A 57,671-nucleotide genomic window follows, 5' to 3' on the forward strand; every position below is an offset into this window, starting at 1 on the left:
TATTGTATGGATTTAGGATTAGAAAAAGCTAGTCCAGAAGAAGTTCCGGCAGAACAACCTGGTACAACTCCAACTGGCACCCAACCAACAGGCACAACACAAGCAACAACAGGTTGCGTTTGCAAAAACAAAGATAACGATAGCAGTATTACTGATTCTACGGCTTGCACAGATTTTTGTAACAGTAATAATAGAGGCGGAGTTGCATCTTTTACGCCTCCACAAAACAATCAACAAGCAACAAGCGAAACAAGTATAAAAAATCCTTTAACAGGCATTGAAACGCCAGCTGATCTTATCAAAAAAATAATTAATTATGTTTTAGGTTTTGTCGGTGCAATTGCTGTTTTAATTATTATTTATTCTGGTTTTGTCTACATGACATCTCGTGGTAATGAAAAGCAAATAGAATCAGCCAAAAATTCTTTGACTTACGCCATTATTGGTTTAGTCGTAATTTTTGCATCTGTTATTATTGTGAATGCAGTAATATCGGCAATCGGAGGTTAAAATAATAATTTTCAATAACCAATTTACAATTTTCAATAAATTTTCAATGAACAAATTATCAAACATCGCCGACGCCATTGAAAATTGTTGTATTGTAAATTTACTGAAAATTGGAAATTGTAAATTTTAATAAAAATAAAATGAAAAAAATCTCACTTATTATTTCGGCCTTGGCCAGTCTAATAACAATTCATTCAGTCTCCGCAGCAACCTGGGGTCTTGAAATATTAGAAGGCACAGGCTTGCCGAATGAAGCACCTGGCGCATTTATTGCCAGAATAGTTAGCTATGTTTTAGGATTTATCGGTATTTTATTGATCGTTATGATTATTTATGGTGGATTATTATACATGACTTCTCGAGGTAATGAAAAACAAACTGAAACCGCCAAGAATGTCTTAACTTATGCAATAATTGGTGTTGTTATAATTTTTGCCGCATATATTATTGCTCGAGTTGTGATTTCAGCTTTGACTACTGGCGCAACTCAAACTCCATCAACACCATCAGGTCAACAAATTCAGGTCACGCCATCTCAAGTAAGTCCGGAACGATAACATCTAATAACCAATAATCAAATTCCAATAATCAGTAAATAATCAATTATCAATAATTAAATAACCACTAAATTCTATGGAGGGAAGTGGAAAACATAATTTTGATTTAGAAGAAAGAACATTGCTGTTTTCTAAAAGAGTAATAAAGTTGTGCAATGCGTTGCCGAAAAATTGTATAAATCTTCCGTTAATTAATCAATTAATTCGTGCCGCTGCATCAGTAGGTGCAAATTATCGCGAAGCCAACGATGCACTGAGTAAAAAGGATAAGTTATTGAGAATGAGGATTACAAGAAAAGAAGCAAAGGAAAGTCATTATTTTATTGATTTAATTATTGAGAATAATCCAGATTTTAAAAATAGAACTTTGGATCTCTTGGATGAAGCAGATCAATTAAGAAAAATATTCTCTGCTATTATTGATGGTTTAGATAAAAATTCAAAGAAATATTGATTATTTAATTATTGAGTATTGGTTATTTATTGATTATTGGAACTTGTTTATTGGTTATTTTATAGCATGTTTAAAAAATTATTTATCATTTTAATATTAATTTTTCTTATTGGAACTTTGATTCCTCAATTTTCTTTTGCTCAATATGGTTTAGAAGAGGGCCAAAAAATTCAAGGATTATCTCAAACTGCTCCAGAAATTTTCGTTGGTCAAATTATAAAAACTGTTTTATTGTTAATCGGCGTAATTTTAATAGTCTTAATTATTTATGGTGGCTTGACTTATGCAACAGCAATGGGAAATGAGCAAAAAATTGAAACCGGCAAAAAAATTCTTGTTTACGCAGTTATTGGCACAGTTATCATTGCTCTCGCTTATGTAATCACAACTTTTGTAATGAGCGCTCTGTTTCCAATGCAAACAACGACTTCTACACAGGCAACTAAAAATCAAACTGAAACTGAAACTCAAGGACAAACCCAAAGCCAAACTCCAGGACAAACTGATGATAATCTTCATGGCCAAAATATTACTGTTAATCCATTAAATCAAGAAACATGCAAAAAAAATGGTGAGAAATGCCTTTTTTCTCCAAGTGCAAAAGTAGAAGGTCAAACATTAGAAATTCAAGGTACAGCTCCAGTTAATATTTGTTGTGCAGGTTCAATATGCGATATCAATACTCAAAGCTGCATCCCAAAATGCGCTGGCAATGGTGAAAGTTTTGTTAAAGAGACATTAGTTAAACGAGAATATATTGGCTGTTGTCAAGGTTTAAATAGAAACGAACAAACACAGACTTGCGAAAGGCCGAAGCTCTAACGCGGTAGAAAGTAGAATGAAGCAAGTAGCAAGTCTTTCTACTTTCTGCATTCTACTTTCTACTTTCTACAAAAATATGACCATAAAAAAAATCATAAAAATCAGTCTAATTTGTTTAACGTTATTTTTCTGTACAAATATAATCTTGCCCGTTCATGCCGCAGACACTGGAGTTCCAGAAATCAATCAGCAAATGGAACAGTTTGGCGAAAAAACTCCAGTTTCAACTGTCGAGCTACCTGTTTTTGTCGGCAGAATTATCAGATGGGTATTAGCAATTATTGGTGTAATCTTAATTGCAATAATAATTTATGGTGGTTTGACTTATGCAACAGCAGCTGGAAGTGAAGAAAAAACAGGCACCGCCAAAAAGATTTTAGTTTATGCTATAATAGGAGTAATCATTATTGCATTAGCATATGTTCTATCTAGTTTTATTATTGATGCTTTATTTGAATCCAAGACAAGTATTAGATAGAGTAATTTTTCATTTATAATTTTTAATTTGTAATTACTTTGAAAGGGGGTGAGAGAATTGACAAAATTTTTTGCAGTATTAGGACTTTGCGCTATTTTATGTTTATGTGTTACACCAGTAGTAATGGCTCAACGAGGAATTGATGATTCAACAGGACCACAGAACGCTTTGGAAAACCTGCGCAATGAAACAGGTTATACAACAACAGATTTAATTTCTTTTGTTGGCAGAATCATTAAATGGGTGTTAGGAATCGTTGGCGTTATCATGATCGCTTTGTTTGTATATGGCGGTGTTACGTATGCAACATCAGCTGGTTCTGAAGAAAAAATTGAGAACGGCAAGAAAATTATGGTATACACTATTATTGGTGTTGTCATAATTGCCTTGGCTTACGTTCTAACAGACTTTGTTATTGCCGCTTTATTCCCAACAGTCTAACACAATAAAAATATATTTTTATTTGAACAGTTTGCCAAGCTATTGCCTAGGCAGACAAAACAGGGCGTTTTAATTAAGCGCCTTGTTTTATTTATGGTAAAATATAATACGAATCTACAAATGTATGCAAATCAACAAATATACGAATTCGCGAATATTTGCATATTCGTAGATTAGCATAAATTCGTAGATTCGTATTACATTATACATGTTTAAAAAGCAATCCATCATCTTAAGTTTAGCAATAATAATCTATATAACTTTTTTCACAAGTCTATGCTTTTTAAAATACAATAATTTTTTGTATCAAGGATTAGATTTGGCAATATTCAATCAAGTTTTTCATAATTTAGTCAACAACAATTCTTTTTATTCGGGCATTCAAAATCAAAGTTATTTGGGAGATCATTTTTCGCCAATTATATTTCTTCTTTTGCCATTCTATTATTTTTTTCAAAATCCCAAAACATTATTATTCTTGCAAACAGTAATTCTAGGCTTATCAGCAATTCCAGTTTTTTTAATCGCCAAAGAAAAATTAAGAAATAAAAATTTAGCCTTAATTATTAGTCTTATCTTTCTTGCTAATCCAGCCTTGCATAGCGTTAATCTTTACGAATTTAGCCTTTTATCATTTGCAGTTCCATTATTACTAACAACATTTTATTTTTTTCAAAAAAAACAATTTTTGTGTTTTTGTGTTTTAGTGTTTCTGTGTTTTCTAATTAGAGAGGACATCGCTTTAATTATCTTCATGTTTGGAATCTACGCAATGCTAAAAAGATATCAACGAAAATGGATTTTATTGCCAATTCTTTCATCCATTGTTTACTTCATTTTAAGCCTAAAAATCGTCAGCCATTTTAGCACCAATAATAATTACAAATTTTTATTTCATTACTCATGGCTTGGCAATAATTTAACAGATTTAATTATTAATTTTTTCCTAAAATTTCCAGAAGTTATTTTACATTTTTTAAATATTTACAATTTAATCTTTATTTTTTATTTATTAATTCCAGTTTTTTTCTTGCCAATTTTTGGCCGAAAAACATTAATATTTTTTATCCCAATTGTATTGCAATTTGGTCTCGGAAATTCCGGCTTTCGCGGCATATTTTTTACGCATTATTTAGCTCTATTTATTCCATTCATTTTCGTTTCCGCAATCTATGGTTTTTCGCTAATGCTATCTCGAATGCGTCTAATGCCATCTCAAATAAATTCAACCAAGTTATTGCTTGGCAAAAAAGAATATATTTTAATTATTTTTTTACTATTTTTTATAACCATTGCTTCAAATATTGGCTTTAGTCCATCATATAATTTAACAAAAAATTTATTAAAAATTAACAAGCAAGAAAGTCAAAATAAGCAAGATTTAGTCAAAGAAATTCCAGTCTGTCTTTGTTCTAAAAATTATATTTTAGCTACAAATGATTTCTTGCCAGCCTTATCAAACAATGAAAATTTATTTGCATCATTTTATTTAGTCAAAGGCAAAAAACAATATTCAAATCAAAAATATGATATTCCTAAACTAAATTACGCAATTATAAATTATCAGCAATTTTTTAGTAATTGCAAAAATCAAGAAAATTTAATGCAAAATAAGAATATCTGCAATCAGGCAAAAAAAAGATTAAAAAAAGTAATTTCAAAAAACCATTTAAATCCAGAAAGAATAGTTGATAATAATGTTTTATATAGTACAAATTATCAGCCTGATATTTTCAAACAATCTTTGCAAAAATTAGAACAAGATACTATCATTAAATCAAACAAGTTTAATTATAATGTTTTTCTAGATGAATCTTCACTGGAGAAAATTTCACTATGAATAATGAATCAAGAATTAAGAATCATGAACTAAATTCCGATTCATAATTCTTGGTTCATAATTCATAATTCTTCTTTAAATTATGTTTAGAAAAATTAGTAAAAAGGAATGGCTATTTGTTAGTATAATTGCTGTTATTACAATTATTTTAGTCATCTCTCCATATCTCTATGGCTATTTAACTACGCCAAAAAATATGATTTTTACTGGCGTGACTTTCGATCAAGATTATTCCTATTTTTCGATGATGGAGCAAGCAAAAGAAGGCAAAATATTATTTAAAAATCTTTACACATCAGAAGATCATCAAGCAATTTTTTTTCGGCCATTATTTTTAGGTATGGGTCTATTTGCAAAATATGCGCATCTTTCAAATTTCTTTGTTTTTCATTTATTCAAAATTTTGTTTATTTTATTTTTTATTTTTCTGGCTTACAAATTTATTTCCATCTTTTTTAATGAAAAAAGATATCGGATAATTAGTTTAATAATTCTTCTTTTTTCTTCAGGCTTCGGTTTCTTGGGCGACCGTTTATTCGGCTATTTATCAACTGATCTTTGGATTCCAGAATCGCAAACTTTTGCCTCATTTTTCACTCAGCCTCATTTTATTTTATCGCAAATTTTGATCTTACTCTGTTTTATTTTAATATTAAAAAAAGAGCTTTATTTTGCTCTTTTAGCAGGTTTATCAAATTTTATTTTAGGCCTTGAACATCCATTTGATTTGCCAGTCACACTTTTAGTTCCCTTAATTTATTTTATAATTTTATATTTTTGGAAAAAAGAAAACAGAATTTTAAATTATTTAATTTATGGCTCAATTTCAATTCTGCCAATTATTTATCAATTTTGGACAATGAAATTTGAGCCAATCGCCAAAGCTTGGAATGACCAAAATATTTTAAAATCACCAGAAATTTTAGCTTGGATCATTGGCTATGGAACAATTATAATTTTTGCAATTATTGGTTTTACAAAATTTTTCAAAAACAAAAATACTAATTTATTATTTTTAAATATTTGGGCAATAGTTAATTTGTTATTATTATATTTACCTGTAAATTTTCAAAGGAGAATGTCCGAAGGCTTGCATATTCCATTAACAATTTTGGCAACTTTTGGCATCATTATGGTCTATAATTTTTTTGACAAAAGAAGCATCAAGCATAAAATTCACACTCATATTCCAAAGGTTGCTTTTTTATGGATTATAGCTTTATCTTTGCCATTTACAAATATCAACCGCATTGCCAATTATTTTAATAATTATGCCAAAGCAAAATCTCTTCCATATTATTTCAGCCAAGATTTTTATCAAGCTGTAAAATATTTTAATGATAATAAAATTTCGGATCAAACAATTTTAGCCTCGCAAAAAAATGGTCCATTTATTTCAGGTTTGACTACAAATAGAGTTTATCTTGGCTTTGTCTTCCAGACTAAAGATTATTTTATTAAAAAAGATACAGTAAATTGGTTTTTCAAAAATAATGAAAAAATTAGCCAAAAACAAGAATTTTTACGAAAAAGAAATGTTCAATATATTTTGTATGGTCCAGAAGAAAAAAAACTTGGAACAATTAATTTAAACAAAAAAGACTTTCTTGAGAAAGTCTATGAAAATAATAGTTATCAAATTTATAAAACAAAATCCTAAATCCTAAGCACAAAATCCTAAACAAATTCAAATGATCAAAATACTAATTTTCAAATTTGACGAAGAGTTTTGAAATTTAGTAATTTGAATTTTGAATTTATTTAGGATTTAGAATTTAGTGCTTAGAATTTTTCTATCTAAGTTCGTATATTCTACAATATTTACTCTCAAATACTTTTTCAAATTTAGAATCATCATCAAACATATAATAAACTTTTTTGTTTTTATTATTAACTAAAACATAGTTAGATTTAAAATCATTTTTAATTATCGAATAAGCTTTATCTTCATTTTTAGAAATATCTTGCCATTTATTATAAATATCTAAATCATAATTATAAGTAAAAGTTGGATCTAATCCAAAGCCATAATAATTATCGCTATTATTCAAAAATAATGGTGGAAAATCGCTCCAATCCAAATTCAAAATTATAGAATTTTTTGGAGTATTTTTTTTAAGCCAATTAGCTGCTTTTTCCAAATCTGGCACATTTTTTGCCGAAGAATTTCCGACACTGGCTTGAGTTGTAATAATATTGCTAACACCAATAGATATAATTGTCACCACAATAACAACAAATGCCAAAGTCTTAACAAACAAAATATAATATTGCTTCAGCCAAGTTCTGAAAGAATAGAAATGTTGCTTATTTTCTAAAACAATCAAAATTTGTTTAAGCCATTTTTGAAAATCAATTTTCTTTAATAAGTCACTCAAGCAAAAAGCGCCAAAAAGTAAACAAAATGGCACCATTAATTCAACAAATCTTTGAGATCTCAATGTCAAAGCAAAGAATAAAGTCGCAATTATAAAAAGAGTTATTTTAAATGCAAACAGCTCTTTTTTTATTGACGATATTCGCATATTTGCAACATTTGCATACATTCGTAAATTCGTATTATATTTATTTAGAATAATTTCGATTAACAAGATAATTACACCAGCAATATATACTGCAATAGCCAGGAAATTATTGACCAAAAAATCCCAATCTTTGAATGGATACCATTCTGCTCCAACTGGAATTTTGGTAAATGGTCCAGTACCTAAAACTTGAATTTTCAAAAAAGAATAAAAATTCTTGGCATATGGATTTGCAAAAATACTTAAAGCAATTGATCCAAAGCAAACTAAAAATTCTTTCCATTCAAATTTCCTAGCAAAAATCAATTTACTTAAATAAAATACAACTGCAAAAATAATTAAAAAGACAAAGCCACCATACAACCAGACATAGAAAAATGAAAATAGAGCAATCATTAAATATTTCAGCCACTTATTTTTAAAATCATAATAAAAGCTAAACAAAATCATTATCAAGAAAAATAAAGACAAAGCAGGCACGCGAATTAAAATCATTCTAAACATAAAAGAAGTCGAGCTTCCCAATAATAAAATTGCCCACCAAAAAGAAAATGTAATTTTGTTTTTTTGTAAAATAAAATAAAAGGCAAGTGTTGCTAATGAGGCAAACAAAATTTCAGCAACTTTTGCGCCAATTATTGGATCAAATGCCACAAATGGAATCAACAATATGTGAAACAGAAAATGATGATCAACATAATGATCTTTCAAGGTAGAGAATTGCATCCATGGAAATTCTTGATGAACAATATTTCCATTAATCATCATTTCTGTTATTTTGACATGATAATAAGAATCAGGACACAAAAATAATTCCAGTGAAAATTGCAAAATAGAGAAGACGATTACAGCAATCAAAAAAACCAAAACATATTTTAAAATTTTCAAATTTTTTTCTTTCATGAATATAATTTTAGCATAAACTTAAAAATATAAAAAACTAGAAATATAAAAAAATATTCGAGTTCGTATTAGTGGTATTCGAAAAGTTATTCGATTTATTCGAAAAAGCATTAGAGTGAGGCAGTATCTAGTATTCGTATGTGCCTATTCGCTAAGGCTTTTCGCATACAAAAAAAACAGGCTAGGGAGTTCGCTTTCGCAAACTATAGTCTGTTAAAAAAAAGTACAATTTATTGTACCCTGATGTAAGTGACTTCGAAGCTTCCCGCATTGTCCGCCCACCATTCAGGATGGTAGCGGCCATTGAGGTCAGCTGTCGCGTCATTCACACTCAGGATCACTGATACGTCATTTTCAAAAGATACAACTGTGCATTCAGATCCGCAGTACTGCCAAGGCTGACTGCCGACCTTCACGCATAGTGCCATGAAATTTCCACCGCACCGATAATTCCGATCCAGACGCAGGAAGGGTGTACCTTCCTTGCCTTCAGGACCAGTTTCTCGGCCAGTCATTCCATCTCGCACTTCACCAGATGCACTGATCTTCAGCCTCTGTCCATTTGATAGCCTGATTGGCAGATTTTGGCCGCCAAAGCTATTTGCCGAAACTGTGAGAGTTTCCTCTCCAGGCTGATGCATCATCCGATGAAATGGTGAGTAGTCCAAATCAATTCCTGCCTCTTCAACTGTCTCGCGATTCCCATGGACTAGCTCTTTCCCATGGTAGGGACAGAACTTAGTATCCTTTGGGAATGTCGCTCCGCAGACCGGACAAACGCCTTGCGTTGTCTGCCCGTTTGCGTCAAACAGCTGAGCAGAAGCAGGATGTACAAAGTTGGTAGGAAGAAAGAAGCAATTGATTCCATACAGTACATAGAATACTGTAATGAGAATCGCACTTGTCTTAAAGATTGGTCTCGGCAACAAGTGTTGAATTGCATAATAAACGATCGCTGCTACAAAGATGAATCCGATTCCAGCCGCAATCGACCGGTACCAGATTTCCTTGTCTGTCCAAAATCTGATTACTTCTGCAAGAAGTCTGACAGATCCAAACAGTGCAAGTGCAACAGTTGCAAAAAGAAAAATCTTCTTTATTCTTTTCATCACTTGCCTCCTTGAGACTTGTCGTCATCAAGCGCATCATCGAGCCAATCGCAGAAGCGATGAAAGAATGCAAATTTGACCTGAGACTTGACCGTGTCAGTTTTGATCTTCACAGGCTTTGCCTCAACCCCAGAGGGCGAATGCTTAGCTGTGAATTCAAAAACCTTTCCAGCCTTGCCTGGCAGGTAAACAGTAGTATGAAGATGATTTCCAGTTGCGTCTGGGCAAGATGAAAGTCGACCGTTGCAGAAAATCTGCAGTCCGCCATTTTCAGCATTTGCAGAATCTGCTACAGCATCAACTTTCCAGTACTCTTGCTCGTCACCAGTCCCACTTTCCTTCGGCTTGGAAACCGCGAGGGTTACCGTGATTGCCGATTTTGGCGGAGCTGGAGGCGGAGCAGCAGGTGCCGTTGTAGTAGCCGCAGCATCCTTGCCCTTCTTACCGCCATTGCCACCACCTGTCGGTGGGGCAGCAGCAGCCGGCGGATCAGCCGGAGCCACATCAGGCGGATCAGCAGGTGCAACCGGAGCGGGTGCAGGCCGTGCCGGAGCACTCGCGGGTGCGGGTGCCGGAGCAGGCGCTGCAGCCGGATCAGGCGCAGGCGGACGGCTAACTACAGCCGACCGAGCACCCAAGCGACGTGCTACTACTGGCTGGTTGTCATCCTCATCCTCGTCATCATCAGTGCCGCTACGCGGTGCAACCGGACGAACCGGAGCAGCCACAGGCGGAACAGCAACAGGTGCCGGAGCAACTGGTGCATCGGCCGGAGCCGGAGCAACCAGAGCATCCAAATCACCCAAATCAAAACCGCCAGCATCAGGCTGGGCTTCATCATCAACCGCATTCCGCTTGTCGCCACGACAAACTGGACATTTAAAGCCACCTCTAAAATCAACATCAATTCCACAAATAGGACACTGTTCTAGTGCCATTCTCTTCCTCCTCTCCTCAAGTTTGAGTGTTCGAGCCGTTTTCTGGACTTTCTAGTATATCATAAGACAATAAAAAAGTCAATATAATACAATGGTTTTGGCTTGAATATGGTAAAAAAAGACTAAAATAGCAAAAAGGCTGGATTAAATTAAAAAATAAGCGTAAAATTACAAATACAAACTATTAACCCAGTGTCATTCTGAGCCGCAGCGAAGAATCCCATTATTTGTTGAAAATTATGGGATCCTTCGCTTCGCTCAGGATGACGTAGCAATTTTGTTATTTATCATTTATAATTTTTAATTCATAAAGTGCGGACGTGGTGGAATTGGCAGACACGTTAGCCTTAGGAGCTAATGCTCGCAAGAGCGTGAGAGTTCAACTCTCTCCGTCCGCATTATTAAATTAACATAGAGTTTTCCGCAGAACCCTGCCCTTGCTTGCCCCGTCGAATGACTGGGGTGCAGGGCAACTCTCTCCGACCCGAACCAAGTTTCTGTAACGAAAGTATTTAGTTTTGAAATTAGAAATACATAAATCAATGCTTGGTATTATATTTTCAGAAACTTGGTTCGGGCCTCCGTCCGCATTTATAATATAAATTATTTATCAATAAAAAAACGCGAAGAAAATTTCGCGTTTTTTTTATTTCTCAAATTATTAAAATAATTTTTCTATATCTTTAACTTTTAATTTTTCAAAACTTTTAATAATTAAATCCGCTTTTTTTACATCTTTAATATTGGATGATGCAAAGCCAACAACTTTCATTTTTGCTTTTTTTCCTGCCTCAACTCCTAATACTGCATCTTCAAAAACAACACAATCTTTAGGATCAACTTTTATTCTTTTGGCAGCAGTCAAAAATATTTCTGGATTTGGTTTTGATTTTTTAAAATCATAACCAGTTATAACTTTATCAAAACAATCATAAATTTTTATTTTCTTTAAAATAAATTCAGTATTTTTTGATGATGATGCTGCTGCAATTTTAATTTTTTTTCTTTTTAATTTCGAAACAAATTCTCTAAATCCAGAAAAAGTTTTTGGTGGGTGAGCATTAACTGCTTCAATAAAAAAAGCTTGTTTTCTTTCCATCATTTCATCTAATCTTTTTTTCGAAACTTTTCCAAGTATATTTGTGATTCCATCAATTCTCGGCACACCATTTACTTTTTTATCATAATCTCTTCTTGTCAAATTAACTCCTTCTTGTTTAAAAAATTTTTTCCAAGCAGAAAAATGATGCGGAACTGTATCAGTAATTACGCCATCCATGTCAAAAATAATCGCTTTTAGCATAAATATTAATTTAATAATTGATGAGTGAATTTTGTGTATAACGTCTGCATTTTCTGCGTTCGATTCTGCGTATTTCTGCGTTAAACATCATGTAAAAAGTTTGGCTAAATTATTTATTTATTTATTAATTAATATAAACTAACAAAAATATTTGTTCTTGTCAAAGAAAAAACAGCCCATAGAGCTGTTAAAATTAAGAGTGCTTCGCAACCAGTTTTACAATCTCACCCCACAAAGGAACAAGCAACGATGGCGGCAAATTTCTTCTTTGCAAAAGAACAATTTCTCTCAAGAAAGAAGCAGCCAGATAATAATCAAATCTTTTTTCCCAATCTGGATCTTTTCCTTGAAGTACAGTCGCATTGAATTCAGTTCCAAAGCGTCTTGCTCCAAGCTGCATTTTTCTGCACATTTCCTTATGTCTGACTTGATAATACAGAGTAACAACACCATGATCTCTTTCAAATCGCGGTGTGCTATCAACCATGCTTGTCTTTGACGAGCAATACTTTCCAACGCGCATCAAAGCTTCACACCAATCAATTCGACCAGCCCATTCCAAATCAATGATTTTGACACCCCAGCGATTCCCTCGGCGAACCTTGTAAACCAAGATATTCTCGCCTTTGAGATCGCCATGTGCTAAAACAGTCCAAGGTAGATCTTGTTTCAAGAATTCTACTATTATATCAATGCAAGACTGCAAAGAAGGATATTCCTTATTCCTGATAATAATCGGACATTGGATTTCGTTTCCAAATACATTGCTCAAGGCAACAATTGTTTCTGACATCTCCAACCTAATAATCGAATTCTCACTTTGTCCGCCTTCTTGAACAGTTTGCAACCAGTTTTCACGTTTCACTGCCAAAACATTCTGGTACATACCCCAAAACTGTTCAGCAGGAATTCCATGATGGTCAGGATCAAAAGCAAGTTCTTTGAATGTTGCCTTAACTTCTCTTACAAATTGAATAATGATGTAGTCATTTCCAACATGCAAGAGATCAGGAATCGAAGTTCCGAAATATGGTTTCAGCAATTCGTAACCGCGTACTTCTTTTGCAATTCTATCAGGAGTTCCAACTTTGACAACTATTGCTCTTCGATCTCCATTGGTCTTGTTCAGGATCACATGAACAACATTTGCTCCAGTCACACTATCGCGTGCTAATGAAGTTACACTTCTAACTTTTCTACCAGGAAAATGAAGTTTGATTGCATCATAGACCCTTTGCATCTTCCTTACCTCCAGAGTGCGCGCACTGTTTCTGCTGGAACCATTTTGATTCCGCGAGCGCAAGAAAGGGGAACATCAGTAACCACATCATTTTTGATTGCTACCATTCTGCCAAAATTTCCAGATTCTGCAAGTTGCAAAGCATGCTTTGCAAATCTTCTCGCCAAAATCTTATCAAATGCATTTGGAAATCCGCCACGAACAGAATCGCCAAGCTGAGTCCAACGAGTTTCAATTCCAGTTTTTTCTTGAATAACTTTTGCCAAAATCCTTGCTACACCTCTTTCACGTAGCAATTCATGATCAAAACCATCCAGAACTTTTGCTTCGTTACAACCATCAGGTTTGACATTTTCAGCGCAGACAACCAAGCCACTTACAGCATTTCTTGATGTAAAATGTTTGCACATTGCATCAACATCAAGAGGAAATTCTGGGAGTACAATCCAATCAGCAAATGAGGAAACTCCAGCATAAAGCGCCAACCATCCAGCATGTCTGCCCAAAGTTTCAACAACTTCAATTCTCTGATGAGCAAAAGCAGAATCGCGAGCATTTAGAATTGCACGAATTGAATTGTCGACAACAGTCATGAATCCAATTGCGTAATCAGTTTCTGGCAAATCATTGTCCAAAGTTTTTGGAATTCCAATGACAGGGAAGCCAAGATCAGAAAGTTTTGAAGCAACGCCAAGTGTATCTTCGCCGCCTACTGCAATTAAGCAATCGAATTTCTTCAAGGCTTTCTGGATCCAACGCAGATGTTCTTCATTGCCAGCCTTAAATGGATCAAGCCTTGATGTTCCAAGATATGACGAAGTAGAAGCAGAAAACCTGGAAATAAGATCTCTGTCCGACAAATCACAAAGATAATCTTCTGAAAGCCCTTTCCAGCCATTTTCGTAACCAAACAGTTGATGTCCTTGGCATAGATCAATCAAATTCGCAAAAACATCATTGATGCCAGGACAATGTCCGCCGCCAGTTACGCTTGCGATTCGAAGTGACATCCTGTCTCTCCTCCTTTTTCCTCCGTTTTCCTTTGTCAACCGAAATGCCTCAAACTTTAGTTAGGAGATATAGATTTTCCAGAAAAGCTAGTGAAGTCGAAATAAATTCTTGCCATAGTATAAGGCATGAAGGTTGATTTGCGAGTTTTAAGGTTCAATAAAGAATTTCATATACTATCATATAGGTATATATAATTATAAACGAGTATATAACAATGCGTCAATATGAATGTGTGGATAATTATGAGTTGACAAAATTTATCAATTTATTATGTAATATTTTATTTGAACAAATCATTGTTTTCATATTTCGCGACCAATTTTTATTAGAAAAATCAGTTACTTTTCCGCCGGCTTCTTCAATAATTAATGTTGATGCCGCATTCCCAAATGGATCTGTTTTGATTGAAATTTTTCCATCAAGTTTTCCGCAAGCAACATAGCAAGAAGTCAGAGCTCCGCTTTCAAAAGCTCTTAAGCCTCTAATTTTGGGAGCAATTTTTTTTATAATGTTGCAGTTATTATTAAATTGATTTTTAGAATAATGCGCGCTAAATCCAATATTAATTAGCGATGAAGAAAGATTATTGTTTTTAGACACTTTTATTTTTTTGTTATTTAAATATGCTCCTTTATTTTTTTGTGCAAAAAATAGTTCATTCAAACTCGGACAAAAAACTCCGCCAATTTCAATTTTATTTTTATAAATCAATGCAATTGAAACAGAATAGAGTGGAATTTTTGCTGCAAAGTTTATCGTTGCATCAAGTGGATCAATTATCCATAAATAATCATTTTTTAGTCCAACTGTCCCAATTTCTTCAGACAATATTTGATGTTTTGGAAAATTATCTTTAATAATTTTTATAATAATTTTTTCCGACAAAAAATCATTTTCAGTCACAATGTCATTCCTAGTTTTTAATTTGAAAGTTTGATTTTTTAAAAAATTTTCATTTAATTTTTTGCCAGCTGATTTTAAAGCCTTAAGTAATGTTTTTTTCATAACAATATTTTATTAGTAAAAAAAGCGATAAAAATTATCGCTTTACCATTTTCGATGCCTCTTTTAATGCCATACCTAAAAGGTAAGGCCGAAAAGAAGAACGATCAGTACCGCTGACATCTCTACGTCGATGAGCCCATTGCATTGCTCTTAAGAAAAACATCATTGAGAAAGCAGAAATAATTCGATGATCAATAGCAATTCCATTACTCCTTAAATAATCAAGCATATATTTTCTGCATTCTTTTACATAATCTCTCAATTCAAATCTCGTTTCAAAATCAATGATCAACTGTCCATTTTTAATCGTTGCATTAAATGATCCATCCCATTTTGTTGGACTTGCCATAATTTCTGGAAACCAGTTCGTAAATTTTACGATTCCTTCTGGAAGCAACCGATAATCAACTTTTTCGTTGTCAATTGCATAAATATTTTGTTCAGAAGTTACCAGAAAATTTCCAGCGCCTTCATCGCCATGCTGAAGACAAATCCAAGGATAGCTCAAAATATTTTCTTTCATAATCTCAAACATTTCCTTTAAAGAAGGCAATTCCAAACCATTTAAAACTAAAGGCAGATCCAAAACTATTCCTAGTTTCATTTTTATAGCATTAATCATTATTGTTGCTTCTTGCAAAAGATTAAATGTGTCGTCTAGCTTTTCACCATAACCAGCAAATTTTCTAGAATCTTTCAATGCTTTTGTTGCGCACCACATTTTCAGATTCCGTTTCAAAACTTTCTTTGCAATTGTCCAAACTTTTGCTCTGCTGATAATCAATTCATGCAATGTCTTTGCATTTTCTACGAAAGCTGCTATATGCAGATCAGGGTTTACAATTGGAAAAACAGTTGGTGTCAAAAGATGGGGCTTTAATAATTCTGATCCGATTCTCTCACGCCTGCCGACACCTGGTGCGAATTTTGCGATTGCTCTTCTAATTGCCCAACTATTGGTATCTAGTTCGATAGTACAAAGCAAAGCGCCACTGACACTGCCAGAAGAAAAATTTGAAATTCTTAACGGATTCAAATGTTCTGCTCTTAAAACAGTTTCAATATTTCTTGTAACAGATGTAAACAAATCAGAAGAGACAAAGCAAGCACGTTCTTGTAACAATATTTCAATTCTTTGCAAAACATCAAAAGTTTCTGCTGTTGGTTCACTTCCAGAAGCTTTGTCAATTGCTGACAGTAAATTCCTTAATGTTTCGTAAAGCGTTTGTAGAAGTACCAAGTCAACATTTTGCTGTTCCATTTTTCCTCCCTCTTTTATTTGAGGCATACATTTTAAGGTACGATAATTTCATATAGTATCATACTTTTTAGCAACCTAATTATATTTTTTAAAAATTATTAAAGCAATGGTCAGGTTGTGGATAACTTTCTTTGTCCGCCATAGTCCAGCATTTTTCGCAAAAAGTGCTGGACGAAGGCGGATCAAAACAAAAAAGCCCAAATATTTAGGCTTAAGTAATTTTGTTATTTAGTTATTTTTAATTTAGTTATTTTTTTACGCCTGCCATTCTTTCAACACTCTTTCATAAATTTCAGGTGTAGAAATATCATACCATTCGCCATCAAAATGATAGCCGTACAGATTTCCTTCGCTTGCTAATTTTGGCAAAACATCTTCTTCTAATTTTGAATATTCTTTTTTTGGAATTAATTTAATAATCTTTGGATCAATTACAAATATGCCAGCTGAAATTAATCTGGAAAGATTCGGTTTTTTTTCTGGCTTTTCCAAAAATCCTAATATTTTTGAACCTCTTAATTTCACAACTCCATAACCTTCTGGATTTGGGACAGATGTTAAAGCGATTGTTGCCAAGCCTCCTTCTTCTTTATGGAATGCCAGCATATCTTTCAAATCAACATTCGCTAAAGTATCGCCATATAACATCAAAAAAGATTCATCAGTCAAATATTTTTTAGCTTTTAATAATGCTTTGGCAGTTCCAACTTTTTTCTTGCACATCACATAAGTAATGCTAACACCAAATTTTTTTCCATCGCCAAAATATTTTTTTATTTTTTCTGACATGTGCCCAACCAAAATAATAATATCTTTTATTTCATTATCTCTTAACTGTTCAATAATATGCTGTAAAATCGGTTTGCCTTTGACTGGCAACATTGATTTTGGCATTTCATAAGTGAATGGTCGCATCTTGACGCCTTGTCCAGCTGCCAGCAAATAAGCTTTTTTGACTCTTGATCGCAAACTTTTCAAAACTAAATACTCGATCGCATGTGATCGATTTCTAATTTTTTCGCCATCAATAACTTTGTCAATTTGTGGCAAAATATCTTTTCGTAATGTTATTGTTAATCTTGATCTTTCCATGAATTTTTCATGAAGTTCATAATGTTATAAAGTTATAAAGTTCGTAAAGTCGGCAATGACTTTATAACTTTAAAAACTTTAAGAACTTTATAAACTTGTTTTATACTTTAAATTATACTATCATAAAGCTAGTTTTATTTCAACAGTAAAAATATAATTATGCAAAACACAGTTGATAAATCAAATTTCAAAGACGTTGTAAAAAATTATCCAAAACAATTTGCCAAAGCTCTAGATTTTGCCAAGGATGTTAAAATCGAAGGTCAGTTTGAAAATGTCATTGTTTGTGGTTTGGGAGGATCTGCCTTGCCAGTTGATATGGTGATTTCATATTTAAAATCAAAAAATATTAATTTTCCGATTTCAGTTTGCCGAAATTATACCTTGCCAGTAGAGGCCAATGAAAAAAGTTTGATCATTGCTTCATCTTTTTCAGGTTCAACTGAAGAAACAATTTCTTGTCTCAACGAAGCATTAGCAAAAAATTACAAAGTTGTTGGCATTGCTCGTGGTAAAGATATTTTAGAAATTTGTCAGTCAAAAAATATTCCATATATTCAATATCCAGATGATGGCCCAACATTCCAGCCTCGTTGTGCATCAGGCTATATTTTTACATCAATTGTAACGATTTTATCTAAAATAAAAGTTTTAGAAAATATTGAAAATGATTTAACAAATTTAGGTAAATTTTTAGAATCAATAAATATAGAACAAGAAAAAGCTGGTCAAGAATTAGCGCCTAAATTAAAAAATAATATTCCATTAATTTATACAACAGAATTTTATCGCGATTCTATAGCTCGCATTTTTAAAATCAAATTAAATGAAAATGCAAAGACGCAAAGTTTTTTCAATTATTTTCCAGAATTGAATCATAATGAAATGGTTGGTTTTACAAATTTAGTTGGCAAATATTTTATCATAATTCTGCAAGATCCAAATGATCATGACCGAAACAAAAAAAGAATGAATATTTTTAAAAATCTTTTAGAACAAAAAGGAATTAGTGTTGAAATTATCTTGATGAAAGGAAATTCTGTTTTAGAAAAAATATTTGCATCTTCACTTTTGGCAGATTGGACTTCATATTATTTAGCTTTAGCTTATAATCAAGATCCAACGCCAGTAAATATGGTTGAAGAATTTAAAGAATTGATGAAAAAATAGTTGACTGTTTAATCAAATTTTGTTTTAATTTACGTAGCACCCTAACAGGAGGAGAGAATGGATAGAGACAAAACTGCGATTGATCAAGAAGCTTTGCAATGGCTTCGGCAAAAAGAAAATAGTCGAAAAGTCATTATTGTAATTGACGATTTCAGCCTAAGAGTTTTACAGAAAGCTGTCAGTCCATTGTCAGTTCTGATCTCCGCAAATTAGTTGTGATAGCAAAGAAGGAGGACAACGATGGCCGATCAAAACAAAGAAAAGCAATTATCCGGATTTGAACAATTTGTTTTTGATCCCAAATCAACTTTAAGCGCAACAGATCAAATGCTTGCCTGGCTAAAAAGACATGAAGAAGAAATTGCAGCAGCAGATAGAGAATCTGAAGCAGAATTTAGAAAAGCGCAACCAATTTTTGATAAGTTCTGATTCAGTCGAACTTTTTAGAGCTTAATTGCTCTTTTTTATATTCAAAAATTAATATTGACACATCGTTTAGATTTTGTTTTAATCTATACAGTACCTTGAGAGGAGGAAGCAGTGGATCAGACAATCAAGCAAATGCTCGAAAAGAAACTTCAACAAGCGCAAGAATCATCTGATTCAGTTCAAATTGCAATTGTTGAAAAAACTTTAGCAGCCTTAAGTCAAGAAATTTTATCAATTGTCATTCCAGAAGATTTACCATCTGGTCGTCATGGACTTATGAGCGAAAATAAACTGAGAACTGTTGTCAAGCTGGTTAGATTAATGCTAAGAAGTCATAATGATTCGGAATGGCAATTTTTCCTTGATTTCGTAAATAAAGTCAATCAATTGCAAACTGCATTTGATGTTGATTTAGACGAGCAAGAAAAGATTTTGGATCAAATCACTGGTAGAAATTGTACAGTTTAGAGCAATTTATGCTCTTTTTTTATCCTCAAAAATTATTGTTGACAGTCAATTCAAAATTTGTTTTAATTTAACAGTACCTTGGGAGGAGAGGAGGGAAAGGTGACTGTTAGGGAAATGATCGAAGCTAGAATCAGAGAAGCAGAAAGATTGGAAATTGTACAAGAACAAATTGATTTCTTAAGAACAGTTGAAAACAAGCTTTCAGAAATTGATCCAAACATTCTAAGCATTAGTATGCCAGATAGATCGATACCTCCAAGTTGGTTTAGCGAAGTTGAAAGGAATGTCTTGATCGATCTTGTCGAACTATTCATAAAAGCAAAAACAGTAACTGAGCGAGCAACTTTTCTTGATATGATTAGAAGAGTTCATACCGAAAAAGGAAATAGGAAATTTGATTTTAGCGTTTCTGATTATCATGCAGTTAGTCGCGCAATTTGCCCTCTACAATCTAGCACTTGAATGCACTTTTATCCTAATAGAGCAGTTTATGCTCTTTTTTTATTTTTAAAAATTTATTATAATAAAATTAATTTAAAAAATAAGGAGGGAAAAATGTTAAAACAAAGAAACAGTTTTAGAATATTTTGTATTTGCCTTGCCATTTTTTTGGGAGGCTTTTTTATTTGGCCAAATATTAGTTTTGCGAGTTTTCAAGATGTTATTATTAACGAACTAATGTGGATGGGATCAAGCGAATTTGGCTCAACTGATGAATGGCTGGAATTAAAAAATTTAACAAATCAAGATATTGATTTTAGTCAGACAAATTTCGCAATCTTCAAAAATGACGCAATAATGTTATCCATTAATAATGGCTTTCTTAAGGCAAATGATTATTTTTTAATTTCCAGAAAAGATAAAGATAATTCTATTTTAAATATTAATCCTGATTTAGTTGCATCTTTTACATTAAATAATACTGAAACAAATTATAAATTGTATGATTCTGGAAATAATTTAATTGATGAAATTAAAGCGCCATTAGCTGGTCTTAATAATGAAACAAAAGTTTCAATGGAAAGAAATCAAGAGCCAGACAATGGTTTGCTTGCAACGGACTGGCATAATGCGCAAACAAAAATTAATTTAGATGAAAATTCAACTGCACTAGCAACTCCAAAATCAGAAAATAGCCAGACTCAACAACAGCCAGAAATTTTTCCAGATCAAATATTTATTAATGAAATTCTGCCAAATCCCAAAGATTCAGATGATGCTGAATTTATTGAGCTTTATAATAATAATTCATTTGAAGTTGATTTATTAAATTGGCAAATTGGCGATAGCACAACTTCTCGTTACATAATCAAAGCTTCTGATTTCGCAGACACAAAAATTAAATCTAAAAATTATTTTCTTTTGCCAAAATCAATTACTAATTTAACATTAAATAATGATTTAGATTCTGTAAAAATTTATCAGCCAAATCAAAATTTATTAAATCAAATTGATTATCAAAATTGTTTAGAAGGTCAAAGCTATAACAAACTTAGCGATAATAATTGGCAATGGTCAACGACTTTAACGCCAAATTCAGCAAATATAATTACAACGCCAACTGAAATTATTGATGATCAAAATAATAATCCAGTTGAAATAAAAGAGGAAGAATTAACAATTCCAGCTGGTCCATATTCTAAAAAAATAATTATTACCGAATTTTTGCCAAATCCAAAAGGATCAGATTCAGAATTAAAAGGCGAATTTATAGAAATAAAAAATGTTGATTCAAAAAATATAGATCTCTATGGCTGGTACATTGATGATCAAAAAGATGGTTCAACGCCTTATCAAATAAAAAATCATTTGCAATTAAAACCAAATCAATATTATGTTTTTTATAAAGGCGAAACAAAATTATCTTTAAATAATTCTAATGAATCTGCCAGAATTTTATTGCCAGACAAAAAAGTTCTGCAAGAAATAAAATTTACAGGCACTGCAAAAGAAGCCGAGTCTTACGCGCTCAAAGATAATAAATGGCAATGGACAACGACTTTAACGCCTGGCAAAGATAACATTATAAAACAACAAAACAACGAAACAACAAAACAAGACGAAAACACCGAAACACCAGAACAAAAAAACACCGAAACAAACGTCATGACAATCAAAGAAGTTCGCGGTTTAAAACGTTATGACACTTTAAAAACAACTGGCATTGTTATTGTTCCTCCAAAAACAATTTCTCAAACTTCATTCTATATTCAAGACGAAACAGCTGGCATCCAAATTTATTTTTCCAAAAAAGATTTTCCAAATTTAAAATTAGGCGACAAAATTGAAGTTAGCGGAAAATTATCAGAAGCCTCAAATGAAAAAAGAATTTTAATTGCTAGCAAAGACGATTTTAAAATTTTAGCCAATAATCAAAATTTGAAGCCTGCGCAAATTGAAACTGGCAAAGTTTCTGAAGATTTGGAAGGAGAATTTGTCATAACTTCTGGCCAATTAGAAAAATCAGTTGGTGGAACATTCTATATCAATGATGGTTCAAAGACTCTCAAAGTTTATATTCCAACAGATTCGAAAATAGAAAAACCGAAATTAAAAAAAGGCGATTGGGTAACAGTTCAAGGCATTATCAGCGAGACATCAAGCGGTTATCGTTTAATTCCTCGTTTTACAAGCGACATCAAAGCTGGAAAATTTTCTTTAAATCCAAGTCTTGGTCTAACCCAAATTCCAAAAGCCGGAGCAGATTCCAAAATATTTCTAATTTTATCTTTTGCAATCATTTTAATTTATTTATCAAAAGTATATGCCAAAAGCATTAGAACGAAAATTAAAGAAACAAGCCAAGAAAAAAGGTCTAGGTAAAAAAAGAACAGCTGCTTACGTTTACGGAACTTTGCGCAAAACTGGTTGGTCACCAAAAAGAAAGAAGAAATAATTGACAAAATTTGATTCAAAGATTATATTTATTAATCAGCACTTTTTACAACCCAAGGAGGGAAAAGAAAAATGAAAAACACAATCAACATTGTGCTTGGATATTTTGCAATGTTTCTTGTTGTTGTCATTTATATTCTTTGCTTCATTATTTTTTATCGGCTGATTAACGTAAATCTTTTTTCAGAAATATTGTTGTTTATCCCAATGCTTATTGTCTTCTCAATCCTTTTCATCATTTTTGTAATTATCATCGGAGTTCCTGTTATTCTATTCTATTACTACTTTGTCAAGAAATGTGATCTATGCAACAAAAGAGGTTTCGTTTTTGCCTTTGAAACATCAGATTCAGAAGTTCCATTCTCTGATCCTTATCTTTGTTATAGATGTCGAAGTTTGCGAAAACAATTGAGAGCCTAGAGAGGAGGAGAAAATGGGCAAGAGAGCAGAAATACTGTTTATTACATCTGTTTTCTCATTTTCAGCAGCTTACGCGGTTTGTCTGATCTGCAATCTCAAAGATTTGTTACTCATTCTCCATGACAAACCTAATCTATCAATCACAGTATTTTTTCTTTTTATGCTCTTCCTTGGAATTGGTTTACTTTATCTCTCGATCTTAGTATTTACAAATACTTTTCTAAAAAGATGCAATTGTTGCAAAGGTCGCGGATTAGTAAAAAGAGTCATTCTTGCTAGTCAATGTTTAGAACATCATGAAAGAGAATACAACCTTTGTTCTAAATGTCGTAATGAAGAATCCTGGCGTCATAATGAAGAGTTTATCTTTGTAAAAGATCATTCGGTCATTCATGTTTCTTTGATCTAACCCAATTTTGTTGGGTTTTTTTATTGTTTAAATTATTTTTTTGTTTTATTGTTAAATTATAGAAATAAATTTAGCATTTAGTTATTTATAATTTAAAATTTAGCAACTATGCCAGACGTATTTAAAGAAGTGAGCCATCAAGGCTATGGATCAAGAGTCATGGGATCATTTGGTGGAATTTTAATCGGAATTATTTTATTCTTTGCCTCATTTATTGTCCTTTATTGGAATGAAGGAAGGGTAGATATTTCTCAAATTGCCAAAAAATCAGTTGAAGTCCAATCTAGCAAAGTTGATGCAAGTTTAGATCAAAAATTAATTTCAGTTACTGGTCCAATTACTTCTTCAGAAAAATTAAGCGACAAATTATTTTTAAATGAATCAGATTACATTGCAATTTATCGAAAATCTGAAATGTATGCGTGGACCGAAAAAACAGATACAGACACAACAACCCAAACAGGCGGATCACAGACAACTGAAACAACTTATACCTATGACACTGCTTGGACTTCAAGTCCAGAAAAATCTTCTAGCTTTAAACATCCAGAAGGCCATCAAAATCCAAACCAATCAATAACAAGTGAAACTTTCAAAGTTAATAATTCTAATTTAGAAGAATATAAATTAGACATGGCAAATTTAAAACTTGATACAAGTTTATTAGTTAGCGCCAAAAAATTGCAATTAGATTCAGAAAATACAACTTTAACTGAAGCAAACAAAATAGTTGAAAATTATTATGTTTATCAGGGAGCTGGAAATATTTCTAATCCTCAAGTTGGCGATCAAAAAATCAGCTATTATGTTTTACCGCAAAAAGAAATAATTACAGTATTTGGAAAATTAGACAGCGGAAAAATTACAACTTTCACTGATGAAAAAGATAACACTTTATTCCGCATCTTTTTAGGCGATAGAGCAACTGCAATTTCCACAATGAAAACAGAATATACAGTCATGACTTGGATTTTAAGACTAGTTGGCTTCTTGATGATGTGGATCGGTCTATCAGCAATGTTTGGTCCAATCAGTGTTGTCTTAGATTTCTTGCCATTCTTAGGATCTGCTAGTCGAGGAATTATTGGCTTTATTACATTTATCGTTGCCTTAGCTTTATCAGTTTTGACAATTTTAATTTCCATGATCATTCATAATATTGTCGCCTTAATTATAATTTTAGCAATTATCGTAATTTCTGCTATTATCATTACTGCAATATTTATGAAAAAGAAAAAAGGTGCAAAACCAGCAAGCGCATAATAATCAATAAATTTTAACGAATTTTAAAACGGCCAGAAATGGTCGTTTTAATTTAATTAAAATTTTAAGCTACAAAAAAAATCCGTCAAAACGGATTACAAAGTACAAATAATCAATGTGTTTTAGCGCGAATGAGTTTCGGATCAAAAGTGATTTCATCTTGACGCACATCATGATTGACATCGCCACTTGGCAAACGAACAGCATAATGCTTTTCGCGATTAGCATCCATCCAATCACTGACAATAGTCACAATCTTGCCAGCATACAAACCAACAATAGCATTACCAGACAATTCTCGATCAAGAAAGCGATCAAATGATTCAGGAATCAGGTGTCCACACATTTCCTTTTCCTCCTTCTTCTTGGTCCTCTCGCTCGATACCTTATCAAGACTATAACACTAAAAACTAATAAGTCAAGATTATTTTTTTTGTCTCAAATCAATCACATCAGCTCTATCATTAACATCTTTTGCAGGATTTGGTTTAACAACATTTTGTTCTTTTTTGACAGTTTCTTTAACCTTTTTATGAATCTCTTTTTTCAATCCAGAAAATATAAAAATATTAATAATCACAATACTAAACATTACAAGATATGGCACAGCTTCAGTTGAAATCAACCTCTTGCCAAAAATCATGCTTGCTGCTTTTATTTTTTCATGTGATTTATTAAAATTATCATTTAATCTTTGCCAAAGACTATTTGCTTTTGGCATCACTTCAATTTCTTTTGTTCTAGCGCTTTCATTACCACTTAAATCAACAGCCGAAATTGATACAAAATATTTATAATTATTTTCCAAATTTTCTAATATATAAACATTTTTTTCAGGCTTTATTTCAATTGCATTATAAAAACTTTTTTCTTGTTTGTAATATAATTTATAAAAAGCTAAATCTTTTTCGCTATTTTTTGTCCAGCTTATTTCAATTTTTGCATCGCTAGATAAAATAATAGGTTCGCTTGGAATTTTTGGCGGAATTGTATCAATTGTATTTGTTGAAACTGCATTAGAAATTAATGACGGATTTTTTTCTTCATCAACTGCTTTTATTGCAAAATAATATTTAGTTCCAGGAGTTAAGGATTTTAATTGTATTTCTTGCAATGATGGAGGAATTAAGGGTTCAGGATATAATTTGTATTGTGTTGCAGAATAAAAACTATCTTCATCAATTAAATTTTCAGAATATCTAATATCATAATAATTTGCCAAACCTTGATCATAATCATCGCCAGAAGCAGTCCATTCTAGATTGATTGTTGTATCAGTTGGATTCAAAGCTTTCAAATCTTTTATTGTATTAGGAAATGAATAATCATTTGGTGTTGCCACAACTTGCGGTTCTAAATTTTCTTCATCAACATCATCATTGATCAGAGCATCCCAAGTCAATGGCAAAATAGTTATATAATATTCTTCATTATTTTCTAAATTTGGAATCAGCATTTCTGTTTTTCCAAAAACGCTCAAAAATCTTTGCTCTCCGCCTTGTTTTTTGAATAAAACTTTATAGCCTTTAAAATCTTTATTAATCGGCGCTTCCCAAGATAAATTTATTTCTGAATCTTTTGGCTCAACATTAATATTATAAACTGAATCAACTTCTAATCGTTTAATATTTTTTAGCGGCGTAAAATTTCCTTGATCTTCATTTCCTAATCTCCAAATTGCAACTCCGGCAATTCCCAATTTTTTAATCACATTTATTTTTTCAGTAATGCTTCTTTCATTTTCAAAATAAACAGTATGCGGATTGTCTTTGTCATCTGTGTAATAAAACCAAGGGCATTTTGCATCATCATCCCATTCTATTTCAATATTATTTTCATCTAAAATATTTTTTACTCCATCATAAACCAAGCCTCTATTTTCGCACATTCCTTCAGTGCACCAGTCATAAGCATAAAAAGGCAAACCAGCAATTATCTTTGTAGAATCAACTTTGCTTTGCGCATAAGTCAAAGCCCTAACCATCCATTTGATCGGCGCAATAGGTCCAGGTTGAGTATTCGCTCTGGCATGATCATAAGTCATAATCCTAATTTGATCAGCATTTTTGCCTAATTCTTCAAAGTCATAGGCTTGCGTCCAAGATTCATCATCAGATTGTTTTGCTTGCAAAGTTACTGATAAAATTTTGTTAATTTGATGCAATTCTTTTGCCAAGACTTTAATATATTGGCTAAAATCTTCTCTTGCTTTGTTATCTAAATTTTCATAATCAATATCAATGCCATCGTAATTATTTTCTTTAACTTCCGAAATTATCATCTCAATATTCTTTTTTCTTTTTCGCCAATCCATTACAACATTTGTACCTTTGGAATTATCATCAAAATTATTCGTAATTGTTGGAATATTTTTTTTGCCTGAATCATTTAATTTATTTATCAAATCATCATCCAAAACATCGCCATGTTTTTTTATCGTTCCATCTGGTTCAAGAGAATAAATAAAAGGCGATAGAGAAGTGAAGACTTCAAAATTATTATTAACTGTATTTTTTTGATCTGGCACATCAATTAATGGCATCCAGCCAATGACTTCAAATCCACTGTTTTCAGAACTATTTGGCGCAATTCCAATTTCTTTTGTTGCCTTGCTTTTATTTCCTGACCGATCAATTGCTTCTATGCTTACAAAATAAAATGCATTTGTTAAATCCTTAATTTGATAAGATGTTACATCAGGATTTACAGCAACAGGATCGCTGTCTTGTTTTTCTACTGAAGTTCTTAGATTAATTAAATATTTATCAACCTCATCTTCTTTGACATTTTGTTTCCAATTTAATTCCAAAGTATTGTCCAAAGCTTTGACACTAAATCCTTGTGGAATATGGGGCGGGTTCGTGTCATTCTTATTTGCAGAACCTAAATCAGCAGTATTAGAGTTTTTATTCGTCGTATTAGAGCTAGTATTAGAGAAAGCATTAGTCTGCAACACGAAAAAGACCTGAAATATCATTAGGACTAATACAAAACTGCAGATTATTTTTTGGTTTTTGAATTTTTTCATCTGCAATCTTAGTATAGCAGAAAACAGAAAATAGAAAAAGTTATCATTTAAAGTTAATAGTCAATTGTTAATTGTTAAATGTTAGAAAACAAGTTATCAACTGTTCAAGTAATTGTTCAAATTAACATTTTTTGCTATACTATACTTAATTAGAAATATTTATAAAAACAAAAAACAATTTATCATGAAAAACTTTAAACCATTAGGGGAAATTTTTAGTTCAGCTTGGAAACAATTTGAAAAAAATTGGGGTAATTATGTTGGTCTATCAGCAATTTTCACTGTTGCTCAATTTGTGATTATTTTTGTCGTTGTTTTTTCAATGGTCTTCTTGCAACTAGCCGGTATTTTCGGAAGTATTCCATTAATGATCAATCAAGATTCAACAACAGCTGGTTTTGGCGGAATGATAATGATCATAACAGTTATCACAACATCTCTGCTCTTATTCATTGCTGTCTTCGGCCTAAGTTTTCTTATCAATGCTTGGTTGATGAGAACAATGATTACCCTTATTGCTAAAAAACAATCTGGCAGTTTAGATTTTGTTCAATTCATTAAATCTTGCTGGCCAAAAGTTTGGCGAGTATTTTTTGCTATGATTTTAATGATGCTAATTATTTTTGTAGGTTTCATTTGTTTTATTATTCCAGGTATTATTTTTGGTCTCTGGCTTTCTCAAGTCTTATTCCTAATAATTTTAGAAGATTTATCAATTAGCGATGCCTTCAAAAAATCTAAAGAATTAGTTTCAGGCCACATAGGTACAGTCTTTCTCTATAATTTCGTTTTTATGTTAGTAATGGAAGTTGGGCTAATGGCAATTAATATAATCCCATTTTTAGGAACTTTAGCCATGCCTGTATTGAGCATTGTCATGATTCCTTTAATGACAATTTTTCAATATCATATATTTTTAGAACTTAAAAAACTTAATGGTTAAATTGCTGAACTGTTAAATTGTTAACTGCCAAATTGTTTAACCATTAAGCAATTTAGCAATCGAACAATTTAGCAATTAAGCAATTTAGCAATAATTAATTTAATTTAAAATATGCCTCAAACGCAAAAAACTGAAGTAAAAACAAGAAGTCGAACCAGTCAAATTACTGGTGTCGTTGCAGCTGTTGTTGCAGCAATTGGTATCGGCGCCCTTATCTATTTTGCCGTTGTCAACTACAACACAAAAATAACAACACAAACAGAATTTTCTGTTTTTGAACAAGAGTATCAGCCAAATGTTGAGCCAGTTTCTGCAATTGTAACTGATCAAAATCAACTCGCTGATGCACAAACAAAATTGGATGCAATTAAAGGTGTTGTTACTCCTGTAATTGAACAACAAGCTCAAGATACCGGCACAACTCCTGGACAGATAATTGATGTTACCCAAAAAGATGCAATGATTGAATCTCTTTCTGACCAAGTTGTTTCCGAAACCGCAACAGAAATTAAAGATGAAGTTAACATTTTAATCGGCAAAGACGAGCTCGATTTTTCTCAAGCACAGGCTGCTGAAGATTATACGATGATAAAAGTATTTGGTGATCTGACTAACGCAACAGGCGGTACAGATACAACTAGTTCAGGTGTAACCTTAACAGATGCTCAAAAGAATACACTTGATACAATTGCTGAAAATACTTCAACTGATACAACTCAAAAAATTACGGAAGGTTCTACAAAAATTGCTCGAGAAACTAGTGGCAATGAAAGTGAAATCAATAGCGAACTTACTGCTGAAGTTATCAGTATTTTTGGACAGGCAACTGATTTCACGCTTACTGGAACAAAAGATGAATTTGCTGCAGCAGAAGCTCCAGCACCAAACGAAGTAACTCCAGATATCTGGTTTTGTAATTCTGAAAATAATTGTCAGCAATCAGAATATGCTACTTTAGATAAATGTAAACTAGAAAAAGGCATAGACAAATGTTTTGAAGGCAACACTTGCGGTGATTGCAAACAAGCAGCTCCAGTAGATGAAAGAGTCCATACTTGCTCTCCTGATAATATTTGTATGCCATCAACTTTGTATCCTACTTTAGCGGATTGTGTGACAGCTATAGGTGCTGACAAATGTTTTGAAGGCAATACTTGTGTTTGTCAAGCTACACCAGCAAATGAACCAGCTGCCAGTCAATTTCAATTATATTTTTGTTTAAATGGAAATTGGACATCTGATAGTTTTGGAGGTAACTCTATAGATGAAGCAAAACAAGTTTGTAGTACTGCCATAGGCAACCAATGCTTTATTGATTCAAGTGATCCAGGTCATGATGCCGCAAAAGAAGCTTGCAAGCCAGCAGTTGATGAGCCAGTAATCGATGAATCAGCATTTTGTGTTGATAATGCCTGTGTACCTGGCCCAATTAATGTAAAGTGTACTCCTCCAAATTGCCCTGAACGTTTTGATAATATGGAAGCATGCAATCTTTCAGATTGCGAGCCAAAGCAAGAATATGTATACTGTGCAGAAACTGGTTGTTTAGCTGAAAGTTTTAGCAGTCAAGGCGAATGTGAAGCACAGCATATCGGCGCTAATTGCAAATTATCAACACCTGAATCTATACAAGAGTGTAGTGATGCTTGCATCAAGATGGAGCAAGATCAACAATATTACACTTGCGATAGAGACGTAAATCAATGCAAGGCAGTTCAAAATCTTGATGAATGTGAAGTTAATGGCGGTACCAAATATTGCACAACGAATAATGATTGTTGCAAAGCAAATGTAATTCCAGTTCAAAAACAATATTACTATTGCGATAAAAATGATAAAACTAATGGTTGTAAACAAACAGAACTACTTGACTCCTTAGAAGCCTGTCAAAATGCGCATCCAGATGGTGGCTGTATAGCTGATGTTAAAAAAGCTATTTGCGATGAAACATGCAAGCCCGATCCAGTTTTAGATGTAATTGAAGACGAATGTCATAATAATTTGCCAAATGATCCTAAATGCTCATTGCAAGTAATTGACAAAATAGAAAATAAACCAACAGGTGAAATTACAGAATACAAATTATCAGTCACATCTTCAATTATTTATCGAGGTTTAGGCAGAGTTATTATGAAATTCTGGGCCAATCCAAACGATCCAGTTAACTTTGAATATACAAAGCAAAAATTAGCTAATGATTTTAAAGACAATAAATTAAGAGTCAGATTTGGCGATAAAAAAGAAGATTTGTCTGATGTCCTAAAAGTTTACAAAGATCCAAGAAATCCAAACAAATATTATGCTATTGCTTATAAATTAAATATTGATAATCTTTGGCAAAATGATGATGGAAAATATAATAGCAAAAAATATTTTTATCAAGTCAATGCCGACAATAAAAAATCAGATTTCTTTGATTTCCAATCTTTGCAAAGAGGCGGAGAAGTTCTTTATGTCAAAAACAGATTATATAATGGACATTATGATTTAAAAAAATATGGAACTATTGAATTAAATCTAAAAAATAGTGGACAACTTGCCGGCAATATAAAAACCTTGAACAACAAATTGAAAAATTTCGAAAATGGCGGTGTTAATTTCTGGACGCAAACTTCAAAAGTTTCTCCTTATGGCTTGAGAACTGCAATGGCTGGAGATCAAAGATTCAAACAATATTTTAGCATTTTGAAAAATCTGCAAAAGAAAAATGATATTACAAAAGCTGTTCAAGTTCTTTACAATTATCATGATCGTCTAAAACCTGAAGATATTTATCGTCGTTATGATCAAGGCGGTGTTAATTATTGGGTTAAGCAAGTTAACAATGATAAATTGTCGTTCAGCAGTATGGTTACTTATGTCATGCTAGGTACAGATGAGCCAAAAACAAATCTTACACAATTCTGGGGCACAGGAAAATTAGCTACTAGAAAAGCAGAAATCGAATTAGGCTTTGTTAAATCTTTAAGCCGAGGCATTACTCAAATGTCAGATATTGATCGATTCATGAATTCTTCCAAATATATTTCTTCTGCAAGCATTAGAGCAGATTTAAGAAATTCAGATGAATTCAGAAGATTGTTGAATGATGTTTATAAACGTGGTGAAGCATCTGACGCCATATCATTGTTATATATTGCTGATTTAGGAAGACCAGTTGATCCAGATGGCCAGCCATTCTATGTCAACAAATTTAATCAACTTAGAAAAGATGGTCTAAACGCTACAGATGCTTTGAATGAAATTGATAAAGAATTAACGAGTAGTAAAGAATACAAAGATGCAATTGCAAGACCAATAAAGTAAATTATAAAAAAGGCGAGATCGAAAAAGATCTCGCCTTAATATTCCAATTATATGGAGGCAAAAAACAAATTTTATAGATTAATTGGGATTATAATTATTTTTTTAAGCATTGGAGCAATCGCTTATCTTTCATTTTCTAATTATTTTGGAAAAACTAAAATTAATAATTTTGGTGAAGATTATCCAGTTGATGAAATAAAAGATGCCAATGAAGAAAAACTCGAAGAACTAGTAGTATCTGCCCAAAAAACATTAGACCAGCAGATTAAAAATCAAGCGCCAGATACTTCAAAATCAGATCAAGAGATGATCCGAGAGCAAATTATCAATAAAATTTATAGTGAGAATGTTAATGCTGAAGTTTTAGCACAAGAAAAAAATATTGCTCAATCCATATCTAATCAGTCAATTGCTCAGCTTAATAGCGAGATTGCTAGTGGAGGAAACGATAATAATCAAAATTTAAATAGTAAAATTTTAGATTTAGCTGACAAGCTTTTTATTAAACAAAAAGCTAAAAAAACAGCTCAAGAAACTGTTAACGAGATCAATGATGAAGTTACATCAGCAATTAATAATAGCAATTTAGATAGTCGTAAGCAAAGCAGCAGTGCAGTTAATATTATGCATGCAATAATTTTTGATGATCCAAACCTTGCTTTTTCAAATGCCAGCAATAGCAAAGAAAAAAGAGCTTTGCAAGATATCTACAAAAATGCTTTGAATGATTCAAATAATAAAATTGATAATAATCTATTAACTTTGAATAACCAGAATAACAAAGATGAATTTAATTATCAATTTAAAGAAAGCTTGAAACAAGTAGTTACAGTCGTCAAGCAAGATACAAAAGTTAGGATGTCCAGTGCGCTTAGTGATAATGCTAAAAAAACAATTGCTGATCAAGTAGTTGCTGATTCCAATCCGAATAATTCTGCTGATCAAATAATTGATTGCGCAAACAATGCAAATATTGAACAATGTTTAACAAAAGGCAATCAAAAACCAATTGCCGAACAAGTTAAACAAGTAGAACAAGTGACCCAAACCATCAATAATACTTATGATAATCTTGATAATGAAAACGGTAAGATAATGAATCAAGAAGATAAACAAGAAATTATTGATACAACAATCAAAAAAACAAAAGAAGAAATAAAAAATCAACCGCTTGTTGAATATATTTGTACTTGCAAAGCGCCAGAAAATGTTTGCCAGTCAACTGGAAAAAATTATACTGACAAAGATCAATGCGCAAATGAACAAGGAGGAGAATGTTTCGAGAGCTTAGATGCCTGTTATGGTTATTGCAAGCAACCAGCAACAGTAGAAGAAGAAACTGTTGCTACTTGCACAAAACTAATCATATGTCACATTCCATCAGACAATCCAGAAAATCAGCAAGAGATTTGTGTTGCAGAATCAGCAGCCAAAGCGCATTATGCTCATGGTGATTATGAAGGCTATTGTAAGACAGCCCCAACTAACGAGCCAGTCAATGAAAATACGAATACATCAAATGAAACTAATGAAAATATTAATACCAACACAAATGAAATAGCTAATGAAAATGCAAATCAGCCTTTGAATGAGAATACGAATATTAATGAATCAACAAATCAAGTAGCTAATGAAAATACGAATATCAACATTAACACAAATCAAAACGTTAATGTCAACGAAAATACAAACGTTGTTACTAATGCAAACCAGAATACTAATCAATCGACAGGAGGAGGAATAGATGTTCCTAATGTCCCTCCGACAGACAATCCAGACCCAAATCAAAAACCACCTCTTGATATCCAGCCAGTAGAAAATGGAAATTTTTTTGCTTATTGTGATCGTGAAGTTGGACAATGCAGGACAGCAGAAAATATGTTTAAGGATGAAAATTCTTGTCTTTCTTCATTACAAAGTCAATTTCCTAACAAAAATATTACTGCCTGCATTCCTTTCGATTCAACCACACAATCTTATCCATGTTTAGAAAGTTGTACTAAAACAACTCCAGAAAATCAACAAATAAATGATTTAGAGAAAAGCTTGCATGATTATGTTGTCGAAAATCCAGTTTTTCTAAAAGAAGAAATTAATAAAATAAAAGAAGACATCACTGAAAAGACAATCAGAGTCTTTAATGAAAAGGTAAAACCTACCCCAATAGATCAGCAAAAACAAGATCAGATAGTCAACGATCTTAAAAATGAAATAAACCAACAAATTCAAGCCTTGCCAGAAAATGCAAGACCAAGCTACGAAGAAGTAATTGACAAATTAGCTCATAATGAATCTGATGAAATTTCACTTAAGGCTTGGATAGTTTACAAGGGGTTAGGTAGAGTAATCTTGAAATTTGAAGAAAATGAATTTGATGTTTATAAAAAACTATATAGTGAGAATGTAATCAAATCAGCTTTTGACGCCGGAAATCTAAAATTTAAATTTGGTGAAAAAGCAGATGATCTAAAGTATGACTTCAAAATTTATAAGGACCAGAAAAGCGATCGTTTTTATGCTGTTGTCTATAATTTAGGTGAGGATAATTTGGTGAATAAAGATAATGATCAATATGGTTCAAAAGAATATTATTTTCAAGTTGCTACAGATGAAAAGTTTTCTGAAATTTTCACTTTTAAATCTTTAAATAGGGTTGGCGAGGCTTTGTATGATCAAAATAAATTATTTGGACAGAACCATGATTTAAAACGCTACGGCACTATTGCTTATGATTTCAACAAAGGCAGTCAAGAAAATAATTATATTAAAAAATCTGGCTTATCGTCCTACATTGATTCAAATGCAAGTCCTTATGGTCTAAAAACTGCCATGGCCAAAAGCCCAAATTTCATAAACGCGTTAAAAAAAATCAATAACATTGATTCAATCAAAAAAGTCTATACAGGGTATGTTGATCTATTAATTCCTCAAGATATTTATTACCAATATAGCGAACCAACTGTAAAATATTGGGCAAACACTATTGCAAAAAAAGATCTCAATTTTAATTCTGTGGTACAAAATTTATTTTTCACTACCAAAGAGCAAGATTTAAATTTAATTGATTTTTGGAATAAACCGCAATATGCAACGATTGAGGACAGCTATCTAAAAACATTGAGGCGTGGTATCATATCAAATGATGAAATTAATCAATTCCTAAATCAAGCAGAATATTCTTCTAAAGCATTAATCAGAGAAAAATTAAGATCTCAAGAAGAATATAGTCTTATTAAAAAACAGATTATTAAACAAAAAGACAGTTCAATCTTAGCTTTTATTTTCTCCGCAGTTCTCGGCCGAGAAATTACTCCAAGAGAAAATAGCCATTATCTTGCCCAATATCAAAAGCTCGAAAAAGAAAAAGGCATGAATAAAGAAAAAGCTGCTGATAGAATAGAATCTGAATTAATTAATAGTTCTGAATATAAAAAAGAATTACAACAAACAATAAAATAATCTTTTTATGCCAACAAAAGTTTCAACAAAAATTAATGTTTCTGTTTTAACAGGCGTCATTCTAGCAGGAGCGATGATGTTCGCTCTTGCCGGATTTGGCTTTTTGAAAACAGAAATAGAGCCAACCATCAAAAATAATTTGCCTGGCTGGGCATGGAGTTTTCAGACTCCAGACAATTATAGTTTTGATAACAGCAAGATTAAGATCGAAAATTCAGTTGTCGAATTACAACAAGGAATAGAGCAAGGAGAAATAAAAAATAATTATCCTTACTCTTACGGCTGTTTGCCAAATCCTGCTGTTGCATTTATTACTGATTCTGATGGCGAAATTTCATATCAAATCAGCAAAGACAATTTGAATTGGTATTACTGGAATTCTGGATCTTGGAAAAATGCGACTAATATTGACCAAGCAAATACTGCCACAGAAGTTAATCAGCATATTGTCGATTTTTATCCATTATCTTTGAATCAATTTTACTTTAATGCTATCTTGAACAAAAAAGATAGTAGATTAAGAGGAATTCAAATTACTTGCGATGAATCAACACTGAAAAAAGTTGAACTTTATCCAAAAAGTCTCTAGAATATTTTAAAAGCCAGCAAAATAAAATGCTGGTTTTTTTAATTTAGTAATGATAAAATAATTTGACAAGTTAAATAAGTTAGACTAGTTAGACTTGTTAGATTAGTTCGTTAACTTATTTAACCAGTCTAACAAATCTAACCAGTCTAACAAATATTCATGTATCTTTCTTCTCTTCAACTTAAAAATTTTCGCAATTACAAAGATTTTGAATCAAGTTTCACCAATGGCTTGATTATTTTGACTGGCCAGAATGCTTCCGGAAAAACTAATTTATTAGAAGCAGTTGAATTATTGTCATTATCAAAATCTTTTCGTGCCAGGTCAGAATACGATTTAATTTTATTTGGTATGGATTTCGCCAAAATTTTAGGAACATCACAGAAAAATAATCACCAAACAAAATTAGATATTACTATTGATTCATTAACTTCCAAAAATCAAAAAGTAATTAAAATTGATGGTTTAAAAAGTCGCGCTTTTGATTTGATCGGCGAATTAGTTACTGTACTTTTTTCTCCAGAAGATTTGAATTTAGTTAATTCAGCGCCACAACTTCGCCGACGTTATTTAGATGTTGTCATTTGCCAGATTAATAAAGACTATTGCCGAAATTTGTCCGAATACAAAAAAGTTTTAATTAATCGAAATCAGCTTTTAGCTAATATCAAAGATGGTTATGCAAAAAAAGAGGAATTAAGTTTTTGGAATGAAAAATTAATTGATTTAGGAACAAGGATTATTATCGAACGCCAAAAAACTTTACAATTTTTTAATACTAAATTGTCAGAAATTTACAATGATATCTGCGATACTAAAGATCAAAAACTTCGTATAATTTATCTACCAAATTTGCCTTTGTTAAAAGATTCAGACATCAAAAAATTATTTGAACAAGAATTAAATAATAAATACGAAAGAGAAATTTATAAAACTTACACTTTAGTTGGTCCGCATCGAGATAATTTTGTTTTTGAACTTAATAAAAAGAGATTAGCCATCTTTGGTTCGCGAGGTGAATATCGCAGCGCAATATTAGCTTTAAAATCTGCAGAATTAGATTTTATTGAACAAAGCTTGGGAGAACGACCGATTCTTTTGCTTGATGATGTTTTTTCTGAATTAGATGAAAAAAGACGCAATCACATGTTTGATTTAGTCAGACGCCAGCAAACTTTTATCACTTCTGCTGATTTTGTCGGACTTGAAGTTGGTTTTGTTAGAGATGCGCAAGTACTTCAAATCAAAAATGGAGAAATAACGAATAAATAACAAAATCCAAATTCCAAACAAATCACAAATAACAAACGACAAATCGTCGATTTTGTAATTTGGATTTTGTAATTTGTTTGGAATTTGGTATTTGTAATTTATTTCGAGATGTCTATTTTTTCTCTCAAAGATTTACTGCCAGTTGCAATTAACAATGCTGGCATTAAAACACAGCTTGAAGCTTCTCAAGTTTGTTTGACTTGTGAAAAATTAATTAAAGAATTAAATCACAAAGCTTTTAAGCTCGCAAAACCAATTAGTCTAAAAAATAAAACGCTAACCATTCAAGTTCCATCTTCATCTCATGCTCAAGAATTATTAATGCACCAACATATCATCAAGCAAAAAATCAACCAGCATTTTAGAAAACAGCTGGTTGATCGGATAAGTTATAAAATAGAATTTTAGTTAGATTATAGTATTATACAAGAACAGAAATTTTTCTTTCTATACCGGAAATCAATTCATCACTATTTGAATATTCAAGAAAATAATTTGTTATTGCGTGCAAAGATCCTGACAATTTTACATTTTTCCTATATATACAAATTATAGGAATATTATAGAAATTAGCCCAACCTAATTCGATACCTAAACCTGTAGATGGATAGGAAACCTCAGCAAGAATAACATCACATTCTTTTTTAAAAAAATCTTTAGAATAAAATGGCTTTTCGTTATTTTCATGAGGTAAAACAAAATTATATTTACTATTTAGATTACTTTTACGAATAGGTCCATACAAATCTCTTTTGTAATCAAAATCTCTTGAATGAGCAACATATATATTCATAAAATACAAAAAGTTATATTTTCATCATTTTCTCAACATTCACAATAAAAACAGTTGCTCCTCCAATTCTAATCTTCGTTGCTTCTTCAACATTCATCCCACTTTCCATACCATGAGTCATATATGCTGGAGCAGAAATAACCTTTTCTTTAACTTCGCAATTCTTTTTTATAATTTCTAAAACCTTTTCAATTTTTTCATCCTCAACACCAACTAAAAAAGTGGTGTTTTTTTTCTCTAAAAATCCGCCTTCAGATGTTAATTTCGTTAAACTAAATCTACCAGCAACAAGTTCTGCCTTCAATTTTTTCGTATTTTCTTTAGGTGTAATAATAACTAGTAATTTCATATATTAAAATTATAGCATAAATTTAGAAAATAGAAAACAGGAAACAGAAAAATAATCAAATTATTTGCTTTTGTTTTGACTTTATTTAAAAAATATAGTAAAATCAGTAATTAGTAACTAGTAATTAGCAAACTTTCATCGTCTCTAGTTACTAGTTCCTAGTTACTAATTACTTTTAATGAACATATCAACTTTAGCAAAAAAATTAGGTTACCATAGCCAAGAAATGCGCAAGATGATTGAGGCAATGGGATATCGACTTCGACCAACAGCGTCGAAGATTTCTGATAAAAAAGCAAAAGAAATTACCAAAAAAGTAGAAAAGCTAGAAAAGGAAAAAACTCTAGAAATGAAAGAAGAACAGAAAAAAGTTGAAAAAGCCAAAGAACCAAAAAAACTTTATGTCGCCCAAACTATTACAGTTAAGGATTTCGCACAAGTTTTAGAAATGGAAGTTACTGATGTCATTAGACAATTGATCCAGGAAGGCATCATGGCAACAATCAATGAAGAAATTGATTTTGAAACAGCGAGTATTATTGCTGAAGAATTAGGCCATAAAATTGAATTAAAAAAAGAAGAAAAAGATTTGATTAAGGAAAAAGGAGTTCGCAAACAGATTCTCGAAGATTTATCTCATGAAGAAGAAAAGAATTTAAAGCCTCGTCCTCCAGTTGTTGTTGTCATGGGTCACGTTGATCATGGCAAGACAAAATTATTGGATGTCATTCGCGAAACAAATATTATTGCTACTGAAGCAGGAGGTATTACTCAAAAAATCGGTGCTTATCAAGCAAAATGCAATGGCAAAGTCATTACGTTTTTAGATACTCCTGGTCACGAAGCTTTCAAAGCAATGCGCGAAAGAGGTGCAAAAGTTACTGATATGGCAATTCTTGTTGTTGCAGCTGATGACGGTGTTATGCCTCAAACAGAAGAAGCAATTGCGCATGCCAAAAATGCTGGCGTGCCAATTATTGTTGCTATCAACAAAATAGATAAAGAAGGTGCTGATCCAGAAAAAGTAAAAAGACAGCTCGCTGATTTAGGTTTGCAACCAGAAGATTGGGGAGGCGATACAATTATGGTTGAAATATCTGCCAAAATGAATAAAAATATCGATAAGCTTTTAGAAATGGTTTTATTGCAAGCGGAAATTTTAGAATTAAAAGCCAACCAAGAATCAAAAGCCATAGGCACAATCATTGAAGCAAACAAAGATCCCAAAAAAGGTCCAGTTGCTACAGTTTTGATTCAAAATGGAACTTTGAATTTGGGCGATTATGTTACTTGTGGCAGTATCTATGGAAAAATCAAGGCAATGGAAAATTTCTTAGGCAAAAGAATAAATCATGCTAAGCCATCAACTCCAGTTCAAATTTTAGGTCTTACAGCAGTTCCAGATTCTGGCGATATTTTGCAAGAAGAAAAATCCAAAGAAGCAGCTCGAGAAAAAATTGCCAAAATCGCAAAAGCAGAAATCAAGATTAAACGCAATTTGACTCCAGAAGAAGAAAGAAAAATTAAAAAATTAAATATAATTTTAATTGCTGATTTTTATGGATCTCTTGAAGCAATTATTGATGAGCTAAACAAAATCAATTCCAAGCAAGTTATGCCTCAAATCATTGATTATTCTGCTGGCAAGATTACTGAATCAAATGTCATGAATGCTCAATCTTCAAATGCAATTATTTTTGGTTTTAATTCTAAGCCAACAACTGTTGCATCTCGTCTTGCCGAAGATAAGCATGTCAAAATATTTTCCTACGATATTATTTACGAATTAATTGACGAAATCAAAAAACAATTGAGTTCTTTGATCGAGCCAGAAGTCATTAAGACAAAATTAGGCAAACTTAATGTTTTAGCAATTTTCAGATCTGAAAAGAAAAGAAAAATTATTGGCGGCAGAGTCTTGTCTGGCTTCCTAGCAAAAGATTCAATTGTAAAAATAATCAGAGAAGATGTAGAAATTGGCCAAGGAAAAATTACTACTGTTCAAAAAAATATGGCTGATGTACAAAAGGTAGAAGCAGGTTCAGAATGTGGAATGTCAATTGATACGACTGTCAAAGTTAAAGAAGGTGACGTGATTGAAGCTTGGAAAGAAGAAATCAAAAAAATCACTTTATAAATCCCAAATCCCAAAAAACAAACAAATAACAAATTACAAATCACAATCCGTCGACTTTGTAATTTGTTATTTGGGATTTGTTTGGAGTTTAGAATTTGTAATTTTACGATTATGTCACATCGTTTAGAAAAACTTAACAGCCTAATTCAGCAAGAATTAGGTTTCATTATCAAAGAGGAAGTAGAGATTCCGATTGATTCTTTGATTACTGTTTCAAAAGTAGATACTTCTGTTGACATTAAACACACAAACGTGTATATTTCTGTGATCCCAAAAAACAAAGCTGTTAGCGTTATCAAAAAGCTTAATCACAATGTTTATCATTTGCAAAAAGCTTTAAATAAAAAATTGGTAATGCACTTTGTTCCAAAGATCCGATTTGTCTTAGACCATTCTGAAGAGCATGCTGAGAAAATCGAAAAGATTTTAGCAAAAATATAAGAGAATCTAGAATCTTGAATTTAGAATCTAGAATAGAATAATGAATTCAGAATTTAAGAATTCTATATTCCTTATTCTATATTCATTCCAGATTCCAGATTCTAAATTCCAGATTCTCATGTTTAAATTTATCGACATTCAAATAAATCGCGCATTATATTTAATCAAAAAAGCAGAAAATATCCTGATTATTTGCCATCGCAAGCCGGATGCTGATACTATTGGATCTGCATTAGCTTTGGGTGATATTTTAGAAAAACAAAATAAAAAAATTGAATACGCTTGCCAGGATCAAATCCCTAGCAAGTTTTTTTTCCTAAAAAATGCCGACAAAATAAAAAAGATTGATGAAATTTTAAAGAATTTTATTAATTACAAGTTACTAATTACTTTGGATTGTGGAAGTTTCGAACAGACAGGTCTACACAACTTTTTTAGCATCAATGAATTTAAAACGCCTATCATAAATATTGATCATCATCATGATAATCCGCATTACGGAAAACTCAATATTATTGAAGCTAATGCCTCTTCAACTTCAGAAATTGTCCACAATTTTTTGCTAAAAATGAATGTTGATTTAGATAAAAATATTTCAACAAGTTTATTAAATGGAATTTTTGGCGATACTGATAGTTTCAAAAATCCAAATACATCTCATGACACTTTAAAAACAACATCAGACCTTTTGGCATCAGGTGCAAATTTAAAAGAAATTACCAAAAATACTTTGCAAGACAAATCTTTGTCAACTTTAAGACTTTGGGGTAAGATATTGTCAGATATAAAAAAGAACAAAAAACTTGGCATAGTTTATGCTGTCATTACTAAAAAAGATTTGCAAGAATGCAACGCCAAATCAGAAGATTTAGAAGGCATTGCCAACTTTTTAAATTCAATTCCAGATGTTAAGGCCTCATTAGTTTTATCAGAAAATGAAAAAGGCGAGATCAAAGGTTCATTTCGAACTTTGCATGATCATATTGATGTCTCAAAGTTAGCTCGCAGTTTAGGTGGCGGAGGACATAAAAAAGCTGCTGGATTTACATTGCCTGGCAGATTAATAAAAGAAGATAATGAAATCAAAATAAATCTCGAGTAAAATTAATAAAATAAGTAAAATTAATAAAACGACGAAATAAAAACAAAAAAATGGCAAAAATAAATCGAATAGAAGATTTAGATGCATGGCAAGAGGCAAGAAAACTTTGTCAAGGAATATATCTTATTACAAATCATTTTCCAAAATATGAACTTTATAATATTATGAAGCATTTGAGAGAAAATGGTCGAGGAGTACCTGCTAATATTGCAGAAGGATTTGGCAGATATTTTTTCAAGGAAAAATTAAGATTTTATGGAATAGCTAAGGGTTGTTTAGAAGAGATGAGAAATGATATTTATTTATCTTATGACAGTAAATATATTAACAAAGAAATATTCAACAAATTTATCAATCAGATTAATAAAGTTTGCAAACAAATTAATGGACTGATTTCTATTACCCTTCAATTTATGAAAAAGCATTAAAAATTTCTATTAATTTTATTTCTTATTAATTTTACTAATCTTACTTATTTTACAGTTTATGTTCAGCAGCATTTCTGCATATTTTTCCACATTTACATTAATAGATTATATTACAACAATTTTAGACATTGGAATTGTTGCTGTTTTGATTTACTTTGCTTTCGCATTTGTCAAAGGTACTAAAGCTACAAGAATAATTTATGGCATAATAATTTTAAGTGTTGTTGTAGTTATTGGCAGATTACTAAATTTGCAAACTTTGAATTGGGTCTTGTCGCATTTAACATTATTAATTTTAGTCGCTATACCAGTTGTCTTTCAGCCAGAATTAAGAAGAGCTCTAGAGAGATTAGGCCGTGCCAATATTTTTGGCAAAACAAAAAAAGAGTCAACAAAAATCAACGATATTATTGAAGCAATTGAAATTTTAAAGAAAAACAGAATTGGCGCATTAATAGTAATTCAAAGAAAAACTGGCTTATTAGAATATGTTGAATCAGGAACAGAGCTAAATGCTAATTTATCAATTGCATTATTGCTAAATATTTTCTTTCCAAATTCTCCATTGCATGACGGTGCAGTCATAATTTTAGGCAACAAGATTCTAGCTGCTGGCTGTATGTTGCCACTTACAGAAGGCGAATATTCAATGACCTACGGCACTCGCCACAAAGCAGCAATTGGCGTTACCGAAAATACAGATGCCATTGCCTTAGTTGTTTCTGAAGAAAGAGGCGAGGTCTCGATTGCCATTGACGGACATTTGGAGGAAAAAGTTGGAACGGAAAAATTAGCGAATAAGCTTGAACAGCTTGTTTAGAATTTTCAATTACCAATTTCCAATTTTCAAATAATATTCAATGGACAATTTTCATTGGAAATTGATCATTGGTAATTGATTGTAAATTGATAATTGGAAATTGAAAATTATTTTATGTCTAACAACTTTTATCTCAAAATTTTGGCCATAATCTCTGCAATTTGTTTGTGGTTTTTTGTCATTAACGAAGGCTTTAGAGTTGATAATTTAGATACTGAATTGACAATTAAAGCACAGAATCTTTCTGAAGATTTGATAATTACTAATAATTTGCCAAACGTTAAAGTAAAATTGCGCGCTCCAAATGACGTCTGGCAAAAAAAAGATATTGCCACCAAAATAGATGCCTCAATTAATTTGCAATATTATAGCCAAGGTGAATATGATATTGAAGTAAAAGTAGAAGCTTTAGACAAGAATATTCAAATCATAGAACAAGAGCCAAAATCAGTTCACGTAATTTTATCGCCAATTATTTCAATTGAAAAACAAGTTGAATTAGAAACATCTGGAAATTTGGGCAAAGATTATCAAGCATCCAAACCAAAATTTTCACAAAGCGAAGTTAATGTTGAAAGCGCTCAAGTCATTTTAGATAAAATTGTTAAAGTTGTTGCGCCAATAAAATATAATGGCGAAATGTCAGAAATTAAAAAGACTGTAGAATTAGAAGCCAGAGATAAAGATAATAAAAAAATTGATAAAGTAAATATTCTGCCAAAAACAGTTGAAGTTATTATTCCTGTTAATAAAGAAAATGGCGAAAAAACAGTTGGTGTTAAAGCAAATATTATTGGCAATTTGCCTGCTGGCGCTACGATTGAAAAAATAGAAACCAATCCGTCAACTGTTACGATCAAAGGCAAGAATGAAAAGATTAAGGATATTGACACAGTCGAAACGGAAATCATAGATTTAAGTGAAATGACAGAAGATGTTAATGAAAAAAAAGTTAATTTAAATTTGCCAGATGGAATTGAAATCTTAGGCAATCCGCAAATTACAGTCAAAATTTATTTAAACCAGCAAACAATTTCCAAACAATTTTCAGGCATTATAAAATACAAAAATCTTAACGATCAATTTAAAGTTGGTGGTATTATGCCAAGTCGCATCCAATTGACAATTGAAGGCCCATCTGCTAAAATCAATAGCTTAAATGAGGATGATGTTTTTATAGAAATTGATTTAGCAAATAAAACAGAAGGAACTCCAGAATTTAGTATTTCGCCTGAAAGCATTTCAGTCCCATCAGGCATCACTGTTAAGAGCGTTGAAACAAGATCAATCAAAGTTATTATTGTCAAGAAATAACTTTATAAACTTTATAACTTTAAGAACTTTATAACTCGTTTATGTTAATTCCCACAGTCATCGAAAAATCAAATTATGGCGAACGTGCTTATGATATTTATTCCAGACTATTAAAAGATAGAATCGTTTTTTTAGGCGGAGAAATTGATGATAATTTAGCTAATACAGTTATTGCTCAATTATTATTTCTTGAATCCGAAGACAAAACAAAAGATATTAAATTATACATTAATTCAAATGGCGGATCAGTTAGCGCTGGACTAGCAATCTATGATACAATGCAATATATCAAGCCAGATGTGTCAACAATTTGTGTTGGCTTGGCTGCATCAATGGGAGCAACTCTTCTTTTAGCTGGTGCTAAAAATAAAAGAATGGCTTTGCCAAATGCTGAAATAATGTTGCATCAAATTATGGGTGGAGTACAAGGCCAGGCATCTGATATTGAAATTACAGCCAAACAAATTTTAAAGCTAAAAGAAAGATTAAATAAAATTATTGCTAAACATACCAATCAGAAATTAACTCAAATTGAACAAGATACAGATCGTGATTATTATATGACTTCTGATGAAGCTAAAAAATATGGAATCGTTGATCAAATTATAAAATAATACAAATATACAAATCTACGCAAATGATGCGAATATGCAAATTCGTATATTTGTATCATTTGCATAAATTCGTAAATTAGTATTATAATTTTATGAAAAAAATCACTAGCATTTTAAAATCAATTCCAGCAGTAATTATTGGATTCATTTCCGGAATATTTTTGTTCGGAGTCTTAGGAATTCTCTGGAGAAGAAAAAAGAAAAAAGAAATTAAAAAATAATATTTTTCATTTAATAAAATTTTGTTAAAATAAAAATAAGGAGGAACAAATTATGAAAAAGAAAAATAATAAAGTTTTAATTGTTTCTAATCAAGAAAGATTAATGATTTTAATCGAATTATTATTCAAAAAGAAAATTTTAAGTAAAAAAGAATTTAATTTGTTGCAAGAAGTTTAAATTAAAAAAATGGAAAAAAAATATCAAAGCAAAACATTTGGATTATTTAAATCAATGCCATCTTTTTCAAGAGGAATAAGCAGAGCTTTTGATTTGACAGGAATTATCAATGAAAATAATTACAATACTTCAAAAACAGATAAAGAAGCAGATTTTAATGCTTTAAAAGGTGATTGGGAAGTTGTTGGAAATGATTTAAAAACAGCAATAAAAAATTATGACAAAGAATAATTATAAAGAAAAAATCAGAAAAAACCAAAAAAAATCTCACCAAGCTAATGGTGAGTTTTTTGTTTTTTATATAAATAAAAAAAAGACCATCAGGTCTTATTAAAAAGTGCTTTTTCCATGCAAAGCCAGAATCAAAGCCAGGAAAGAATTAAAACAGAAATGAGCTATTGTACAGATCATCAATGCTTTAAAACCTTTTTTATTGATTCCGCCAGTTTTCAAAAAAAGAATGCAAAGCGTAAATCCAGACACACCTTGAACCAAAATATTTGATGACCCTCCATGAAGATACCCAAAGGCAGCAGATAGCATGATTGCCATTATTAAAGCATAACGAAATTTTTTATCATCAGGAAAATAATTCATTAATAGTAATGGAGCGCGAAAAAAAAGTTCTTCACGTAGTGCAAAAGTAAACAATATGATGAACGTTTTATAATTGCATATTGGCATTTCTAGTTCTATTTTTGGTAATTTTATATTACTGAAATGAATTAATATATCAGCAGCAATCAATGAGTAAACCAAATTGAAGAGAAGGGCTGTCAATATTAGCATTGGAATTTCCGAATTTTTGGCTTCATTTTTTAGCCAATCCATTTCTTCCTCCTTGTCTAGTTTTAAAGTGCAATAATTTGCTTATCGCAAAGAATAGCATAATAAAACAAAAATTGTCAAGTCTATAAATTTCCTTTTTTCCTTGCCAAATCGTTTTATTTTTGCTATACTCAAAGGTGCTAAAAAGTAAAAATTTTAGCATGAATTTTATAAATAAATTGGTCGCATACCGTAATTTGTTGTATTTTCATTAAACTTGAATTATTTTTGAAAAAAATTATGTTTGACTTTTGTAAAAAACTTTATTTAAGCCAAAATTTATCAAAAATCACCAAGATTCTTTCTTAAAGAATAGTTTTTTAAAACCAAAAAAATCCAAGTTTTCCACTTTTTACGGATGTGAATATTGAAATGAACAGTATCTTATTAGTACTTATTAGCGCAATTATTGCTTTAATCGTTGGTTTAGCAGCTGGTTACGTATTAAGAAAATTTATTGCCAAAAGCAGGCAAGATTCAATTGAAGCAAAAACTGAAGCGTTAGTTGAAACAGCAAAAGCAAAACAAAAAGAAATCTTATTAGAAACAAAGACACAGGCTCTAGAAATCAAAGAAAACGCTGAAAAAGATCAGCGAGAAGGAAGAGCTAAGCTTTTAGATTTTCAATCGAAATTATCTCAAAGAGAAGGAATTCTTAATCAAAAATTAGATTCAATTTCTCAAAAAGAAGAACAATTAGAAAAAGGCAATCGAACAATTCAAAGAAAAACTCAAGAATTAGGCGAGATCCGAAAAAAACAAATGGCAACATTAGAAAAAGTTGCTTCATTATCACGAGAAAAAGCCAAAGAAGTTTTGTTAGAAATGGTTGAAAAAGATCAGCAAGAAAGAGTTTTAGGTATTATCAAAAAAGCTGAAAATCGCGCTAAAGACGAAGCTGACACAAAAGCAAAAAATATTATTTCTCAAGCAATTGAACGTTATGCTCGTCCTCAAGCTTCTGAATCAACAGCAACAACTGTTTCTTTACCTTCAGACGAAATGAAAGGCAGAATTATTGGACGCGAAGGACGAAATATCAAAAGAATTGAAGAATTATGCGGTATTGAAATTGTTGTCGATGATACTCCAGAAGCAATTGTTATTTCAGGATTTAATCCAATCAGACGCCATGTTGCCAAAAGAACATTGGAAAGATTAATCCAAGATGGCAGAATTCATCCAGCAAAAATCGAAGAAACAGTTAATATGGTTAAAAAAGAAATCGCTCATGAAATCAAAGAAGCTGGCGAGCAAGCAGCATATGAATTAGGTATTGCTGATTTAGATTCAAAATTAGTTCAAGTTTTAGGCAGATTGAGATTCAGATCATCTTATGGACAAAATGTTTTAAGGCACTCCATCGAAGTTGCAAATTTTGCCAAAATCATGGCCGAAGAATTGGGAGCTGATGTTAACATCGCTAAAAAAGCTGGTCTTTTGCATGATATTGGAAAAGCAGTTGATCATGAAATTGAAGGAACACACATTGAAATTGGTAGAAATATTTTGAAAAAATTTGGTGTCTCCGAAGAAATTATTCATGCAGTAGAATGCCATCATGAAGATGTTGAACCGCATACAGTTGAAGCAGTTATCGTCAAAGCAGCTGATGGAATTTCAGGTGCCAGACCAGGTGCTCGAAAAGATACTTATGAAAATTATATTAAACGTTTAACAGATCTTGAAAATATTGCTTTGAGCTTCGAAGGTGCAGAAAAAGCTTATGCTATTCAAGCTGGTCGCGAAGTTCGTATTTTCGTTACTCCAGAAGAAGTTGATGACTTGGGAGCAAAGAAATTAGCTCAAGCTATTGCTGACAAAATTGAAAAAGAACTGCGATATCCAGGTGAAATTAAGGTTAACGTGATTCGCGAGACTCGTGCAGTTGATTTTGCGAGATAAATATAAACATGAAGATATTACGGAAATTATTGATCAAAAACAATATCCTAATATCTTAATATCCGAATATCTAACAAGTTTGTACTGAAAAAACGATTTTGATATTACGGATATTAATAAAATTTATAATATGGAACCAGGATCACCAGAAGGACAAGTTGTAGAAGAACAAGGACCATTGCCTAAAGAAACACAGAAAGCATTAGATTTTGTCAATGATATTGAAATGTCTTTGACAACTCCGAAAGAAAAAGAAGAATTTTTTCGTGATTTACAATCACAATTATTTAGTTTTATGCTGAATATTAGACCTTCTGTTCTTGCCATTGGCTTTAAAGACCCAGATGCCATCCAAAAATTAGTAGACCAATATAAGAAAAATGCTTTTGTCTATAATGGAAAAATGATAGTTGATCGAGATTTAGTTCAGCAAAGAATTTCTGAAGAAACTGATTTTGCTAAAGCATTAGGATGGAAAGACGGAATGAGTATTGATGCCTGGTTAAAACAAGGGAGTCCAAAGAAAATGGGTAGACAAAGTGGGATAATTGGTTTTTTTCTTGGATATCCTAAAAGTGCAGTTATAGCATATTCATTTAGACGTATAAAAAAAAGTGTTACTGTAAATATTGAGGGACCTTATGAAAGTGATGCATTAATTTTTGCAACTGACAAAAGTCTTGTCGATTCCGAAGATGTTAAAGCTCTAAAAGAAAAATATAAAACAGCTTTTGAAAAAGCTGGATTAGGAAGAGACTTAAAATAAATTTATGATAATTTTATTCTTCGGTGATATCGTTGGCAGAGCTGGTCGTTCTGCAATTAAAAAAATATTACCAGAACTAAAAACTAAATATAATCCAGATTTAATAATTGCTAATGGCGAAAATCTTGCCCATGGTCTTGGTATTACAAAAAAAACAGTTCAAGAAGTTTTAGATTCAGGTGTTGATGTTTTAACATCTGGAAATCATATTTATGACAAGACAGAAGGCATTGAAATGTTACAGCAAGATAGTAATTTGCCAATTATCAGACCAGCAAACTACCCATTAGATAATCCAGGCAAAAGATATATCATTAAACAAGTTCGGACTAAAAAAGTTTTGATCACAAATGTTTTAGGCCGAGTTTTTATCAAAGAAGATTTAGATTGTCCATTTAAGACAATTGATAAAATTTTAGAAGAAAATAAAAATGAAAAAATAGATTTCAGTATCGTTGATTTTCACAAAGAAGCAACTTCAGAAGTCAAAGCTTTAGGTTTTTATTTAGATGGCAAAGTCTCGGTAGTACTAGGCACTCATACTCATGTTCAAACTTCTGATGAACAAATTTTAGAAAAAGGAACTGCTTATATTTCTGATGTTGGCATGGTTGGACTAAAGGATTCTGTTTTAGGCGTTCAAAAAGAAAAAGTTATTGATCAATTCTTGACTCAAATGCCTCATCGATGGGAAGTTGATGAAAGCGGAAAATGCATAATCAATGCTGTTGTCCTTAATTTTGAAAACGACAAAAAAACAATCACAAGAATTAATGAAGAAGTAGAGATCTAATTTCTAATTTCTATTAAATTTTCAATGAATAATTTCTAAACGCAGAGCTAATTGCTCTGTTTTAAATTGTTCTTTGCGCTAAAATAAGTTAAAATAACACTAAGGTTTTAAAATTTATAATTAGAAATTTAATAAAAATTGAAAATTGAAAATTGTAATACAAATTTATGTCAAATAAAAATCAAAATGTCTCTGAATTGAGACAAGATATCGTCTCCAAAAACTGGGTCGTTATTGCGTCAGGCAGATCAAAAAGACCAAAAACCTATCAAGGAATAAAAGTTGCTGTTTTAGAACAGCCAAAAAAAGATTGTCCATTTTGCAATTTTGATAAACAGCCTGACACTCATGTCACTTTAATTCATCCTTTAATTCCAAATGATCCATATATTGCTGAATTAAAAAAAGAAGGCAACCCTTTGCCTACCTGGAAAAAAGAGCCATATAGCATCATTGATGTCCAAAACAAATTTCCAGCTTTTGTGTCAGATCAAAAATTTACCGAAAAACAAGTTGGACCTTACAAGGTATTGCCTGGCTTTGGCTATCATGAAGTCATAATTCCAGCTTCACATAACAAAACTTATGGTCAGTTAGCAGATTCAAGAGTCAAAGAAATAATTGATGTTTTTCAAGCTCGCTATTTAGCTTTAGCCAAAGAACCTCATATCGATTACATTTCTATAATTCATAATCACAGACCAGAAGCAGGCGCATCAGTTGCTCATCCTCATTCTCAGCTTTTTGCAATTCCAGTTATTCCAAAAGATATTAGAAATTCTTTGCATGGCTCAAAAAAATATTTTGCCGAACATGGAAAATGTCCACATTGTGAAATTTTAGAATGGGAGAGAGAAAAAAAAGTTCGCGTGATTTTTGAAAATGATGATTTTATTGCCATCTGTCCATTTACATCTGTTGTTGCTTTTGAAGTCAGAATTTATCCAAAGCTTCACTCGCCATATTTTGAAAGAATCGAAGATACAGAAAAAATAAATCTCGCCAAAGCATTAAAATTTTCTTTAAACAAACTTTATAAGGCTTTAAATGATCCGCCATTTAATTTTTTTATCCATACCGCACCAGCTGATGAGCAGAATCATGATCATTATCATTGGCATATTGAAATTTTGCCAAAAGTCACAATCTGGGCTGGCTTTGAATTATCAACAGGTATTGAAATTTCAACAGTCGAACCAGAAGAAGCTGCAAAGCTACTTCGAGATACTAAGTAAGAAAGTTATTAACAAGTTATCATTTGCTATTATCTTTTGGCTTACTTATAATAAAAACATACAAATCTAAAAACAAATGTCATCCTGAGCCAAAGCTTCGGATCCCGAGAATAAGAAAATAATTACGGGATTCTTCCTGCCCGCAGTGCTACAGCGTTGCAGGCGGGCGGCTTTGGCCTCAGAATGACGCGAAATTTTTCATTTTGCATTTATAATTTTTAATTTTTTGAGAGGTGGTGATAATTATGACTAAGATGGCTTTAATTGAAAAACTATCTGCCAAATTAGGTATTTCAAAAAGAGAAACTGATAAATACATTTCAACATTTGTTGAAATCGTCACTGAAGAGTTAAAACAGAATAATAAAGTTGCTGTTACTGGTTTTGGTACTTTTTCTGTTTCAGATCGAAAAGCAAGAGAAGGTGTCAATCCACAAAATCCAAAACAAAGAATTACAATTCCAGCGATGAAATTACCAAAATTTACTGCAGGAAAAACACTTAAAGATAAATTACGTGCTGTTTAAGATTTTATTTTTATATATTTAAAAAGGCGAGAATCAATTCTCGTCTTTTTTAAAAAACCAAAAAAAATCCCAAATACCAAATCCCAAACAAATTACAATAACCAAATTACAAAATTTTAAGAATAAGTTTTGTGATTTGTAATTTGTTAATTGTTTGGAATTTGGGATTTGTAATTTCGACGTTTAATTGTTAAAATCATTTCATGCATCAAATTTTAGATCAACTTAACGATATCCAAAAACAAGCAGTTCTTCATCAGCAAGGACCTCTTTTAATTTTGGCTGGTGCAGGTTCAGGCAAAACAAAAACATTGACTCATCGCATTGCTTATTTAGTTGCTAATGGTGTTTCGCCATTCAACATCTTGGCAGTTACATTTACCAACAAAGCAGCTCAAGAGATGAAAGAGCGTGTTGGTAAATTAATCAAAAGCCTTAATTTGCCAAAATATTCTTCTAGTCAAAAACGGATTGATTATAGATTGCCTTTTCTTGGCACTTTTCATGCAATTTGTGTTCGGATCTTAAAAATAGAAATTGAACATTTAGGTTACAGTAAAAATTTTAATATTTATGATTCTGAAGATCAGTTATCCGCAATCAAGCAGTCAATGCGAAAATTAAATTATAATACCAACGAAATAAATCCAAGAATTATCCATTCTATTATTTCTAGCGCTAAAAATGATTTATTAGAACCAAATGATTTAAAAAATAAATCTAATGAATTTATCGAAGAGGTGGCAGGAGAAACTTATGAAGTCTATCAATCTTTTTTGAAAGAAAATAATGCTCTTGATTTTGATGATCTAATCATGATGACCATTAAAATTTTTCAAAAATTTCCACAAATTTTAGCAAAATATCAAAATCAATTTCAATATGTTTTAGTCGATGAATATCAAGATACAAACAAGGCTCAATATTTATTAGTAAATTTATTATCAAAACGTTATCAAAATATTACTGTTGTTGGTGATGATTGGCAATCAATTTATTCTTGGCGCGGTGCAGATATTTCCAATATTTTGAATTTTGAAAAGGATTTTAAAAAAGCCAAGACTTTGAAATTAGAACAAAATTATCGTTCAACTCAAAATATCTTAGATGTTGCCCATTGTATTATCGAAAAAAATAAAAATAAAAAAGATAAAAAATTATGGACTGATAATGAAAAAGGCGACAAACCAGTTTTGTTCGAAGCCGAAGATGAGCAAGAAGAAGCAAGATTTATAATTGATGAAATAAATAATTCCAAGCAACCATACAATCGATTTGTTGTTTTATATCGCACGAATGCCCAATCTCGATCTTTAGAAGAAAATTTTTTAAAGCACGATATTCCATATAAAATTATTGGTGGCTTAAAATTTTATGAACGAAAAGAAATTAAGGATATCATTGCTTATCTTAGAGTCATAAATTCTTTCAAAGACACAGTTGGTTTAAGCAGAATTATCAATACTCCGCCAAGAAGAATTGGCGCCAAGACTTTGGGAGCTTTAGAAAAATATGCCAAACAAAATAAAATTGATTATATCAAAGCAGCAATTGCTTCAGAAAAATTAACTGGTGTTTCAAGTCAAACAAAAAATAATCTCAATCAATTTGGTTTAATTATGGAATATTTAAATGCTAAATCAAAAGAAATAAATCTGACTTCTTTAATTGATTTATTATTACTAAAAATAGGTTTTAAAGAATTTATTTTAGATGGTTCTGAAGAAGGCGAGTACCGTTGGGAAAATATTCAAGAAATCAAAACAGTTGCTTCAAAATTTGATGATAATAAAGATGGTTTAGCAAAATTTTTGGAAGAAATTGCTTTAGTTTCAGATACCGATGAAGTTGATGATAAAAATAATTCTGTGACGTTAATGACAATGCATTCTGCCAAAGGTCTAGAATTTAGCAATGTTTTTATTGTTGGTTTGGAAGAAAATCTTTTTCCTCATTCAAGAGCGCTTGTATCGCAAGAGGAGCTTGAAGAAGAGAGAAGATTGTGCTATGTTGCTATGACTAGAGCTAAAGAAAAACTCTATTTAATTTTTGCCAAAACCAGAGAAATCTTTGGTCAAATGCAAGCCAATCCAGTCTCTCGTTTCATCGAAGATATTCCCAAGAAAAATCTTGATTCCTATTCCAAATCTTTCAATCAAAATGTTGTTTATCAAGATAATAAAAAAGATTGTGAATTTAAGTCAGGCGATAAAGTAAAACATGCCGAATTTGGCAAAGGTATGGTTATTGGTTTTAACGAAGATTTAATCACTGTTATTTTTGAGAAAATCGGAATAAAAAAATTGTCTTTAGAATACGCAAAGCTGAAGAAGATTTGAGGTTCTACCCAGCTTTAGCTGGGGTTCGAAAAACTTTAGTTTTCGTCGGCGTTCTACTGCAACTTTAGTTGCACAAACCCCAGCTGAAGCTGGGTCATAAACGAGTTACTACCCAGCTTTTAGCTGGGGATTAAAAATTTTGGATTGCAAAATTTTTACTGCAACTTTAGTTGCAGTAGTAGAAATTATATTATGTTTCCAAACAAAGTCCTTGGCCAAAATTTTTTAGAAAATGAAGCAATAGTTGACAAAATGTTAAAGTCAGCTGAATTAAGTTTGCAAGATATAGTTCTAGAAGTTGGTCCAGGTCAAGGCGCCATAACTTCCAAATTATATCCAAAAGTTAAACAAGTCATTGCCGTAGAAAAAGATGGAGAGTTAGTCAAATATTTAGAAAACAAATTTAAAAATGCCAAAAATTTAAAAATTTTAGAAGGCGATATTTTAAAATCCCAATATTCAATATTTAATATTCAATCTTACAAAATAGTTTCTAATCTACCATTTTATCTTACCTCACGTTTCTTAAGAGTTTTTCTAGAATTACAAAACAAGCCGTCGTTGATGGTTTTAATAATTCAAAAAGAAGTTGCAGAAAGGATTTGCGATCAACCTCCTCAAGCAAGTCTTCTTTCAAATTCTGTTCAATTCTATGGCAAGCCAGAAATTATTGATATTGTCCCAAAAGAAAATTTTAATCCGATTCCAGAAGTTGATGCTGCAATTATAAAGATAAATGTTTTTAAAGAACCAAAAATAAAAGTTGATAATGTTGATGAATTTTTCAAAATTTTAAAAATTGGTTTTTCTCAAAAAAGAAAACAACTTCATAATAATTTTTCATCAGGTTTGCATATTAGCAAAGAAGAAGCTAAAAAATTATTGCAAAATTGCGGCATTAATCCAGAAAGACGAGCACAGACTTTGAGTTTAGAAGAGTGGGAAAAGCTGTATAAGTTACTAGTAACTAGTGACTAGTAACTAGTTACTCGAATAAGTTATACACAAGCAACAAAAATCAGAGAAATAATTATTTTATTTAGGCTTAAACAAGGTTATTATTCTTATAACTTACAACTTATAACTTATTTCTTCGTTTTGACACAAATTCATAAAATTGTTATTATTAAGCTAATAGAAAAAGTCCGCAATTTCTGCGTTAGCTTCTGCGTTAGCTTCTGCGTTAGCTTCTGCGTAGTTTAGCGAGTATTTACAAAACAAAATCAAATTAATCAAAATGGCGAAACGAAAGCTCAAGCTATTTTTGCTTGTTATTTCCGGCCTCTTTATCTTTGGTGTAGGCTATATTTTCGCACAAAAATACCAAGACGATAATCAAAGTTCAACGAGTTCTTTTTTTCAATCAAGTCTTGATTCAGATAATGATGGCATAGTTGATGATCAGGAAAGAAAACTTAGTACAAATCCATATTTAGCAGATTCAGATTCTGATGGTTTTACTGACAAGCAAGAGGTTGATACAAAACACAATCCAAATGTTGCCGAATCTAAAGATAATCTAGATCAAGACAATGATGGTTTAATTGGTTCAGATGAGAAAAAATTCGGTACTGACCTAAATAATGCTGATTCAGATTTTGATGGTTATCAAGATGGTGAGGAAATTGCTAATGGTTTTGATCCAACAAAAGCCAATTTAGGAAATATTAAGGCTCTGCTTAGCCAAATTCCAGATGAAAAAAAGCAAGAAGCAAAAGATATAACTGGAGTTGATCTAACTACTGGTTCATCAATTGATTCTTTGCAAGGAGTTCTAAATTCTGATCAATCTGAAGATTTGCAAAAAAATATTGATCAAATAGTAAGTGGCGCAAATCAGGAATTAACTTTAGTTGAAGTAAAAGATAATGAAATAATTATTTCAGGTGATTCAAATTCTGAAACAAAAGATCAATATTTTGAATCATTTAACAATATCGTAAAACAAAATCTAAATTTTTTGCTAGATCCAAATATTCAAGGCGAAATGATTAGCAAATATGGTGAAACAGAAACAACAATCAAAATTTCTCAAGCCTTCAGTAAATCAGCTGATGAATTTGAAAAAATAGCAGTTCCAAATGATTCAGATCTTATTAGTACACATCGAAAAATGATTTCTGTTTTCAGAACTTTATCGCAAAAATATGATCTTATAGCCAATTCTCAAAGCAATAATTTGCCAACATTATCTCAAGCTCTAAAAGATATTTTGTCTTTAAATAAAATATTATACGAAGATATATTTGTTAAAATAAAAGAATTATCAATTTATTAAACGAGCAAATTCCGCGTTTTCTGCGATTAAAAATTTATTTCAAAATTTTTAATTTCCGCGTAATTCTGCGTTAAAAACTAATTAAATAGACTAGTAGCAATTAAATTTATAAATGCTTAAAAAAATATCACTATTACTGTTAATCTTAACTCTATTCATTACTTATAATGCTACTATTTTAACTGTCAAAAAAGCAGATGCCATTCCAGTAACAATCGATCTTCCAAGAGATACTGCAGATCGTGTTGGCATCACAATTTGGAAAGCTGCAATTTATCCATTAGTTCGCGATATGGTTTTATCTTTTGTTTCAACTGGCGATTTCAAGCTTAGCTGGAATAATGTTAAAGATTGGTTAATTCACGATTTAGCTTTTCAAACCGCTAATGCTATTTTGCAAGAATATGTTGGTTTTAATTTGTGCACCACAATTGGAGCAGATGTCAGGATTGCTCTACTTCAAATGTACGATGACACTGGCTTTGCGCCAGATTGTACCTTTGATCAGAGTCAGCTTGCTCAAGTGACGGAAAAGCTCTTTTCGGATGATAGCACTTCCGCTTGGCAAGATGTAAGAAATTATTATTATGCCAATTTTCATTTAAGTCTTTTAGGCGAGGCAAATCAATTTGGCACTTGGTTCAAACTGCGAGATAATATCAATGCTCAAGCGAATCAACGCCAACAAAATATCCGATTTGAAATGCTAATAAATGAGGGATTTTTAGGCAATTATGATTGTGCCGGTGTTCCAGAAAGCCGTCGTCCAGATGATTGTCGAGTTTTATCTCCTGGCATGATTACTGCAGAATTAATAAAAAGTAGCATAAGAGATCCAATGGATTCAGCTCTCAAGGCCCAAATGATAAATGATGTCGCAGCTCTTGGTGGAGTTGTTACTGATATGTTGAAAAATAAATTTATATATTCTATTTACGATAAATTATAAAATTAATAAAATAGTTTTAGTCAGTTTCTGTGTTTTCTGCGTTAGATTCTGCGTCATTCTGCGAAAACGTTTTAAGCGCAGAAAAACGCAGAATCTAACGCAGAGTCAAAAATTTTTATAACAAAATTTTTGACGCAGAAAAAATAGCCACAATCAACTTGTTCAAAAATAAATCAAAATTAAAAAAAATATTAATAATTGCAATTTCCCTTGCTCTGTTTTTGATACCAACAGTTTTTGTTTTCGCGGACACAGGAGCAACTACAGCTCAGGCTAGTACTGGAACTAATGTCATAGATAAAACACTTTTGGGAGCAGTTACTTTGATTGTCGGTGGACTTTGCTATATTGCTGTTACAGTAATCACATTAGGCTTATGGATTATTGGTACAATTTTTGATTGGGTTATTGGTGGAACAACAATCAATGCTAGCTCAATGAATGAAATTGTTACAGCTGGTTGGGTATTGGTACGAGATATCTTAAATATTATTTTCGTTCTTGCATTATTAGG

The 57,671-nt window shown here is 31.7% G+C and carries 57 protein-coding genes and 1 tRNA gene (2 of these 58 cut by a window edge); 44 read left to right on the plus strand and 14 right to left on the minus strand.

Features of this window, described 5'->3' with window-relative positions:
• The 8 genes from WC663_00655 to WC663_00690 all read left to right on the plus strand — a co-directional run.
• Window positions 1-510: the 3' portion of a pilin gene (locus WC663_00655; protein ID MFA6295842.1), read on the plus strand. It extends 438 nt beyond the left edge of the window; the window shows 510 of its 948 coding nt (coding positions 439-948); the start codon falls outside the window, past its left edge; it ends in the stop codon at window positions 508-510.
• A gap of 140 nt (window positions 511-650) precedes the next feature.
• Window positions 651-1,067, plus strand: a complete 417-nt coding sequence (locus tag WC663_00660; GenBank protein MFA6295843.1) for a pilin — start codon at window positions 651-653, stop codon at window positions 1,065-1,067.
• Window positions 1,068-1,143: 76 nt separating this feature from the next.
• Complete coding sequence (locus WC663_00665; protein ID MFA6295844.1) at window positions 1,144-1,521, plus strand: four helix bundle protein; 378 nt, start codon at window positions 1,144-1,146, stop codon at window positions 1,519-1,521.
• Window positions 1,522-1,587: 66 nt separating this feature from the next.
• Window positions 1,588-2,343, plus strand: coding sequence for a pilin (locus WC663_00670; protein ID MFA6295845.1), 756 nt, complete (start codon window positions 1,588-1,590; stop codon window positions 2,341-2,343).
• Window positions 2,344-2,419: 76 nt separating this feature from the next.
• A complete protein-coding gene (locus WC663_00675) occupies window positions 2,420-2,821 on the plus strand; it encodes a hypothetical protein (GenBank protein MFA6295846.1) in 402 nt (133 codons plus the stop codon).
• A gap of 48 nt (window positions 2,822-2,869) precedes the next feature.
• Window positions 2,870-3,262, plus strand: a complete 393-nt coding sequence (locus WC663_00680; GenBank protein ID MFA6295847.1) for a pilin — start codon at window positions 2,870-2,872, stop codon at window positions 3,260-3,262.
• 208 nt (window positions 3,263-3,470) lie between these two features.
• The gene (locus tag WC663_00685) at window positions 3,471-5,102 is read left to right on the plus strand and encodes a DUF2079 domain-containing protein (GenBank protein ID MFA6295848.1); all 1,632 of its coding nucleotides are present in this window, start codon (window positions 3,471-3,473) and stop codon (window positions 5,100-5,102) included.
• Between the two features lie 82 nt (window positions 5,103-5,184).
• The gene (locus WC663_00690) at window positions 5,185-6,762 is read left to right on the plus strand and encodes a hypothetical protein (GenBank protein MFA6295849.1); all 1,578 of its coding nucleotides are present in this window, start codon (window positions 5,185-5,187) and stop codon (window positions 6,760-6,762) included.
• A 133-nt stretch (window positions 6,763-6,895) separates the two neighbouring features.
• Here WC663_00690 and WC663_00695 read toward each other — a convergent pair whose 3' ends face one another.
• The 3 genes from WC663_00695 to WC663_00705 form a co-directional block, all read right to left on the minus strand.
• Window positions 6,896-8,530 carry a hypothetical protein gene (locus WC663_00695; GenBank protein ID MFA6295850.1) on the minus strand — a complete coding sequence of 545 codons (1,635 nt, stop codon included), beginning with the start codon at window positions 8,528-8,530 and terminating at the stop codon, window positions 6,896-6,898.
• A gap of 230 nt (window positions 8,531-8,760) precedes the next feature.
• Complete coding sequence (locus WC663_00700; protein MFA6295851.1) at window positions 8,761-9,639, minus strand: hypothetical protein; 879 nt, start codon at window positions 9,637-9,639, stop codon at window positions 8,761-8,763.
• Window positions 9,639-10,577 carry a hypothetical protein gene (locus WC663_00705; protein MFA6295852.1) on the minus strand — a complete coding sequence of 313 codons (939 nt, stop codon included), beginning with the start codon at window positions 10,575-10,577 and terminating at the stop codon, window positions 9,639-9,641. The genes WC663_00700 and WC663_00705 overlap by 1 nt, the downstream gene beginning before the upstream one ends.
• Window positions 10,578-10,891: 314 nt before the next feature.
• Between WC663_00705 and WC663_00710 the strand changes: the two genes are divergently transcribed.
• Window positions 10,892-10,975, plus strand: a tRNA-Leu gene (locus tag WC663_00710).
• Between the two features lie 263 nt (window positions 10,976-11,238).
• On the opposite strand, the gene WC663_00715 is transcribed toward WC663_00710, so the two are convergent.
• The 6 genes from WC663_00715 to WC663_00740 form a co-directional block, all read right to left on the minus strand.
• Window positions 11,239-11,880 carry a beta-phosphoglucomutase family hydrolase gene (locus tag WC663_00715; GenBank protein ID MFA6295853.1) on the minus strand — a complete coding sequence of 214 codons (642 nt, stop codon included), beginning with the start codon at window positions 11,878-11,880 and terminating at the stop codon, window positions 11,239-11,241.
• Window positions 11,881-12,073: 193 nt separating this feature from the next.
• Complete coding sequence (locus tag WC663_00720; GenBank protein MFA6295854.1) at window positions 12,074-13,120, minus strand: hypothetical protein; 1,047 nt, start codon at window positions 13,118-13,120, stop codon at window positions 12,074-12,076.
• Window positions 13,121-13,125: 5 nt separating this feature from the next.
• The gene (locus WC663_00725) at window positions 13,126-14,130 is read right to left on the minus strand and encodes a 6-phosphofructokinase (GenBank protein MFA6295855.1); all 1,005 of its coding nucleotides are present in this window, start codon (window positions 14,128-14,130) and stop codon (window positions 13,126-13,128) included.
• Between the two features lie 241 nt (window positions 14,131-14,371).
• A complete protein-coding gene (locus tag WC663_00730) occupies window positions 14,372-15,136 on the minus strand; it encodes an inositol monophosphatase (GenBank protein MFA6295856.1) in 765 nt (254 codons plus the stop codon).
• Window positions 15,137-15,170: 34 nt separating this feature from the next.
• The gene (locus tag WC663_00735; GenBank protein ID MFA6295857.1) at window positions 15,171-16,424 is read right to left on the minus strand and encodes a hypothetical protein; all 1,254 of its coding nucleotides are present in this window, start codon (window positions 16,422-16,424) and stop codon (window positions 15,171-15,173) included.
• 228 nt (window positions 16,425-16,652) lie between these two features.
• Window positions 16,653-17,489, minus strand: coding sequence for a nucleotidyltransferase family protein (locus WC663_00740; GenBank protein ID MFA6295858.1), 837 nt, complete (start codon window positions 17,487-17,489; stop codon window positions 16,653-16,655).
• Between the two features lie 159 nt (window positions 17,490-17,648).
• Between WC663_00740 and WC663_00745 the strand changes: the two genes are divergently transcribed.
• From WC663_00745 to WC663_00785, 9 genes are all read left to right on the plus strand, one after another.
• A complete protein-coding gene (locus WC663_00745; GenBank protein MFA6295859.1) occupies window positions 17,649-18,659 on the plus strand; it encodes a bifunctional phosphoglucose/phosphomannose isomerase in 1,011 nt (336 codons plus the stop codon).
• Window positions 18,660-18,716: 57 nt separating this feature from the next.
• Window positions 18,717-18,872 (plus strand): hypothetical protein, encoded by a 156-nt coding sequence (locus WC663_00750; GenBank protein ID MFA6295860.1) that lies wholly within the window; start codon window positions 18,717-18,719, stop codon window positions 18,870-18,872.
• A gap of 27 nt (window positions 18,873-18,899) precedes the next feature.
• On the plus strand, window positions 18,900-19,088 hold the full coding sequence (locus tag WC663_00755; protein MFA6295861.1) for a hypothetical protein: 189 nt from the start codon (window positions 18,900-18,902) through the stop codon (window positions 19,086-19,088).
• A 132-nt stretch (window positions 19,089-19,220) separates the two neighbouring features.
• Window positions 19,221-19,556 (plus strand): hypothetical protein, encoded by a 336-nt coding sequence (locus tag WC663_00760; protein ID MFA6295862.1) that lies wholly within the window; start codon window positions 19,221-19,223, stop codon window positions 19,554-19,556.
• 114 nt (window positions 19,557-19,670) lie between these two features.
• The gene (locus tag WC663_00765; GenBank protein ID MFA6295863.1) at window positions 19,671-20,018 is read left to right on the plus strand and encodes a hypothetical protein; all 348 of its coding nucleotides are present in this window, start codon (window positions 19,671-19,673) and stop codon (window positions 20,016-20,018) included.
• 93 nt (window positions 20,019-20,111) lie between these two features.
• Window positions 20,112-22,379, plus strand: coding sequence for a lamin tail domain-containing protein (locus WC663_00770; protein MFA6295864.1), 2,268 nt, complete (start codon window positions 20,112-20,114; stop codon window positions 22,377-22,379).
• A gap of 144 nt (window positions 22,380-22,523) precedes the next feature.
• Window positions 22,524-22,871, plus strand: coding sequence for a hypothetical protein (locus tag WC663_00775; protein ID MFA6295865.1), 348 nt, complete (start codon window positions 22,524-22,526; stop codon window positions 22,869-22,871).
• A gap of 13 nt (window positions 22,872-22,884) precedes the next feature.
• Window positions 22,885-23,280, plus strand: a complete 396-nt coding sequence (locus WC663_00780; GenBank protein MFA6295866.1) for a hypothetical protein — start codon at window positions 22,885-22,887, stop codon at window positions 23,278-23,280.
• A 108-nt stretch (window positions 23,281-23,388) separates the two neighbouring features.
• Complete coding sequence (locus WC663_00785) at window positions 23,389-24,543, plus strand: TMEM43 family protein (GenBank protein ID MFA6295867.1); 1,155 nt, start codon at window positions 23,389-23,391, stop codon at window positions 24,541-24,543.
• 112 nt (window positions 24,544-24,655) lie between these two features.
• On the opposite strand, the gene WC663_00790 is transcribed toward WC663_00785, so the two are convergent.
• Window positions 24,656-24,889 carry a hypothetical protein gene (locus WC663_00790; GenBank protein MFA6295868.1) on the minus strand — a complete coding sequence of 78 codons (234 nt, stop codon included), beginning with the start codon at window positions 24,887-24,889 and terminating at the stop codon, window positions 24,656-24,658.
• 78 nt (window positions 24,890-24,967) lie between these two features.
• Window positions 24,968-27,571 (minus strand): glycosyl hydrolase family 18 protein, encoded by a 2,604-nt coding sequence (locus WC663_00795; GenBank protein MFA6295869.1) that lies wholly within the window; start codon window positions 27,569-27,571, stop codon window positions 24,968-24,970.
• Window positions 27,572-27,755: 184 nt separating this feature from the next.
• Here WC663_00795 and WC663_00800 point away from each other — a divergent pair, with 184 nt between their 5' ends.
• From WC663_00800 to WC663_00825, 6 genes are all read left to right on the plus strand, one after another.
• Window positions 27,756-28,514: a hypothetical protein gene (locus WC663_00800; GenBank protein MFA6295870.1), complete on the plus strand. Its 759-nt coding sequence runs from the start codon at window positions 27,756-27,758 to the stop codon at window positions 28,512-28,514.
• Between the two features lie 111 nt (window positions 28,515-28,625).
• A complete protein-coding gene (locus tag WC663_00805; protein ID MFA6295871.1) occupies window positions 28,626-31,820 on the plus strand; it encodes a hypothetical protein in 3,195 nt (1,064 codons plus the stop codon).
• 51 nt (window positions 31,821-31,871) lie between these two features.
• Window positions 31,872-35,279 carry a hypothetical protein gene (locus WC663_00810; GenBank protein MFA6295872.1) on the plus strand — a complete coding sequence of 1,136 codons (3,408 nt, stop codon included), beginning with the start codon at window positions 31,872-31,874 and terminating at the stop codon, window positions 35,277-35,279.
• 7 nt (window positions 35,280-35,286) lie between these two features.
• Complete coding sequence (locus tag WC663_00815) at window positions 35,287-35,868, plus strand: hypothetical protein (protein ID MFA6295873.1); 582 nt, start codon at window positions 35,287-35,289, stop codon at window positions 35,866-35,868.
• Window positions 35,869-36,027: 159 nt separating this feature from the next.
• Window positions 36,028-37,140 carry a DNA replication/repair protein RecF gene (gene recF, locus WC663_00820; protein ID MFA6295874.1) on the plus strand — a complete coding sequence of 371 codons (1,113 nt, stop codon included), beginning with the start codon at window positions 36,028-36,030 and terminating at the stop codon, window positions 37,138-37,140.
• Between the two features lie 108 nt (window positions 37,141-37,248).
• Complete coding sequence (locus tag WC663_00825; protein ID MFA6295875.1) at window positions 37,249-37,548, plus strand: DciA family protein; 300 nt, start codon at window positions 37,249-37,251, stop codon at window positions 37,546-37,548.
• Window positions 37,549-37,561: 13 nt separating this feature from the next.
• Here the strand turns inward: WC663_00825 and WC663_00830 are convergent, their stop codons facing one another.
• A complete protein-coding gene (locus WC663_00830) occupies window positions 37,562-37,933 on the minus strand; it encodes a hypothetical protein (protein MFA6295876.1) in 372 nt (123 codons plus the stop codon).
• A 13-nt stretch (window positions 37,934-37,946) separates the two neighbouring features.
• A complete protein-coding gene (locus WC663_00835) occupies window positions 37,947-38,282 on the minus strand; it encodes a cyclic-di-AMP receptor (GenBank protein ID MFA6295877.1) in 336 nt (111 codons plus the stop codon).
• A 178-nt stretch (window positions 38,283-38,460) separates the two neighbouring features.
• Between WC663_00835 and infB the strand changes: the two genes are divergently transcribed.
• From infB to WC663_00885, 10 genes are all read left to right on the plus strand, one after another.
• Window positions 38,461-40,419 (plus strand): translation initiation factor IF-2, encoded by a 1,959-nt coding sequence (infB, locus tag WC663_00840; protein ID MFA6295878.1) that lies wholly within the window; start codon window positions 38,461-38,463, stop codon window positions 40,417-40,419.
• A 111-nt stretch (window positions 40,420-40,530) separates the two neighbouring features.
• Window positions 40,531-40,860: a 30S ribosome-binding factor RbfA gene (gene rbfA, locus WC663_00845; GenBank protein ID MFA6295879.1), complete on the plus strand. Its 330-nt coding sequence runs from the start codon at window positions 40,531-40,533 to the stop codon at window positions 40,858-40,860.
• A 118-nt stretch (window positions 40,861-40,978) separates the two neighbouring features.
• The gene (locus tag WC663_00850) at window positions 40,979-41,962 is read left to right on the plus strand and encodes a bifunctional oligoribonuclease/PAP phosphatase NrnA (GenBank protein MFA6295880.1); all 984 of its coding nucleotides are present in this window, start codon (window positions 40,979-40,981) and stop codon (window positions 41,960-41,962) included.
• A 50-nt stretch (window positions 41,963-42,012) separates the two neighbouring features.
• Window positions 42,013-42,390, plus strand: coding sequence for a four helix bundle protein (locus WC663_00855; protein MFA6295881.1), 378 nt, complete (start codon window positions 42,013-42,015; stop codon window positions 42,388-42,390).
• 58 nt (window positions 42,391-42,448) lie between these two features.
• A complete protein-coding gene (cdaA, locus tag WC663_00860; GenBank protein ID MFA6295882.1) occupies window positions 42,449-43,210 on the plus strand; it encodes a diadenylate cyclase CdaA in 762 nt (253 codons plus the stop codon).
• Window positions 43,211-43,351: 141 nt separating this feature from the next.
• Window positions 43,352-44,524, plus strand: coding sequence for a CdaR family protein (locus tag WC663_00865; GenBank protein MFA6295883.1), 1,173 nt, complete (start codon window positions 43,352-43,354; stop codon window positions 44,522-44,524).
• 41 nt (window positions 44,525-44,565) lie between these two features.
• Window positions 44,566-45,138 (plus strand): ATP-dependent Clp endopeptidase proteolytic subunit ClpP, encoded by a 573-nt coding sequence (gene clpP / locus WC663_00870; protein MFA6295884.1) that lies wholly within the window; start codon window positions 44,566-44,568, stop codon window positions 45,136-45,138.
• A gap of 92 nt (window positions 45,139-45,230) precedes the next feature.
• Complete coding sequence (locus WC663_00875) at window positions 45,231-45,359, plus strand: LPXTG cell wall anchor domain-containing protein (GenBank protein ID MFA6295885.1); 129 nt, start codon at window positions 45,231-45,233, stop codon at window positions 45,357-45,359.
• 52 nt (window positions 45,360-45,411) lie between these two features.
• Window positions 45,412-45,537 carry a hypothetical protein gene (locus WC663_00880; protein MFA6295886.1) on the plus strand — a complete coding sequence of 42 codons (126 nt, stop codon included), beginning with the start codon at window positions 45,412-45,414 and terminating at the stop codon, window positions 45,535-45,537.
• A gap of 9 nt (window positions 45,538-45,546) precedes the next feature.
• Complete coding sequence (locus WC663_00885) at window positions 45,547-45,768, plus strand: hypothetical protein (protein ID MFA6295887.1); 222 nt, start codon at window positions 45,547-45,549, stop codon at window positions 45,766-45,768.
• A gap of 99 nt (window positions 45,769-45,867) precedes the next feature.
• On the opposite strand, the gene WC663_00890 is transcribed toward WC663_00885, so the two are convergent.
• Window positions 45,868-46,368: a CPBP family intramembrane glutamic endopeptidase gene (locus tag WC663_00890; protein ID MFA6295888.1), complete on the minus strand. Its 501-nt coding sequence runs from the start codon at window positions 46,366-46,368 to the stop codon at window positions 45,868-45,870.
• Between the two features lie 369 nt (window positions 46,369-46,737).
• Between WC663_00890 and rny the strand changes: the two genes are divergently transcribed.
• The 10 genes from rny to WC663_00940 form a co-directional block, all read left to right on the plus strand.
• Window positions 46,738-48,270, plus strand: a complete 1,533-nt coding sequence (rny, locus tag WC663_00895; protein MFA6295889.1) for a ribonuclease Y — start codon at window positions 46,738-46,740, stop codon at window positions 48,268-48,270.
• Window positions 48,271-48,400: 130 nt separating this feature from the next.
• A complete protein-coding gene (locus tag WC663_00900; protein MFA6295890.1) occupies window positions 48,401-49,036 on the plus strand; it encodes a hypothetical protein in 636 nt (211 codons plus the stop codon).
• Between the two features lie 4 nt (window positions 49,037-49,040).
• Window positions 49,041-49,829, plus strand: a complete 789-nt coding sequence (locus WC663_00905) for a TIGR00282 family metallophosphoesterase (GenBank protein MFA6295891.1) — start codon at window positions 49,041-49,043, stop codon at window positions 49,827-49,829.
• Window positions 49,830-49,996: 167 nt separating this feature from the next.
• On the plus strand, window positions 49,997-51,064 hold the full coding sequence (locus WC663_00910; protein MFA6295892.1) for a galactose-1-phosphate uridylyltransferase: 1,068 nt from the start codon (window positions 49,997-49,999) through the stop codon (window positions 51,062-51,064).
• Between the two features lie 245 nt (window positions 51,065-51,309).
• Window positions 51,310-51,591 carry an HU family DNA-binding protein gene (locus WC663_00915; protein MFA6295893.1) on the plus strand — a complete coding sequence of 94 codons (282 nt, stop codon included), beginning with the start codon at window positions 51,310-51,312 and terminating at the stop codon, window positions 51,589-51,591.
• A 203-nt stretch (window positions 51,592-51,794) separates the two neighbouring features.
• Complete coding sequence (locus tag WC663_00920) at window positions 51,795-53,930, plus strand: UvrD-helicase domain-containing protein (protein ID MFA6295894.1); 2,136 nt, start codon at window positions 51,795-51,797, stop codon at window positions 53,928-53,930.
• A gap of 192 nt (window positions 53,931-54,122) precedes the next feature.
• Complete coding sequence (rsmA, locus tag WC663_00925; protein MFA6295895.1) at window positions 54,123-54,908, plus strand: 16S rRNA (adenine(1518)-N(6)/adenine(1519)-N(6))-dimethyltransferase RsmA; 786 nt, start codon at window positions 54,123-54,125, stop codon at window positions 54,906-54,908.
• Window positions 54,909-55,167: 259 nt separating this feature from the next.
• Window positions 55,168-56,208: a hypothetical protein gene (locus tag WC663_00930; GenBank protein ID MFA6295896.1), complete on the plus strand. Its 1,041-nt coding sequence runs from the start codon at window positions 55,168-55,170 to the stop codon at window positions 56,206-56,208.
• Window positions 56,209-56,320: 112 nt separating this feature from the next.
• The gene (locus WC663_00935; GenBank protein ID MFA6295897.1) at window positions 56,321-57,157 is read left to right on the plus strand and encodes a hypothetical protein; all 837 of its coding nucleotides are present in this window, start codon (window positions 56,321-56,323) and stop codon (window positions 57,155-57,157) included.
• Between the two features lie 221 nt (window positions 57,158-57,378).
• Window positions 57,379-57,671: the 5' portion of a hypothetical protein gene (locus WC663_00940; GenBank protein ID MFA6295898.1), read on the plus strand. It continues 1,891 nt past the right edge of the window; the window shows 293 of its 2,184 coding nt (coding positions 1-293); it begins with the start codon at window positions 57,379-57,381; its stop codon lies beyond the right edge, outside the window.

This window comes from Patescibacteria group bacterium, from assembly GCA_041662665.1.
GTDB lineage: Bacteria > Patescibacteriota > JABMPQ01 > JABMPQ01 > JAQVVF01 > JAQVVF01.

Excerpts from the sequence above, each read along its gene's own strand:
- WC663_00660 (MFA6295843.1), top strand. The coding sequence starts at position 651 with ATGAAAAAAATCTCACTTATTATTTCGGCCTTGGCCAGTCTAATAACA.
- WC663_00665 (MFA6295844.1), top strand. The coding sequence starts at position 1,144 with ATGGAGGGAAGTGGAAAACATAATTTTGATTTAGAAGAAAGAACATTG.
- WC663_00670 (MFA6295845.1), top strand. The coding sequence starts at position 1,588 with ATGTTTAAAAAATTATTTATCATTTTAATATTAATTTTTCTTATTGGA.
- WC663_00675 (MFA6295846.1), top strand. The coding sequence starts at position 2,420 with ATGACCATAAAAAAAATCATAAAAATCAGTCTAATTTGTTTAACGTTA.
- WC663_00685 (MFA6295848.1), top strand. The coding sequence starts at position 3,471 with ATGTTTAAAAAGCAATCCATCATCTTAAGTTTAGCAATAATAATCTAT.
- WC663_00690 (MFA6295849.1), top strand. The coding sequence starts at position 5,185 with ATGTTTAGAAAAATTAGTAAAAAGGAATGGCTATTTGTTAGTATAATT.
- WC663_00695 (MFA6295850.1), bottom strand. The coding sequence starts at position 8,530 with ATGAAAGAAAAAAATTTGAAAATTTTAAAATATGTTTTGGTTTTTTTG.
- WC663_00700 (MFA6295851.1), bottom strand. The coding sequence starts at position 9,639 with ATGAAAAGAATAAAGAAGATTTTTCTTTTTGCAACTGTTGCACTTGCA.
- WC663_00705 (MFA6295852.1), bottom strand. The coding sequence starts at position 10,577 with ATGGCACTAGAACAGTGTCCTATTTGTGGAATTGATGTTGATTTTAGA.
- WC663_00715 (MFA6295853.1), bottom strand. The coding sequence starts at position 11,880 with ATGCTAAAAGCGATTATTTTTGACATGGATGGCGTAATTACTGATACA.
- WC663_00720 (MFA6295854.1), bottom strand. The coding sequence starts at position 13,120 with ATGCAAAGGGTCTATGATGCAATCAAACTTCATTTTCCTGGTAGAAAA.
- WC663_00725 (MFA6295855.1), bottom strand. The coding sequence starts at position 14,130 with ATGTCACTTCGAATCGCAAGCGTAACTGGCGGCGGACATTGTCCTGGC.
- WC663_00730 (MFA6295856.1), bottom strand. The coding sequence starts at position 15,136 with ATGAAAAAAACATTACTTAAGGCTTTAAAATCAGCTGGCAAAAAATTA.
- WC663_00735 (MFA6295857.1), bottom strand. The coding sequence starts at position 16,424 with ATGCCTCAAATAAAAGAGGGAGGAAAAATGGAACAGCAAAATGTTGAC.
- WC663_00740 (MFA6295858.1), bottom strand. The coding sequence starts at position 17,489 with ATGGAAAGATCAAGATTAACAATAACATTACGAAAAGATATTTTGCCA.
- WC663_00745 (MFA6295859.1), top strand. The coding sequence starts at position 17,649 with ATGCAAAACACAGTTGATAAATCAAATTTCAAAGACGTTGTAAAAAAT.
- WC663_00750 (MFA6295860.1), top strand. The coding sequence starts at position 18,717 with ATGGATAGAGACAAAACTGCGATTGATCAAGAAGCTTTGCAATGGCTT.
- WC663_00755 (MFA6295861.1), top strand. The coding sequence starts at position 18,900 with ATGGCCGATCAAAACAAAGAAAAGCAATTATCCGGATTTGAACAATTT.
- WC663_00760 (MFA6295862.1), top strand. The coding sequence starts at position 19,221 with ATGCTCGAAAAGAAACTTCAACAAGCGCAAGAATCATCTGATTCAGTT.
- WC663_00765 (MFA6295863.1), top strand. The coding sequence starts at position 19,671 with ATGATCGAAGCTAGAATCAGAGAAGCAGAAAGATTGGAAATTGTACAA.
- WC663_00770 (MFA6295864.1), top strand. The coding sequence starts at position 20,112 with ATGTTAAAACAAAGAAACAGTTTTAGAATATTTTGTATTTGCCTTGCC.
- WC663_00775 (MFA6295865.1), top strand. The coding sequence starts at position 22,524 with ATGAAAAACACAATCAACATTGTGCTTGGATATTTTGCAATGTTTCTT.
- WC663_00780 (MFA6295866.1), top strand. The coding sequence starts at position 22,885 with ATGGGCAAGAGAGCAGAAATACTGTTTATTACATCTGTTTTCTCATTT.
- WC663_00785 (MFA6295867.1), top strand. The coding sequence starts at position 23,389 with ATGCCAGACGTATTTAAAGAAGTGAGCCATCAAGGCTATGGATCAAGA.
- WC663_00790 (MFA6295868.1), bottom strand. The coding sequence starts at position 24,889 with ATGTGTGGACACCTGATTCCTGAATCATTTGATCGCTTTCTTGATCGA.
- WC663_00795 (MFA6295869.1), bottom strand. The coding sequence starts at position 27,571 with ATGAAAAAATTCAAAAACCAAAAAATAATCTGCAGTTTTGTATTAGTC.
- WC663_00800 (MFA6295870.1), top strand. The coding sequence starts at position 27,756 with ATGAAAAACTTTAAACCATTAGGGGAAATTTTTAGTTCAGCTTGGAAA.
- WC663_00805 (MFA6295871.1), top strand. The coding sequence starts at position 28,626 with ATGCCTCAAACGCAAAAAACTGAAGTAAAAACAAGAAGTCGAACCAGT.
- WC663_00810 (MFA6295872.1), top strand. The coding sequence starts at position 31,872 with ATGGAGGCAAAAAACAAATTTTATAGATTAATTGGGATTATAATTATT.
- WC663_00815 (MFA6295873.1), top strand. The coding sequence starts at position 35,287 with ATGCCAACAAAAGTTTCAACAAAAATTAATGTTTCTGTTTTAACAGGC.
- recF (MFA6295874.1), top strand. The coding sequence starts at position 36,028 with ATGTATCTTTCTTCTCTTCAACTTAAAAATTTTCGCAATTACAAAGAT.
- WC663_00825 (MFA6295875.1), top strand. The coding sequence starts at position 37,249 with ATGTCTATTTTTTCTCTCAAAGATTTACTGCCAGTTGCAATTAACAAT.
- WC663_00830 (MFA6295876.1), bottom strand. The coding sequence starts at position 37,933 with ATGAATATATATGTTGCTCATTCAAGAGATTTTGATTACAAAAGAGAT.
- WC663_00835 (MFA6295877.1), bottom strand. The coding sequence starts at position 38,282 with ATGAAATTACTAGTTATTATTACACCTAAAGAAAATACGAAAAAATTG.
- infB (MFA6295878.1), top strand. The coding sequence starts at position 38,461 with ATGAACATATCAACTTTAGCAAAAAAATTAGGTTACCATAGCCAAGAA.
- rbfA (MFA6295879.1), top strand. The coding sequence starts at position 40,531 with ATGTCACATCGTTTAGAAAAACTTAACAGCCTAATTCAGCAAGAATTA.
- WC663_00850 (MFA6295880.1), top strand. The coding sequence starts at position 40,979 with ATGTTTAAATTTATCGACATTCAAATAAATCGCGCATTATATTTAATC.
- WC663_00855 (MFA6295881.1), top strand. The coding sequence starts at position 42,013 with ATGGCAAAAATAAATCGAATAGAAGATTTAGATGCATGGCAAGAGGCA.
- cdaA (MFA6295882.1), top strand. The coding sequence starts at position 42,449 with ATGTTCAGCAGCATTTCTGCATATTTTTCCACATTTACATTAATAGAT.
- clpP (MFA6295884.1), top strand. The coding sequence starts at position 44,566 with ATGTTAATTCCCACAGTCATCGAAAAATCAAATTATGGCGAACGTGCT.
- WC663_00875 (MFA6295885.1), top strand. The coding sequence starts at position 45,231 with ATGAAAAAAATCACTAGCATTTTAAAATCAATTCCAGCAGTAATTATT.
- WC663_00880 (MFA6295886.1), top strand. The coding sequence starts at position 45,412 with ATGAAAAAGAAAAATAATAAAGTTTTAATTGTTTCTAATCAAGAAAGA.
- WC663_00885 (MFA6295887.1), top strand. The coding sequence starts at position 45,547 with ATGGAAAAAAAATATCAAAGCAAAACATTTGGATTATTTAAATCAATG.
- WC663_00890 (MFA6295888.1), bottom strand. The coding sequence starts at position 46,368 with ATGGATTGGCTAAAAAATGAAGCCAAAAATTCGGAAATTCCAATGCTA.
- rny (MFA6295889.1), top strand. The coding sequence starts at position 46,738 with ATGAACAGTATCTTATTAGTACTTATTAGCGCAATTATTGCTTTAATC.
- WC663_00900 (MFA6295890.1), top strand. The coding sequence starts at position 48,401 with ATGGAACCAGGATCACCAGAAGGACAAGTTGTAGAAGAACAAGGACCA.
- WC663_00905 (MFA6295891.1), top strand. The coding sequence starts at position 49,041 with ATGATAATTTTATTCTTCGGTGATATCGTTGGCAGAGCTGGTCGTTCT.
- WC663_00910 (MFA6295892.1), top strand. The coding sequence starts at position 49,997 with ATGTCAAATAAAAATCAAAATGTCTCTGAATTGAGACAAGATATCGTC.
- WC663_00915 (MFA6295893.1), top strand. The coding sequence starts at position 51,310 with ATGACTAAGATGGCTTTAATTGAAAAACTATCTGCCAAATTAGGTATT.
- WC663_00920 (MFA6295894.1), top strand. The coding sequence starts at position 51,795 with ATGCATCAAATTTTAGATCAACTTAACGATATCCAAAAACAAGCAGTT.
- rsmA (MFA6295895.1), top strand. The coding sequence starts at position 54,123 with ATGTTTCCAAACAAAGTCCTTGGCCAAAATTTTTTAGAAAATGAAGCA.
- WC663_00930 (MFA6295896.1), top strand. The coding sequence starts at position 55,168 with ATGGCGAAACGAAAGCTCAAGCTATTTTTGCTTGTTATTTCCGGCCTC.
- WC663_00935 (MFA6295897.1), top strand. The coding sequence starts at position 56,321 with ATGCTTAAAAAAATATCACTATTACTGTTAATCTTAACTCTATTCATT.